This window comes from Rhizobium sp. P32RR-XVIII (genome assembly GCF_012641395.1).
GTDB lineage: Bacteria > Pseudomonadota > Alphaproteobacteria > Rhizobiales > Rhizobiaceae > Rhizobium.
Genome location: NZ_JABAIH010000024.1, coordinates 1 through 54,226, shown reverse-complemented (window position 1 = coordinate 54,226; position 54,226 = coordinate 1). Strand labels below are relative to the sequence as shown.

Here is a 54,226-nt window from a genome sequence, read left to right as displayed (position 1 = left end):
TGAAAGCCGTCCGCGATGCCGGCTACACCGATGCTGATATCATCGAGATCGTCGCACTGGTGGCCATGTACTCCCTGACGAACTTCTTCAACAACGTGTTCGATCCCGAGAAGGACTTTCCCGCCGTTAGGCCGGCGGGCTCGATCTGAGCTCTGGTCTGCCGCAATCTTTTGAAGCTGTTGGGATCGGCCGACGCGGCCGATCCCCAAACGGGGCGATCTCCGTGGAGGAGCCGCAGAGCATCGGTGGCCTCGCTTGTTCCGTCTGATGACACGACAATGGCGAGATTCGCCGAGCAACGGGCCTTGAACAGGAAGGCCTAGCGGTCTTCCGGTGACTGTTCCCATGCCGGATGCTGAAGAGATCAAGCGCGATTGGGTCAGCTCTGTCTCGCTGCGGACACAGATCGAGAGCCGCCGTGTCGCCCAAGCGTCCTGAAGTGGAAGGATGCCAATCTGCGTTAGCCTTCTATATCGTCGTGCTGCCGTCTCCGGCACGAGACCGATACCCACGCGTTCACCAGCCATACGGCAAATGCCATCGAAGCTGCGAAGCGCTATGCGCGATTTGAGCTTAGTTCCCAGTTTGGCCGCCTGCGCATCGATATGGTCCAGGTCGAAGCGCACCGGACGAAGGTCGCGTAGATTGAGCCTTCGGCCCAACCGAAGTCAACCGTCGGCAAATCCACATTGTCAAAGGCACGGCAATTGATATTCGGGACGCATGTCAGACTTATCTATTCCGATGATCGCCTCCATCGCCGTAACCTTTTTCGTCGCCGGTATCGTCAAGGGCGTTACCGGCATGGGTCTTCCCACCGTGGCCATGGCTGTGCTCGGCTCCCTCATTTCACCGCTTGCGGCGGCACCCTTGCTGATCGTTCCGTCCTTCGTTACCAATGTGTGGCAGCTCTTCGCCGGGCCTAGCTTTAGCTCAATTCTGCGAAGGCTTTGGCCAATGATGCTCGCCATTATCGCCGGAACGGTGCTCGGTTCGTCATTCATCGCGAGCGGCGACACCATCCTTACAACGGCCGCACTGGGAGGCGCGCTTGCCCTCTATTCGCTCTACACCCTGTTCTCGCGTCAACTAAGCGTTCCGACGAAAATTGAACGCTGGATGTCCCCATCTATCGGCGCGGCAACAGGCCTGATCACAGGCGTGACCGGTGTTTTTACCCTTCCGGCGGTACCCTACCTTCAGGCACTTGGCCTCTCAAAGGACGATCTGGTCCAAGCGCTTGGGTTGTCGTTCACAATTTCAACCATCGCCCTGGCCGCCGGCATCGCTGCGCAGGGCGCATTTCAGCTTGATCGGATGACGCTCTCCGTACTCGCCGTCATCCCTGCTCTGGCTGGGATGTGGGCGGGTCAGCTCATTCGCGATCGGATAAGCCCAGTGACCTTCCGTCGCGGATTCCTTGTCCTTTTGTTCCTGCTCGGAGCCGAGATGGCTTTCAGACCGCTCTTCTAGCGGAATTTTGCCAAACGCGTCTGAAGGCTGCCAACCGGGAGCCACTGAGAGCCATCTCGCATTCAAAGGTCACGGCAGATGTATCATCTCTTCTACACCAAGGGCTCGGAGCTGTTTGCGGCGCACGTCGTATTGGAAGAAATTGGGTCGCCCTACACGGCTGACATTCTCGATAAGATTAGCACGCAGAACGCGGTCCCCGATGCGAACCGGCGCAATGGTCTCGCGATCGTCGATAGACGGAATGCTGAGCCGGGATTTTTGACTGAAACCTCAGCCATCCTCCTCTTCCTGGCCCGGAACTATCCCGAGGCTAAGCTCATTCCTCATGACCCGTATGGAGAGGCGCAATGCCTGGAATGGCTGAGCTGGTTATCCATTCAGGTCTCAGGGGTGGCGTTCGAGCAGGTACGACACCCGGATCGCTTTGCCCTCGATCCCAACACTTATCGCGAGGTGGTCACCAAAGGCTGGTGGAAGATTGAAGAACATTTCGACCGGATCGAGGAACGCCTTTCAGATGAATGGGAGGGGGCGGTTCGGTCAGGATACAGCATTGCTGACATCTATCTTCTCGTGTTCTGGCTTTGGGGAGCGCGCATCGGGTTTTCGATGGCCGGTCGTTGGCGCGCCTGGACACGGCTCATGGTCAAGATAATGTCTCGTCCCGCCGTACGTCGCGTCATGCTGATTGAAGGGTTGGATTGACCGACCGCTCCAACGCTTGGTGGTCGTGCGTTAGCAGTCGTCTGATCGGCTTGGCGTCGATTTTCATGATGGATGGCACAGCAGCTTTGGTCCCAAACGAGCCATTCGTTGCGCCGGACACCAAAGGCCGCAACGGGTCGAAACAGCATTCCAACTCTGGTAGCCGGCCGAGCGCGGCTCTGGCGCGGAAATCGAGGCACTTTCAATTTTTTTAACGGCGCACGAATAGCGTCGAATATTATGGCCGTCGGCCCAGCTGAGAGGCTTTTATGGATTCGATCGATAGTTTCGCACTCATCACGCCGGCGATGATGGCAACGTTCCGCATCGTCTTTCTTATCCTATTCAGGGCAAATATCTTCGTCCCGTTACGGCTGCGGAGCGAAGGAGAGAATATTTATCGCCATGCTGACCCTCAAGCCTTTCACAGCACAGCATCATGCAACTTTATCCAGTTGGTTTGGCAATCAGATGCAGGTGGTCCAATGGGGCGGTCCCGGACTGATCTATCTGCTCGACTCCGCGCAGCTTGATTCTATGATCGACGATGGCGAAGGCGTCCATCCCAAACGTCGCTGCTGGATGGCTGAGGATGGGAGCGCAACCCCTATAGGCCATGTGCAACTGGCATATGATTGGGAAAACGGGGTGGCGCGACTTGCAAGAGTGGCGATCGCGCCGGCGATGCGAGGCCGCCGCCTCTCCATTCCGATGTTGCGTCTCGTTCTGGCGGAAGCGTTCGCGGATGCGGCGATCGAGCGGCTGGAACTGAATGTCTACAGTTGGAATGTAGCTGCGATACGCACCTATTCCAAATTGGGTTTTGTTCCGGAAGGAGTGAGACGATCCTCCGTGAAAGTGGATGACGAGCGATGGGACACGGCAATCATGGGAATGCTCCGTCGAGAATGGGATGAGATGTTTGCGACATGATGGATGGCGATCGCGAGACAGCTTGCGATGTCCGCTTCTGGCGGTGCCAAAGGAGGCATTGTCCGGGTGACCTTGCCCCGTTGCAATTATCAGATCTGCAAAATCGTCGTTTCTTATGTCAAATCAGCCGATTGCGGATTCTTCACGGTCGACGAATGCCAATTGCGTGGAGACGTCGAAGTGGCTTCGGAAAGGCCGACGGAGTCCCTCGTCGCAAGCGCGGGAACTCCGTCGGTATTGCTTAACGACCTGCGCTCTGGCCGCCATCAACGTGCAGGATTTCACCTGTGACGAATTCTGCAGAATCGAGGAACACGACAGCGCTCGCGACCTCGCTCGCTTCGCCGATGCGGCCAAGCGGATGGAAGGTGCCGAGCATTTCGTGATGTTGTCTAGGATGCATCGGCGTGTCCGTCACGCCTGGTGCCACCGCATTCACGCGGATACCCCTCTTCGCATATTCAATCGCCAGCACCCGGGTAACGGCATTCAGGCCACCCTTGGTGAGTGCCGCCAGCGCCACGTGCGAGCCGGTAATTCCGTTATCGATGCTCCCGGTGATATTTACAACGTGACCGCCCGCCTGTTTTTCCATTTCGGCGATGGCAAGCTTCGTGATGTGGAAGAAGCCGGCCATGTTCACGTTCATGACGGCGTTATAATCTTCAATGCTGTTTTCCGTAAAAGGCTTGCCGATAAAGATGCCGGCGTTGTTCACCAAGGTGTCGATGCGACCGAACCGTGCAACCGCTTCAGAGATGACACGCACGGCGGTCGCGGGATCGCCGATATCACCAGCAACCGTCAGGATGTTCGGGTCTTCCGACGGCTTGATCGCGCGGGAGGTCGCGACAATTCGGTAATCGAGCTTACGGAATGCCTGGACGATTGCGGCTCCGATGCCTTGCGAAGCGCCAGTAACGATGACAACTTTACTCATGATCTTGATCTTGTCCTTCCAAGAAATATCTTGGTTGCGGCACCCGCTCAATGCGATCCGCGTCCAATGTGTACGTCACCGATATTGGTGATTTCACCGTCTGCGATAATCGGGCAGGTTCCGAAGTCACCTTTCGGAAATTGCGAGAAATCACCTAGAATTTTGGAGGAGAAAGCGTCGCATGCGCACCTCTCGCCGCTGTCAGCGCAGTCATAGGGCGAGGGATGCGGTCCTTTACGCAAGAGCGCCCAAGCGAGTGCCGGACCTTCTAGCTTTTGGTCAGCAGAGTAATGGATCTTTGCTGATTCACCGGCCTTTGGACCTGAGCTTATTCACGTCTATATGGCCCATCGACTAACGATGAAGTTCCTCTGCCAGGAAGTCGATCAAAGCCCGGACGCGATGATTCACCGTGCTGCCATCGGTAACGGCATAGAGGTTGGCGTTGTCCGGTAAAAATTCGTCAAGGGCCGTCACCAAGTCGCCTGCCGCCAGTTCGTCTTCGACATCCCATATTGGGCACAGTAAAACGCCATATCCTTTCAAGGCCCATCTCTTCAAAATCGAGCCATCGTTGACAACTCGGTTCCCAGACACGCGGATTGAGATCATATTTCCAGCATCTGAGAAGTGCCATGTCGAAAAAGTCGTTGCCGGCCGCGAGACAACTAGGCACGTGTGACCAACAAGGTCTCCCGGATGCAGAGCTTTACCGCGGGCCTCCCAATAGGAGGGGGCGGCGCAAACTACGCGCTTTCCTCGCAGGATAAGGCGCGCTTTGAGCGAGGAATCTCTGAGAGGACCGTTCCTTATCGCAAGGTCGATGTTGTGTTCAACGAGATCCATGACGCTGTCGGTAACGTGCAAATCGATGGAAATTCCTGGATGTATTTCCATGAAGCGATCGATCGCCGGAACGATCTTGCTTCGCCCGAAGTCGACCGTCGATGTCATCTTGATTGTACCTCGTAAAGGCCCCTCCTTCGCACCGCCGATGGACGCGTCCCAATCAGCAAGCAGTTTCCGTGTGTCCGCTAAGAACTGGAGCCCCTCTTGGGTAAACGCGAGACGCCGAGTGGACCGTCTGACCAGTGTCGTACCTCTTTGCCTCTCCAACTGCTGGAGAGCAGAGGTAACCGTTGACGTCGCGACCGAATGCTTTCGGGCGGCAGCCGAGAGGCTTCCCGCCTCCGCAATGCTCAGGAACAAACGAAGAGCGTCGAACGTGTCCATTGTTCACAAATCCCGGAAGGCCTTCTCGCGTTGTACCGGTCTATCACGCGGGCGGTACCGATCAAGTTCATGACGCATGGGCAAGTTGCTGAAGACACTCCCCGCCGTGAACGTCAAACGAGACTGAACCAGCCAATCATCCAGTAGGCCTTCGCTCTCCGACGAAAGACGGACAGCGCGGATGTGCGGATCGTAACGATTAGCTCTCTCCACCTCCGAAGCCAACGAATCATCCTCAACGAGCTTTCGGCCAAGAAGCCCTGCATCCTCGAGTGCCTCGACGTCTGGCAAGTCGCGCAACGTCTCCATGCCAAACGCCGAGAGAATGTGCTGGGTGGTTACATAAGTGTAAGGCGCCCCTGGCGTCGGACTACGCGGCCCTGACGACAGGAACCCTGCCCCGCGAAGCGTGGCGATCGTATCGCGACTGACTTCTCTTCCAAAAATCTCCGACAGCTCGCTGCGTGTAACCGGCTGGAAATATCGCGCCGCCATCAGCACCATCGCCTCGAACTCCGACAGCGCCGCCGCCCCTCCGCTTGTCGGCGCCAGGGAGGCGCGGATCGTTTCCGCGAAGCGCGAACGGGTGCGGTGTTGCCAGCCGCCGGCGACCGAGACCAGCTCGCAAGGGCGGTCGCGTAACTCCTCGACGAGATCGTCGACCAACAGGTCGATGCTGCAGTCTTTTCCTACCACCCGCGCCAGTGTCTCGCGGCTGACCGGCTCGGCCGAGGCAAAGATGACCGCCTCGATCCGCTGCATCCCACTCCCGCCAACGCAGCTCCGGCGGCAAGTCTTCGAGTTCGCGATCATAGAGAACCTCTCGCTGTCGCTCTTTTGGCTGACGCCGGCTGGTTCTGGCTGCGCTCGCTCCCGCCATCGTTATAGCCCATAAATCCGGAACGAAGAACGGCCGGAAAGCTCGCGCACTGCCCCAAAAACGAGGCTAAACTCATTCCTCATGAGGGGTGGCGTTCGAGCAGATACGGCACCCCGATCGCTTTGCCCTCGATCCCAACACTTATCGCGAGGTGGTCACTAAAGGCTGGTGGAAGATTGAAGAGCATTTCGACGGGATCGAGGAACGCCTTTCAGCTGAATGGGAGGGGGCGGTTCGATCAGGATACAGCATTGCTGACATCTATCTACTCGTGCTCTGGCTTTGGGGAGCGCATCGGGTTTTCAATGGCCGGTCGTTGGCGCGCCTGGACGCGGCTAATGGTCAAGATAGTGTCTCATCCTGCCGTACGTCGCGTCATGCAGATCAATCGGCGGGAGATCGCAAGTTTGGCTTTCTTCGCGCGAGATTGTCGGTTGCCGCCTGGATATATTCGGTTCGGAATGCCCAAAATCTGGCAGTCACAGGTTAAGCGCCCCGCATCCCATATTTGGGAATCCAGTCCAAACCGGATCTCGCCTTTGCATTGGATACTGGTCCGCCATCGTCGACGATATTGAAGCAACCTGTCACCTGTCGCTGGGCAGCCCGCAGCGCGGCGTCGGCAGCATCGTCTACGTGGAGCGTTATCTTGCCATGCGGTCCATCCGAGCCAGTGCCCTGACCATAGAGCAGTCCGTACCGGAGCACAGTCCCAGACAGGCCGTCCGTTTCGAGCGACAGTTTCTCAAGCGTCTTAATTGCTGCCGCGCTCTCCTGTAGCGGGGTTTCCTCGGTAATGGGGCCTGCACTTTCGCCGTACACCCAGGCGATGCTTTGCGATATCAACCTTTCTGCTTCCGGCCGCAACTGCGGCTTCGGCTAGGTTCCTTGTTCCTACTTCACGCAAATGAGCGTTTCGGATCCGCGCCTCCTCGATCAGTGCTGGGTCGAGGCCGTATGGCAAATCAGTTAGCTGATGGATAACGATCTTCGGCTTCGCCTTCCGAAGTACCTCGGTCAGCGCCGCCGAATTGAAAACGTCAACGACGACAGGAATGGCGCCCGCTTGGCGAATGTCGTCCTGCCGCTCGGGCTTGCGGGTCGTGCCGTAGACAAGAAAGTCGGCCTTCACGAGCAACGGGAGAAGCCGGCGTCCGATCGCTCCTGTCGCGCCGGCGAGAAATATCGTTTCGGTCATGATTAACTCCGCGAAAGCCTAATTTATTCGACCATGTTCGAGCGGCCCGCGGGGATCGTCAAGATCGTCAAAGCTCGATCTCGGCCTCCGACACAACGCGGACGATAGCTGTTCCAGACCATATATCATTGCATCGACGTAATTGGAGACTTCGCGAATATCATCGATTGGTTGCCCGGCCTGCGCTTCCATCTAAAAACGTAAGAGATCGGAAGTGTCGACTGCGTCCCTTGGATCTGCGATGATAAGACAGCTTCTTTCCTGACATACATATAAAGAAAGAGCTCCTAACGCGGGAGCAGCATTGGAATGCCATCCAGCCGCAAGAGCGCTCGCTCCGCTAAGCTAAGTCGCTCCAGGAGTGAAAGCACATCGATGGAAGGCACGGGCGACAACGGCGGGGCACGAATGTCCGTACCGATTCACCGGCAACGGACGTTTCGACAAAGCGGCCACGCCGCCATTTATTCGTTATGAACATTCGGGCCGCAGGATATGTCAGCTCCTTGTGGCAAACCCGCTCAGAAGTGCCGCAGCTCCGAAAACTGCGCCGGCGGCGCAGACCGCGGTCCAGCCGCCCCAGCTCCAGGCCGTCCCCGCCAGGGCCGAGCCGACGGCACCGCCGAGAAAGAAGATGCCGACGAACAGGCCGTTGATGCGGCCGCGCGCTTCCGGCCGTAGCAAATTGATCGCCCTGCGGCCCAATGTCTGGTCGCCGGTAACGCCGACATCGAGCATGACGGCACCCGCGCCGAGCAGAATCAGGAAAAACACTGGATGGCCGGTCTTAGCCTCGCCTGCCCATGCAGACAGCGCCATGGCGCCGATCAAGATCAGATGGGAGGCGGTTGTCGCCATACGCGTCCAGCCCCGATCGCCCATCCGCCCGAAAGGAGAGGTCGCCGCCGCGCCGCCTGCTCCGACAAGGGCAAAAAGGGCGATGTCGGCTTGGCCAAGGGAGAATGGCGGCTGCGCCAGTCGCAGCGCGACCGCGGTCCAGAAAAGGCTGAAACTCGCCATCACCAGTGCGGCCGTGAACGCCCGTATCCGCAATACCGGCTCATCGCGCAGGAGGTGCCAGAGCGAGGCGATCAAGCTAGCGTAGCCGGTGCTCACCAGCGGCCTGCGTTCCGGCAATCGGAGCGCAAGAACGCCAGTCAGTAGGGCGAGGGCCGCAGCGCTGACCGCATAGAAGCTCCGCCAGCCCCAGATGTCGGCGACGAGACTAGCCAGGGGCCGCGACAGCAAAATGCCGACCATGAGACCGCTCATGACGTTTCCGATCACCCGGCCGCGATGTTCAGGTGGCGTCATGGCCGCTGCAATCGGCACTAGGATCTGAATGGCGGAACAGGCCGCGCCGAGCAGGAAGAGAAAGACGAGCAGGCTCCAGCCGGTCGGTGCGAAGGCTGCAGCGACGGCTGCGACCAGTGCGGAAACGAGCATCCGCAGCACCAGCCGGCGGTTTTCGACGAGATCGGCCAGCGGCACGAGGAAGAACAGGCCGGCGGCATAACCCAGCAATGACGCCATGGCGACGAGGCCGGCGCTGTTTTCCGAAAAGCCGAGCGACGGACCGATGACGCCGACAAGCGTCTGAGGCGCGAAGAGATTGGTGACGATGACACCGGTGGCGATGGCAAAAAGCAAAGTGGAGGGACCAGCAGTGGTTTCCTGCATTTCCTCTTCAAACTCGTCAAACTTGTTCGCGACGCGTTCGGACACGGGTGACATGGGCTCTCCGATAATTTTGCTAATATTGATAGCCATGTTTATCGTTATCCTGCATAATGCGGCAAATGAAATGAGCTGATAATGATTATGCGGATTTGTTATGAATATCCATGATCTCGAAGCATTCGTCGCTGTGGTGGAAACAGGATCGATCGTCGCAGCCTCGGCGCGGATCAACCTGACCCAACCGGGCATCACCCGTCGTGTGCAGAACCTTGAGGACAGTCTCGGCATTGCCCTCCTCGACCGGCAATCCAAGCCGCTTAAGCCGACGGCGGCCGGACGCGAGGCCTATGAGCACGGCCGCCGCGTGCTCCGCTCATTGGACGATCTGAAGGCCGGCGTCTCGCCGGCCGGGACGATCGGCGGCGAGTTCCGTCTCGGCGTCATGCCCTATCTTTCAGAGGCGGCCCTCTCGCCGCCGCTCGACCGGCTACGCAGCCAGTTCCCGCAATTGACGCTGCGCATTTTCTCCGGTTGGTCGCCGCAGCTTGTCGATCAGGTCGCTCATAGTCAGCTCGATGCGGTGGCGGTCTGCCTGCCGGAGGGCGTTCACCCGCCCGAAGATGTCGTCGGCAACAATCTCGGAACGCATGGCGTGCTTCTGGTGGCCGCTCCATCGCTCAACGTTCCCAAGACACCGAGGCTCCATGAGCTTTCGAGGTTTCCTTGGATCATGAATCAGGCGGGCTGCGGCTTCCGCGCCTTCATCCATCACCGTTTCGAAGTCGAACGGCTGCCATTCAACGTCGGCGTCGAAGCCATGACCGCTGATCTCAGAATGTCGCTCGTCGCTCGCGGTCTCGGCATCGGCATCGTCACGCCGGCGGCGCTGGCCGGCAGCCCCTGGCGCGATGCAGTCGAGATCATCGACACGCCGGATTTCCGCCCGAAAGTCATCTCCTGGGTTCTGCATCGCCCACCCGTCGGTCGGCTGGCCCGCCCGATCGCCGCCTTCAGCGAAGCGCTGGCTGAAACACTCAAGGCAGAGATGCCGTTCCTGACGTAGCGGATGCGCTGCGACGGCTACTCGCTCCGGCGGCCTTCCAAAACGCTCTGCCGTTCTCGTTATCCTCAAGACGAACAGGTGGCACTTTTTTCGCCTGCACTTAAGCGAGCGATGCCGAAAATCGAATATATCAAAGGAGGAGAGGTAGTGTTCCAAGCCGACGCTTTTGGGAGCCACGGCAGGATTGTTTGTAGTTCTCCGTATTCGCTGCACAGCAGTCGACGTTTTTGTCCCTGTTGCTTCGGGCAATCTGCTGGATGCCCTAGGAGGTGTGGACTCTTGGGATTCCCAACGGAGTTCTGATGTGATTCAAGACTGCTTTTGGAGGCAGTCATGGGTGTTCTTGACCGTTTGATTCTTCGCGACGATCAATGGGAGCGGATGTCGCAGCATATTATCGGCGATGATCGCACGCGCGGTTCTTCGGGTCGCGACAATCGCATGTTTATCGAAGCGGTCTTGTGGATCGCGCGCACGGGGTCGCCCTGGCGCGATCTGCCGGATGTGTTTGGCGATTGGAACAGCGTGTTTAGGCGCTTCAGCCGGTGGAACCAAAAGGGTGTCTGGTGGCGTGTCTTTGAAGCGATGTCGGATGACAGCGACTTCGAATACCTGATCGTCGACAGCACCATCATCCGGGCGCATCAACACGCTTCCGGTGCAAAAAAGGGGCTGAAGATCAGGCCCTTGGCCGTTCCCGCGGCGGCTTGAGCACCAAAATCCACCTGGCGGTGCGTGGTCTTGGATGCCCTGTCCGCTTCGTGCTCACCGGCGGCCAGAAAGGCGATGCGCCGCAAGCTGACCTCTTGATCGAGGACATGCCAGCCGAGGTCGTCATGGCTGATACTGCCTACGACAGCGATCGGCTGCGAAAGGCTATTGCCGACAAAGGCGCCAAAGCGGTCATCCCAAACAATCCGTCTCGTGCCCGCAAATACCCACTCGACAAGCAACTCTATGCTCAACGCTATCTCGTCGAGTGCTGCTTCTCAAAGCTCAAGCAGTTTCGACGCATCGCCACACGCTATGAGAAAACCGCCCGAAATTACCGAGCCATGATCGCTCTTGCGGCAACAATCCTATGGCTCAGGTAAGTGTCCACGGCTCCTAGTCGACGCCAAAAGCGCTGGCGAGCCCTGCTCGTCTGGCGCGGACTTCCATCTGCGTACTGTTGGTTGTGATTTCGTATGCTGTCGCAACGCTCGGAGGTGACGACCGGACGCCGGGAACCAAGTGGGTTTCCGCCAGTTTGTATGGCTGGAACGCGAGGCGAACCGGCGGACTGCAGTTCCCCAAGTTTGGCGTTCCGCTTTCGCGGCTACAACTTTTGGAAGGCAGCCTGTAGCCGGAAAACACGATGGACGCGCTTTCTTACCCTTTTGGTAAGCAGGTCTCTCGCGCATGTCGCGGAGCACAAGGAACCTTTGTAGATCGAAGGCGTTAATTGCAAGCGCAGCGAGTCACGTCGAATTTAACGGCGGAAGCAAAGCGGCCACCCCGACCTCGAGCCCTGGGATCGCAGGGCTCTTTCTCCCGATCCAGCCTAGAGCGTTCCAGCGCGTCCGCGCCGCTCTGCGCTCCGGTCCTCGTTTAGGGGCCTGTCCTAGCGTTTGCGCAACCTTGTCGTGAACCGAAGGAAAGCGTAGATTGCATATGCCGGATCTCGCAGGTGGAGGCCGCCTGCTGGTGTGAGGGCCGGGTGAGCGGGGATGGCCTTTCCTTGCCGACTGCAACTCTCAGTAAAGGTAGTTGGCTCAGCGTTCCGTGCTTGCGAGGTGCACTCACGTTACGGGCATTCGTTTCGCATGCGTACTCAATCGACAGCCACCGACCCAATGCGCCCCAGCCAGCCGAGTAGTGTCGCCTTCACCAGTGGAGACGGTGCGATGGACGCGCTCGTGCCCGCAATGGGGCCGCTTGAGGAGGTGCTCGATGCGATCATGGAACTGCAGCACGCGGACTTTGGTGACGTGCAGCTCTATGATGCCTCGACCGGTACCCTCCGTCTTGTGGTACAAAGCGGGTTCGCGGACGAATTGCTCACTGACTTCCGAACAGTCGATGCGAGCGACACTTCGGCCTGCGGGCAGGCGCTGAAGCAGGGCAACCGGATCATTGTCGAAGACGTCTCAAGAAATCCCGGCTTCGCATTCTACCGGGGCATCGCCAAAAAGTTCGGCTTTCGAGCGGTGCAGTCGACCCCTCTCATCGACCGTAACGGTGCGCGCCTCGGCGTGTTGTCCACCCATTTTCGCAGGCCGCATCGGCCATCCGAACGCGACCTGCATCTGACTGGCCTTTATGCTAGGCAGGCCGCGGACGTCATCTCTCTAGTGCTTGCCGAACAGCGTCTGCGCGAGAGCGAAGAACGTTTTCGGAACTTTGCGCAGAACTCAGCAGATGTGCTCTGGATCCTCGACGCAGAGTCGAAACAGCCGGAATATCTGAGCCCAGCCTTCACGCGAATCTGGGGCGAGTCGCAAGATATCGTTCTAGGGAACCTTGGCCGCTTTTTGGAAACCGTGCACCCGGAGGACCGTCAGGCGGTGATCGCTGCCCTTGATGCGGTACTGCAAAAGGGAGAGGTCATCGTTCAGGAGTATCGGATAATAAGGCCTGACGGGAGCGTGCGCTGGATCAGCGACACGCACTTTCCGATCCGGGACGAACACGGGACGATCCGCCGGATTGGCGGAATCGCCAAGGATGTCACACGCTACGACGAACCGCTCGTCTATGTCATCGACGTTGAAGACGGTTCGCGAGAACAGCGCATTCTGATCCTTCAGGAGGCTGGCTACCAGGTGAAGGCGTTCGCGTCCGCCCGGCAGTTCCTGGAGGTCGCGCCAGCGCTCGTGCCCGGATGCGTGCTCCTCGACACCGCCGGCTCGCCTGAGGGCGGCGTGATGTTCCCGAAGGAACTAAAGGCTCGCCAGATGAACCTCCCGGTCATTATCGTCGGCGACTATAACACCGATGTCAGGCTTGCGATCCAGGCGATGAAGGCCGGCGCAGCGGACGTGCTGCGGGCCCCTTGCGCGCCGGAGACGTTGTTGACCGCGGTGGCATCAGCACTTGCGGAGCTACGGGAGCCACCACGCGCGAGCGACGACGCGCAAGCCCGTATCGGTGGTCTATCACCTCGTGAACGCGAGGTTCTGGATGGACTAGTCCGCGGTGGCACCAACAAGACGATTGCAAGAGAACTCGGCCTCAGTCCCCGCACCGTCGAACTCTATCGCGCGCATTTAATGGAACGGCTCGGAGTTCGCACACTTCCAGAGGCCATCGTCGTAGCGGCTTCTGCCGGACTAATCCCTCTACATCTCCGAGATGTCTAAAACAGGCGAGCCGTGACATCGTCCATGGCTCCAACGAGAAAAGGTTTCCGCGCCGGGTGGTGAAGACTGGTATGGAATGCTTCTCGAAGGCCGTCGCACCTTCTATGGCGCCGACAAACTCGGCAGTCCCTATCGGAATGGCTGCGGAATCGCTGCGTGCCTTTAATATAATTCATTCGATTGACTGACAATTGGAATTGGTGTATTACAGCACCATGAAAGACATCAGCAATTCACGAGCAGACACCCGAAGCGACGCCACCCGCGAGAAGCTCCTTTCGGCCGCGCTTGATGTATTTGGCCGATACGGCTTCGACGGGGCCAGCACGCGCAAGCTTGCCGACACCGCAGGCGTCAATCTGCAGGCCATCCCCTACTACTTCGGAAGCAAGGAAGGGCTCTACATCGCAACGGCCGAACATTTGGCGGGAGTGGTCGCCGAACACGTGGCCGAAATACGCCAGCGCGTTGGCCGCCACCTTGCGGAGCTCGATCAAACCGGCACGCCGCTCAGTGTCGCCCAAGCGCGGCTCTTTCTGACGGAGATCGTGCAGACGATGGTCGTTCTTTTCGTCAGCAAGGAATCAGAAGCCTGGGCACGCTTCATCATCCGCGAGCAACTGGAGCCGACGGCGGCTTTCGAAAGGGTCTATACCGGCATCATGGGGCCGATGATCAACATGGGGCGGCGGCTGATCGGCACGATTTTGCAAGACGACCCCGCCTCCGAAAACGTGCGTTTGCGCAGCCTCTCCTTCGTTGGCAGCCTTCTGGTTTTCCGGATGGCGAACGCGGCAGTGCTCGCGCAGATGGAATGGGATTCCATCGGCGAGGAGCAACTCGCAAAGCTGCAAGGTCACGCACGCAACCTTGTCGCCGCGCTCGAACCGGCGAAAGGAGAAAGAGAATGAACAGAGCCATCCCGGTTGCGATCCTTCTTGCCGGCGCGGTTGCGGCTGGGTGGTGGTACGACGTGCCAGCCAGGCTCGGCTGGGCCCAGCAAGCTGAAAAACACTTCACGCTCTACGGCAATGTCGATATCCGCCAGGTCTCGCTCGCTTTTCGGGTCAACGGCCGAATTGAAGAAGCACTTGTCGATGAAGGAGACGCCGTAAGGCGCGGCGCTGTTCTGGCCCGGCTGGACGAGGAGCCCTACGACTACGCGGTTCGCTCCGCCGAGGCGAATGTTGCCGCGTTACGTGCTACGCTCGACAAGCTCAAGGCCGGTCCGCGGGCGACGGAGATTGCGCAGGCAAGTGCATCCTACAACGAAAGCCTTGCCGACCTGGAGAACGCCAGCCTCGCCTATGACCGTGCCCGGCAGTTGCGACCGCAGGGCACGATCTCTCAGGCCAATCTCGATCAGGCGACGGCAGCAAGGGCAATGGCTGCAGCTCGCGCCGAATCCGCAAAGCAAGCGCTCGCCCTGCTGAAGGAGGGCAGCCGCGCCGAGGACATAGCGGCGGCGGCGGCGCAGCTGAAGGCTGCCGAAGCAACCCTCGAAACGGCGCGGACATCGCTTGCCGATACGAAGCTTCTCGCACCGAACGACGGCATCATCCTGTCGCGGATCAAGGAGCCGGGCGCGATCGTGTCATCCGCCGATCCGGTCTATGTGCTGTCGTTGACGGAACCTGTCTGGATTCGCAGCTATGTCGCCGAAACGGATCTTGGCCGGATTCATCCGGGCATGAAGGTCAAGGTGACCTCCGATACCAAGCCGGATCAAGCCTATGACGGCACGATCGGCTTTATTTCCCCGGTCGCGGAATTCACGCCGAAGTCGGTCGAGACGCCGGAACTTCGCACCGACCTCGTCTATCGCCTGCGCGTCGTCATCGAGAAACCCGGCCCGGATCTTCGCCAGGGCATGCCCGTGACGCTGCGCTTGCCTTCATTGCAGACGGCAGAAAAATGAGTAACTCGGAAAAGCCGCGCGATATCGTCGAACTCGGTCGCCTGACCGACGTGACGAAGCGCTTTGGCACGGCGAAACCGGCGCTGGACGCAATCTCGGGCTCGATCCGCGGCGGTGAGATCACCGGGCTCGTTGGCCCCGACGGTGCGGGCAAGACCACTTTGATCCGGCTGATGACGGGTCTGATGCTTCCGGATAGCGGCACAGTGGAGGTGCTGGGCTTCGGGACGCGCGACCGAGCGGCCGACATCCAGGCGGCCATTGGCTACATGCCTCAGCGCTTCGGGCTTTATGAGGACCTTTCGGTCCAGGAAAATCTCGATCTTTACGCTGACCTGCGCGGCTTGCCTAAGAGCGAGCGCGCCGCTGCCTTCGATGAGCTTCTGACCTTCACCGACCTGAAACGCTTCACCGGACGTCTTGCCGGAAAGCTGTCGGGCGGCATGAAGCAGAAGCTTGGGCTTGCTTGCGCACTTTTGAAGAAGCCGCGCCTTCTGCTCCTTGATGAACCTGGCGTTGGCGTCGACCCGATTTCCCGGCGCGATCTCTGGAAGATGGTCGAGAACCTGAAGCAGGAAGGCATCGGTGTCGTGTGGTCGACGGCCTATCTCGATGAGGCGGAGGCCTGTGATCGCGTTCTCTTGATGAATGAAGGCAGGCTGCTTTTTTCCGGCGAACCGAAGGAACTGACGCGCCGGGTCGAGGGCCGTGTCTCCCGGTTGACCGGTGTGCTGGGGCGCCGCCGTCAGTTCCTCGCCAAACTGTTGGACGAGGAAGGCGTCGTCGACGGCGTAATCCAGGGCGAAGCGATCAGGCTGGTCACTGCCGAAGGCCGCGAACCTAGCTTTGCCGCTGCCGGCGCAGCTACAATAAGCCCGGCCGAGCCGCGTTTCGAGGACGCCTTCATCGACATGTTGGGTGGTGGACCAGGCGGTCGGTCGCGGCTTGCGGAAGCGCAGGAAGCGCTTGCCAGAAAGGATGACAAGCCGGTCATCGAGGCGAAGGGGCTTACCAAGCGTTTCGGAGACTTCACGGCGGCCGAAAACATCACGTTCGAGATCCCGCGCGGCCAGATATTCGGGCTGCTGGGACCGAACGGCGCGGGCAAATCGACGACTTTCAAGATGCTTTGCGGACTTCTCAAGCCGACGAGCGGCGAAGGACGGGTGGCCGGCTTCGATCTGCGGCGCGACGCAGCCGAGGCGCGCAATCATCTCGGCTACATGGCGCAGAAATTCTCGCTCTACGGCGATCTCAGCGTGGCACAGAATCTCCAATTCTTTGCCGGCGTCTACGGGCTGACCGGATCGCGCAAGCGCGAGCGTACCCAACTGATGGCATCGATTTTCGATCTTGAATCGCGCCTTACCATGTCCGCCAAGGATCTGCCACTGGGGCTCAAGCAGCGGCTGGCGCTCGCCTGCGCGGTCATGCACGAGCCGGAAGCACTCTTTCTGGACGAACCTACATCGGGCGTCGATCCGGTCACGCGCCGCGAATTCTGGACGCATATCAATGCGCTCGTCGAAAAGGGCGTCACCGTGCTCGTCACGACGCATTTCATGGATGAGGCGGAATATTGCGATCGCATCTCGCTGATCTATCGAGGCCGTTCGATCGCTCTGGGCTCGCCAGATGAGTTGAAAGCGAAGTTCATAACTGCCGACAACCCCGATCCGACGATGGAAGATGCATTTATCGCGCTGGTGCAGGCTTCGCAGGAAAGGATTGCGGCATGACGGCCCCTCTCCCCAAAACGAGCGCGCTGTCCCTGTCCAACCGGACCCGTCGCTTTGCTGCGCTTGTTCGGAAGGAGAGCCTTCAGGTGATCCGCGATCCGAGCAGCATTCTGATTGCATTTGTGCTGCCGCTGATCCTGCTCTTTCTGTTTGGTTATGGCGTTTCGCTGGACACAACTCGAACGCACGTCGGATTGGTGATTGAGGAAATGACGCCGCTGACGAATGATCTCGCGGCGAGCTTCCAGGGATCCCGCTATTTTTTGGTGACGACCGGCCGCGACAGACGGCTCTTCGAAGAGGATCTGGTGCTCGCCCGCCTGCGCGGCATCATCGTCATTCCGGCCGATTTCACGAGGAACTATGCAGCGGGCAATCGGCCGCAGGTACAGGTGATTGTCGACGGCTCCGATCCCAACACCGCCAATCTTGTCCAGAACTATGTCCAGGGCGCCGTCGCCAACTGGCAACTGCAACGGCAGTCCGAAACGGAGTTGACCGGGCCGCCCATTTCGGTGGAGCAGCGCTTCTGGTTCAATCCGGAGCTGACAAGCCGGTCGTTCCTGGTGCCGGGGTCGATCGCCATTGTGATGACGCTCGTCGGAACGCTGCTGACGTCGCTCGTCGTTGCTCGCGAATGGGAGCGCGGAACGATGGAGGCAATGATGGCGACCCCGGTCACGGCGGTTGAACTGCTGGCCGGCAAGATCCTTCCCTATTTCCTGCTCGGCCTGACGGCGATGACGCTGTGCGTTGTGCTTGCCGTATTTTTGTTCGGCGTTCCGTTTCGAGGTTCGGTCCTGGCGCTTTATGCCTTGTCGGCGGTTTTCCTCATACCGGCGCTCGGACAAGGTCTGCTGATCTCGGCTGCCACCAAGAACCAGTTTCTTGCCTCACAACTCGCGCTCATCACGGCGTTCCTGCCGTCCTTCCTGCTGTCCGGCTTCCTCTTTGAGATCAATTCGATGCCGACAGCGATCCAGTGGATCACTTTCATCGTGCCGGCGCGTTATCTGATCCCCAGTTTGCAGACGGTTTTCCTCGCCGGTGACATCTGGCCGATGTTCCTCCATTCAATCATCGCCATGTCTCTCATCGGTTCTGTGTTTTTTCTGCTCGCTGCGCGCAGCACGCGAAAGAGGATTGGCTGAGATGTGGTGGTCGAGATTGAAAGCGCTCATCGTCAAGGAACTTCTGGCGGTGCTCCGTGATCCGAAGGGCCGCGCCATCCTGATCGGCCCGCCGATCGTGCAGCTGCTGGTTTTTTCCTATGCTGCGACGCTCGAGGTTCGAAATGTCGACGTGATGCTGCTCAACAGAGACACGGGTTACTGGGGGCAGGAACTCGTGGAGCGCATCGAAGGCTCCCCGACATTCCGTCGAATTGTCATAGCCGACACGCCGGCGACCGTACGGGATGCGATCGATCGCCAGGCGGTGACTGTTGCAATCGAAATCGGCGCGGACTTCTCCCGCAAGATCGAAGCCGGAGAGCCGGCTGACCTGCAGGTCATTCTGGATGGCCGGCGCTCGAATGCGTCACAAATCGTCTCCGGTTACATCACGCAGATTGTCGCGGGATTGTCTGCGGATACGCCTGCGGGAGTGCGCGGAGCTACCCGTTCCATCGCGACGGTGCCGCGCAACTGGTTCAATCCCAATCTGATCTTTCAGTGGTTCATGGTGCCAAACCTGATTGCGAGCATCGCGCTGCTGATCGGGCTCATCGTCACCGCCCTCTCCATCGCCCGCGAGCGCGAGCTCGGCACTTTCGATCAGCTGATGGTGTCGCCGCTTCGTACTCATGAGATCTTGATCGGGAAACTCATTCCGCCGATGATGATCGGGCTCTTTCACATGACGATCTATATTCTGGCGGCGATCTTCATTTTTGGCGTGCCGCTACGCGGCTCGCTGCTGCTGCTTTACGGCAGTTCGCTTTTCTATCTCGCCGCGGTTGCCGGCTTGGGGCTTTTCATCTCCGCCCTGTCCATGACACAGCAGCAAGCGATCCTCGGCGCCTTTCTTTTCATGGTGCCGGCGATGCTTCTTTCCGGCTTTGCCACACCGATCGAAAACATGCCAGACTGGCTGCAGCCGGTCACGTTGATCAACCCGCTGCGCTACTTTCTGGTGATCGTAAAGGGCATCTTCCTCAAGGACATCCCGTTCAGCGAGGTATGGCGCCAAACATGGCCGCTCGGCCTGATCGCCGCCGGAACCCTGAGCACCGCCTCATGGCTGTTCCGAAGGAGACTGGAGTGACTATTCAGCTCTCAGCTCTTGCGCTCTCGATCGCCATATAGGCGGCAAACCATGCGCGCACCCATCATCGTGAAACTTGCGGGGTCCACGAACCAAGAAAACAATCGCAAACTTCGCATTGCTGGCCTCAAGGGCAACGTGAGGCCATATCTACCCCGGCTTCTATCATCAGCGCTTTTGCGCTGGGAGATAGGTCGCAGTTGCAAATCGCTTCGATGCGGGAAATCTGGGCGCTGCTTAGATAGCTGCGAAAACCGCCTACCTGCCCCTTGCGCATACGCAGGCTCTCATCGTCTTTGCGGTCGTATTCGTGCCCGGGGAGACCCTCAACGACCTCCATCTTCCGCATTCTCTCAAACTGTCCTGCCTCTATGGCTGCCATCAAACGTTGATGATTGATCTCGCAACCGATGAAATCCAGCAGAGCGGAGACCTCGCTCACCGGGTCAGCCGACATTCTCTCGTAGCTGAGAACGTGATAGGGCCTGCCCTGCAGCTTCCGGCTCCATCGGTTAAGATAGGAAATGATCAGCGGCAATCCTCGCTGGCGATCATCGATGAAGCTGTCCAACGATCCGGAAAAGCTACTCTTGTGGCGGGTTGTATGGAAATAAGCCGATACGAGTACGTCTCGTGGATCGCGAACCATGAAAATGACTGGCAGCTGCTTTGGCAAAAGCAGCCAATTGACCTCATGGCTGACGAGCACCATCGGTATTTTGCCAGCGGGGACCTGGCTTCTGAAAGCTGGAATCCCTCGCACCGGGTCGAGATCGAAATTCGGGATAAACGCGAACATGTCGTGTAAATTCAGTGCGGCGGAACCCTTTTCGAAGCCGCTGGCAAAGTAGTGCGCCAGTACATAGCGCAGCCACGTCCGGCCTGATTTTGGAAAAGAAACCAGAAGAGCGTCAGCCAGGGAAGCGTAGTTTTTCAGACTAATTTGCTCGCCGACTTTGCCTAATTGGCGCCAGCCGTAACGTGCGATTTCTTGCGGCCTTGTTAGTCGGTGCAAAATTTTTTGCCGGTTCCGCAAGCCAGTAGGAAAGTACATGGCGCCTGCCCCCACTGCGATATAATGATGCCATTGTAATGGAAATTTGGCAGACCGCACCTAATCCTAATTAATGACTGGCGGGCAGATTAGCCCGAGACGGGGCTCGCTGCACTTGATGCGAGCCCTGGTCGCAGATCTCAATGGCGAACACCGCTGACATAGGCGAGATGATCGTAGGGATTTGCTAACTCGGCGCCCGCAAACGCTGCCGGTAGGCAGCCATCATACCGGTGACCCAGATGCAGGCCATCACGATATGAGCGATGTTCGCGCCCATCGGCCCCAACCTCGGGACCAGCAAGATCAGCGTCAGATGAAAGAAAGCGATGGCGATGAAGATGCTGCGCAGCGCGGAGCGTTCCAAACTCATCGCCAGCAGGGCCGAGTAAAGCACGGTGGCATTCAGGATGAAGACGACAGCCACCATCTGAACCATGACAAGCGGACCGGCGGCAACGAACTCCGGGCCTGCCGTGAGTTCCAGGACCTTGTTGATCGCCGCAGCAATGATGATCAACGCGATGACACCGAAGCAGATCAGCAATAATTGCGCTTGAGCAATCATCTTGCGAAAGGCGGCGAGATCTTTCGAAGCCCAGGCCCTGGCGAGATCCGGGAAAAGCACGGCTTGCACCTGAGCGCCGACCTGCTGCGCGATACGGCCGATGCGTTTTGCTATGTGATAGAGGCCGGCGGAGGCCGGGTCGGTAAGAAAGCCTACCAACAGGGTGTCCAACTCGCTCGCGCTGGAGCGGATCGACGATGAAAGGTTGGACGACACCGAGAACCTGAAGAGCCCGGGAAAGCGCGTCGTGATCCCGCGAAGCGGAGCTGACATGACTTTGTGGATGCCCCGGGCCCGGAGTTCGATAAACGCCAGTATCGTCATATTCAACGAGCCCAGGATCTGGGTACCCGCCCAAAGCATAAGAAATTCGGTCAAACCCCACCCCGCCGCCAGGCCGAGGCCGCAGAGCAACACGCGGATACAGGTTCCCACGACCTGGGCGTAGGCAAGCACCTGATACCTGTCGAAGAGCCGCAACGCAGCGACCGACATCCCGGTCATTTGAAACGGCAGAACCGTGCAGAACATGATCACGTAACGGCTCGTGTCTTGGGAAATGCCAATTTTGGGTCCAGCCACAAGGACGAGCAGTACTGCTATCGCCCAGGCAAGCAAGGCAGTCCCCATGTCGAGAAGCAGGCCGAATTTGAAAAGCGCCCTGAGCGCGTCCCGATCTTCGTCGTGCAAAACCTCAGCGCCATACTTGATGAGCGGTTGCCAGGAACGGAAGGCGAGAAGACGTTCTATGCCGCGCGCATAGGCAAAGGAGAGTGCAAGGATGCCGTATTGCGACGGCCCCAGTGCACGTGCCGTGAGAGCAAAGCCGATTAAGCCAATGAACGAACTAGCGAAATTTCCGGCAAGGAGATGGCCAATGTTGCGCAGGCGCTGAGCAAATCGCGCCTCATCGTTCCAACCCTGAAGAAATCGCGCCATTTGTGCGCGATGGCCCCCATGCATTACGCAAACCTCCTCCTTTAGCAGAAAAGATCGCAGATCTCGACTTCTAGCGTAATAAGCGCGCGCTCTAATTGAATAAATATGACACAACTACGTATTATATCTAATTACTTCTGATTATACTCGCATAACGTTCAGGTGTGAAAATATTTAGTTTGTTTTATTTTTAGCTAAACATGCCATTTAACATTTGTTTACTTGACGAAAAAAGCAACAACAATCTTTATATTACAGCGGAATATGGTTTCGTCGCCTGCGGCGTCAAAGGGGGACATCATGCCAGCGCTTCGTTGGATGGAAGACGGTTCGTTTTCCGGAGTACGAGGCAGTGTCCTGCGGTGGGTGGCGTGCGTCGCCGCCGCGGGGCTCGTTACCGCTGGCGGCGTGCGCGCCGAGGCGTACCGCTTGCAGCCGGGAGACGTGATCTCCTTCGATTTTCTTGACGACACAGAACTGCCGGTTTCGCTCACGATCGACGGTGATGGCGACGCACAATTTCCCTTGGTCGGGGGAGTTGAAGTCAGCGGGCTTACGGTCGTCGAAGCTTTGGGTAAATTGCGATCTGAGTACAAGGACCGGCAGATACTGGTCGATCCAAAAATCGCTTTGAACATCACCACTTACAAGCCGATCTTCGTGCTAGGCGAGGTGAAGAATCCTGGCTCTTTTCCCTATCATCCGGGCTTGACGGTCGACCAGGCAATTGGTCTTGCAGGCGGAACCTTAACCGCGGCGTCGAACGCGGCCGACAAGATCATGACGCGTGCGCGATTGCGTGGCGAGATTGACGGCGCCGAAGTCGAAATCGTCCATGAAGCAATCTATGCGGCACGGTTGGCGGCTCAATTGCGTGGTGCCGAAACGATCGACCTGAACGACGCCCCGGAAATCGCGCGGCCATATCTCGAACGAGCATCACTCAAGAGCGTGCTCGAGATCGAAGAGAAGATTCTGAAGACAGATCTCATCACGACCAAGGCTCAGGCCGAAATTCTCACGCAGAGCATTGCCGAAACGGAATCAAGCTTGAAAATCCTCGCTGAGCTCGAAGCGGAGCAAAAGGATGTCGTGGCGATGAACGAGCGGGACCTTGAGCGTGTGACGAATCTTCGCAAGCGCGAGCTGACCACAGAAACCGATCTATCCCGCGTGAAGAACACGACTTCAAACGAGAAATCTCAGCTTCTGGAGATATATGCGGAAATCTCGCGTTCGAAGCTGCAGCTGGGGAACCTCAAACTGGAACTGTCCAAGTTGCAGGCAGATCGGCAGAACGACATATTGCTGAAGCTGCAGGAGCGCGAAGCAGCCATCAAGAAACTCGAATCCACGCGCCAGTCCGCCGAAGAGCAATTTTATCTCCTTGCCTCCATCGCGGCTGACGAAAGGAAGGGCGACCAGATCTCCTTCGCCTATGAGGTTCGCCGCCCCAAGAACGGCGTCAATACAGTGATCAACGGCGCGCCTTTCACGGAGCTGCTTCCGGGGGATGTCGTCGCGGTCTCGATTGCGGGAATGTAACGCTAAGGAACGCGCGTGGACCTGAGCTCTCGATCCCCCACAACTTCGGGAACGCTCACTGCGGCGAAAGGCGACGCGCCCATGTTGAGTGAGCTCTTCGGCAGGACACTCGTTATTGCGCCCCATGCGGACGACGAGGTTCTCGGGGCAGGCGGAACAGTGGCCCGGCTTGCCTCAGAAGGATCCGACGTGCGCATCGCCATCGTTACGGAAGGCAAGCCACCGCATTTCCCCTCGGAGGGCGTGGCGCGCGTAAAGGAGGAGGCACGGAGGGCGCACGAGATCCTCGGCGCAGCCAAGACTTATTGGATGGGTTTTCCGGCCGCCGGCCTGGCGGAGACCGTCGTCGCCGATCTGAACGCCTCGCTCCTTGAACTCGTGGCGGAAAGTGCACCGCAGACGCTTCTCATCCCGTTTGTCGGAGACATACATGTCGATCACCAGATCGTCTTTACCGCGTCTCTTGTTGCAGCCAGACCGCACCAGACGCAATTTCCAAAATTGATCCTAGCGTATGAAACACTCTCCGAGACGAATTGGAACGCGGCTTATGTGACGCCCAATTTCGCGCCGAACGTCTTCGTCGATATCGAGGATCATCTCGAGACCAAGTTGAAAGCGATGGCCGCGTTTGAGTCTCAGATCCGGCCGGTTCCGCACGAACGGGCCATCGAAACCCTGAAGGCGCTGGCGACGCTGCGTGGCGCGACCGTTTTCAGGCGGGCGGCCGAGGCATTCGTGTTGGTCCGGCAGGTTCTGTAACGCAAGAACCTGCCTGTGAAATGGCCATCGCATCCAAAATGCGGAGGAGGAAATGGCGCACTGGCCGGTGTTTGACGAGCAACAGATTGAAGCAGTCGCATCCATGCTTCGTACCGGGCAGGTCAACGCATGGACGGGGCCTTATGTCCGGCAGTTCGAGGAAGCTTACGCTGCCTTCCTTGGCGTAAAACACGCCATCGCTGTTACGAATGGCACCGCGGCTCTCGAACTCTCGCTCTTCGCACTCGACTTGAGGTCTGGAGACGAAGTCATTGTTACTCCTAGAAGTTTCGTCGCATCTGCGGCCTGCGTGCCGTTCTGCGGCGGCGTGCCGGTCTTTGCGGATGTCGATCAGGACAGCCAGAACCTGACAGTGAAAACCATTGCGGAGAAAGTCTCGCCGAGGACGAAAGGCATCATTGTCGTTCACCTTGCCGGCTGGCCCTGCGAGATGCCTGAGATCATGGCCTTTGCCCGCGAGAAGGGTCTCTGGGTCATTGAAGACTGCGCCCAGGCCCATGGGGCTGAAATCGACGGACGGCCGGTTGGCTCGTTTGGCGACATTGCCGCCTTCTCCTTCTGCCAGGACAAGATCATCACAACAGGCGGCGAAGGCGGCCTCATTGCGATGAACGACTCGTCCCTTTGGGCGAAGGCCTGGAGCAGAAAGGATCACGGTAAGTCATATGGAGCCGTCCAAGGAAAGGCCGGTGGAAGCGGTTTTCGATGGCTTCATGAATCTGTCGGCACGAACCTCCGAATGATGTCTTACCAGGCTGTGCTTGGTCTGTGCCAGCTTTCGCGGCTTGCGGAACTGCAGGCGGCCAGGGAACGAAATGCGCGCATCCTCGTCTCCGCGACGATTGACCTCGACGCCCTTCGGACACCTGTACCGCAAGATGGTATCCGCCATGCCTACTACCGCTTCTACACGTTCGTGAGGCCCGACCATCTGAAGCCGAGTTATGACCGGGATAAAATCCTGGCAGCCCTGAACGAGCGCGGCCTTCCCTGCTTCGTGGGCAGCTGTCCGGAGATCTATCTCGAAAAGGCATTCACCAGCCGCGGGCGATCGGTCGAGAGATTGCCCGTCGCCAAGGTGCTCGGGGAAACGAGCCTTGCCTTTCTCGTTGATCCCAGTTTGACGGAAGAGGCGATGATACAAAATGCCAAGCTTCTTCGAGAAACCGTACTTGCCGCAACCGGCACAGGCAGAAAATCAGCTCGGAGACAACGCTCGCCAGCAGCGGTAGACAGCGCCATAGCGGCAGGCCTGAGGCTTGGGTACTAGTACCGCCCTCGCCTGACTAACGGTCGAGGTGACGCCGCGAGCGCTGAAGCGACCAAGTCGTCCCAAGCCTGCAGCACGCGCTCCTGGGAGTAGGATTTTGCGCTGCTCATGGCATTCTCCGCCAGCTTTTCTCTCAGGGTGCTATCCCGAAGGACCAAATCAAGCGCATCCGCCAGCGCGTCGACATTCTCCGGTTCAACGAGAATTCCGTCATGTTGGTCGGTGACCATTTCACCGGGGCCCCATTTGCATTCGAAACTCACCACCGGAATGCCAGCGGCCATGGCCTCAAGAAGAACGATGCCCCACCCCTCATAGCGTGACGATAAGACGAAAACGTCCGCGGTCTCGATCCATTGGCCAGGGCTCGACGTCACGCCCGGCATCTCCACCCGCCGCTTCAATCCAAGCGTGGCGCATAGCGTTTGAAGCCTGCCCCGTTCCTCGCCCTCGCCCCAGATGACCAGTTTCCACTCCTGGTGCCGATCTGCGACTTTGGAGAATGCCTGCAGGAGCAAATCGAAACCTTTCTGATGCGTCAGCCTGCCGACGGCAGTCAACGTCCTGCCAGTCCTGCGGTCGGTCCAATTCGTGGGAAGATCGACCGCGTTCGGAATGACACGCGCCTTCTGTCTAATGTCATCCGGAAAATACCCAAGCGCCCCATGGGTCATCGTCACCAGACAAAAAGCACGTGGATAGAGCTTACCGCGCAACCATTTCCACACAACGCCGAAGGGTTGGGCATCGGGATTGTTGCGCTCCGAAACCGCAATCGGAATGGCGGAGCCTAACATAGCAATCAGCGTCGTCACGTTGGTGCGCGTTAGGAAGCTCAGCACAAAAGCCGGATCGGCTTGGCGTATTGCCGATCGCAACCGCCAGATCCGCTGCCAGACCGCAACTGTCGACACGAATCTGCTCGTCTTTCCCGGCGGAAGGCCCAGTCGCGTGATGCGCACGTCATCTCGGAAGGCGTAGTAAGGTTTTGTATCCGGAGCTTCGAAGGTAACGACCGTCACGGCGTAGCCCGAGGCCGCCCAATGGTTTGCGAGAAGGCTGACGACATGTTCCGTGCCGCCTGCCGATAGCCCGGGTATCACGACGGCAATCCGGTCAGCATACCGCCGTCCGTGCGGTTCGGCAGCGGCGGTTTGCATGGCGGTGGTTGCCTGTATCACTGCGGGTAACGGCCCGCGATCCGTTCTTCGGAGAGCCATTCCATGAATGCGTCGAAATGCGAAGGGCCGTCAGGTGTGCTCGTTGCCCACGCGTCGTTTACTCCCGGCTTGGCGCCAAACTGCGCTTCGACGGAGTCGGCCATTCCATCCTGATCGTCGTCTTTGTAGGCCGCCGCGCTTTGCATCGGTGGGATTTGCCCGGGCGCAGTCACCATCCGGCCTTTGCCGTTCTGACCTTGCGGCCCCATGTCTCTCACCCAGGCCTGATCGAGACTATCTCGTGGGAACGCGCCGGATTTTGTACGAACGTCATCATAGGCTTTTGCTGCCGGGGCGACCTCGCTCACACTCAAGGGGCAAGGCGGGCTGGAGACGAGGAACCGCTCGGTTTCCGGCGCCACGGTGACGATTGTCTTGGTGGGCGGCGCCCAGGTGACATTGCCTTCCTGATAGATCTGGGGATCGGCAACCCGGGCTGCATCCTGGGCCTTGATGGCATAAGTCAAATCATGCGTGCTTGGACCTGCCTTGAAATAATTCCCCGCATACGCGATCGGCGTTCCGCCGGGATACTGAGAGAAGACCTCCGCCCACTCGGACAGTGCGTTGAAGAAGACGTTGTTGATGATCTCGATACATGACTGCCCGTAGTGATTGTTGTCCGGATTCCGGTCCCTATTCGAAAGGCAGAGATTCCTGAGGAATGTCAGGTTCTGGGCGGTTCGGGGATCGGCGCCGAGCAAAGTGCACTTGCTGTGTTTGTTGAGCCCCTCCGCCATGATCGAATCCGCGATCGTTACGTCAGAAGCGTTGGAATAGGTGCTGATATTTTCATCCGTTGCCCAGGAGATCGAGACATGATCGACATATACCTTTCGGCTGTTCTCGATAACCAGCCCGTGAACGTTCTTGATTGTGTTCGGAAGGCGAGGCCGGAGGCGGATATGGCGGACGACGACGTCATTCGTCCCCTTGAACACCAGCAGCGTATTTTTCCCCTCACTGTCAGGTTGTTCGATCGTCAAGACGATACCGTCGCCGGGAGCAGTCTGCCCGAGAATGGAGACAAAGCCATCCTCGCTGCGGACGACGAGGCTACGCTTTAGGTTGATGACGCCGGCTACGCGGAAAACGCAGTTTCGCGGCCCCGTCGCTTCAATGCATTCTCTAAGGCTTCCGGGGCCGCTATCATCGAGGTTGGTGACCGGGATGACGGTACCGTCCCTGCCGCCCTGCGCAGTCTTTCCGTAGCCTTGGGCGCCGGGGAATGCATCAGGTGCTGTGCCTGCTGCCAGAGCGTAGCCGTTGATGGCAGAGAATGTGAAAACAAGGGCCAGCACGCGCGCTGCCCTGGTGAATCTTGGCGCCGCTGTCGCCGGGTGATGCAAACTACCTTTAGCGTCTGTGCCGTTCGTATCCAAAGCCAGAACCTCCGGACTTCAACAACGCCCAACGAATGCGCCTCTGTAGTTTGCCAATCCTGACTAATTAAATGCACGAAGCGCCCCGCCAAAATGCGCCGCTTCATGAGTAGAAGCAATAATGAAATCGGGTGACACCCTATAGTGTTGCGGCATGCTGTAATATTCAAATGACCCGTAATCGCGAAGATGCTAATCTCGCGCATTCGAAGCTTGCGAGCTTTGGGATGAATTCTATGGGTTCGATGCCATTAGTCGTGATCTACCCGTTCGTCGGTGATGAATTCGGCGGAAGCGACATTTCAGCCATCAAGCTTATTGAAGCGCTTCACCCCTCTGAGGTGAACCCAGTGGTAGTCGTTCACAGCCCTGAGGGCGATTTCGCGAAATATTTGGACAGCCGGGAGGTTCCTTATCTGACAGTCAACGAATTGCTTCTGAGGCCGCGCCATAGCCGCACGACAGGAGGCGCGTCGGCTATGCTCTATCCTCTGGCGGCCGCGCACATGGTTCGTTTTCTCAAGCAACACAAAGCGGATATCGTTCATACAAACAGCGGGCTGATCCATAGCACATGGGCCCTCCCCACGGTCCTTGCCGGAGCGCGCTTGCTATGGCACCACCGGGGGGATCCTGCTGCTCGAGGCGTGAACCTCCTGGCGCCCTTCATTGCCAGTCACATTGTCACCGTTTCCAACTATGCCAGGCCCTCCTCGCCTCTCATTTCCATTGAGCGACGAACCTCAGTGGTGCATAGCCCCTTCGACCATCCGGACATGCTGCCGGACAGGGAAGAATGCCGTATGGAGCTAGTTCAAGAGCTTGGGTTGGACGAAGAAACCCGCCTTGTCGGATTTTTTGGCGCCCTCATCGACCGAAAGCGGCCCATCCGCTTTGTCGAAGCGGTACACGCGTTTCGCTCGCAGTATCCGGAAGTGAAGATCGCCGGTCTGCTGTTTGGTTCGCCCGAGCAATATGGAAAGCGGCTCGACGGCGAGGTGATGGAACGCGCGCGGGAACTGCGGATCGAAGACGGCATCCACCTCATGGGTTTCCGCTCGCCGATCAACCGGTTGATGTGCGCCATGGATATTCTGCTCGTTCCGGCCGTAAACGAACCATTCGGACGAACGCTCATCGAGGCGATGCTGCTGGGCACCCCGGTTGTCGCCACGAACCACGGGGGAAATCCGGAGGCAATTGTCGATGGCAAGACCGGCTATTTGGTTGAGCCGGAGCGTCCAACCGCGTTTGTCGCGCCGATGGCCAGGCTCTTGAAAGACCCTGCCGAATGGAGACGCATAAGCGAAAACGCGCGGTCCTCTGCATTGAAAAGCTACGGAATACGCCCGCATACCGAAGAGATAATGCGCATCTATCGTCAGATCACCGGCAGAGCAGCATGATCTAATCGCCGGCCGGGTCTAGCAAAGAGGGGAATAAGCATGCGTATCGACGACCTTGGCTTTCTGATCATTGGCGCAACGAAGAGCGCGACGACGTGGCTCCAGCGGTCGCTACAGAATGACCCCAATGTCTATATACCCGATCCCGAACTGCATTATTTCAGCCGCGAATTCAGTAAGGGACAGGGCTGGTACCTGTCACAGTTTCGGGTGACAGATAACTCTCGGGTAGTAGGTGAAAAATCTAATTCCTACCTGGAAGCACCGGAAGCCGCCCAGCGCATCAAGGACAGCCTGCCAAATGTGCTGCTGATCGCCCAATTGAGAAATCCGGTCGATCGCGCCTATTCGGATTATTGCATGCTCCTGCGAAGAGGTGATGTGACAAGAGACGTCGAAGCTTATTTGGACCCGCGCAAAGGGGCAGAGGGGCGCTTCCTTGCATGGGGACTGTATCATCTGCAGCTGTCGCGTTATCTCGATTTGTTTCCGCGCGAGCGCCTCAACATCCTGCTGTTCGAAGACCTTCTTGGTAATCCTCAGGCGCACCTGAATACCGTGCGCGATTTCCTCAACCTCAGCCGCCAGCAATCGGTTTTGCCGCTCTCAACCAAGGTCAAGGATCGCAACGAGCCGGTTGTCGGCCCTACTTTGCGTCGGCTGATAGGCCCATTCAAACCGGCGCTTGCGCCGTTCCGCCATATTCCGCTGATGCGACGGCTGCGCTCGGTCGTGGCGCGCTCGACGATGTACCCACCATTGAAAGGCGATCTCAGGCAGCGAATGATCGACTTCTATGCGAGTGATATCGAAAAGCTTGGGACGTTGATGAATCGTGATCTCTCCCGTTGGCTCGCGGGTGCATCCACCCCGGAGGAAACAAGCCGTCGGTCGACGACACCATACGCAAGCTCGCCCGCGCCGGAACGCCGGGTATAAAGAGAGAAAATTTTTAACAATCTATCGAGCTGCCAGCTGGGTCAGATAGTCTTCAATTTCCAATGCGAGATCTTCAGCCTGCCTGCCGACTGTCTTCAGGTGAATATCCGCAGAAATGGGGTTCTCGTATGGTGAGCTAACCCCTGTGAAGTTCTTAATTTCTCCGGCTAAAGCCTTACGATATAAGCCTTTTGGATCGCGCCGTATGCACTCCTCAATCGGCGTATCAACGAAGATCTCGATGAATTCGCCTGGATTGAAAAGACCGCGCGCCATCGACCGCTCCGATCGGAACGGGGAAATAAACGAGACGAGAACGATCAGGCCGGCGTCGGCCATGAGCTTGGCGACTTCGGCAGCCCGCCGGATATTCTCCACGCGGGCTTCTTGCGTGAACCCCAGATCGCGGTTCAAACCGTGCCGAATGTTGTCGCCATCGAGAATGTAGGTATGCCTGCCTTGTGCATGAAGCAGTTTCTCCAGCATATTGGCGATCGTCGATTTGCCGGACCCCGACAACCCGGTAAACCACAGCACCCGCGGCTGCTGAAACTTGATCGCTGCGCGCGCGCTCTTGTCGATATCCAGCACCTGCCAGTGAATGTTTTGCGAACGCCACAACGTATGGTCGATCATACCTGCGCCGAGGGTCGCATTCGAAAAACGATCGATGAGCACGAAATTGCCGGTGTTTCGGTTGTCGTGGTAGGTATCGAAGACAATGGGCGTTTGGGTCGAGATATTGCATACGCCGATTTCGTTCATTTGTAGCGAAGTGGCAGCATTATGCGCCAAGCTGTTGACATCAATTTTATATTTGAGCGCAGTTACAGTAGCGTCAGTCACGTCCGTCTCGGTTCTGCAAACATAGCTCCGGCCCGGCAAAAGCGGCTTGTGGTCAAACCAGATCAAATGAGCCATGAACTGATCGGAGATGCAGGGCTGCGACTGCGGCGCCACGAGCATGTTTCCACGCGAAACCTCCACGCATTCGTCCAGGACAACGGTCACGGCCTGTCCCTTCCGCGCCAGGTCGACATAGTCGAACCCGTGAATGATCGACCGGACTTGCGCCGGCTGTCCCGACTTGGCGACAATCACGTTGTCGCCTACGGAAACAATCCCGCCAGCGACTTGGCCGCATAGACCACGAAATTCGGAACTCGCCCGATTGACCATCTGGATGGGAAAACGAAACGGGCCATCATCGCCGTCCGCTTCGCACTCCAGGTTGTCCAGGTAGGCGAGAAGGGGCTCACCATCATACCATGGCATTTCCGCCGATCGAGCGACGACGTTGCCGCCATGGAGTGCTGAAACCGGAATGCAATATGTGGTCGTGAAACCAAGCGGCTTGGCGAAGGCTTCGAAAGCTTCACAGATCGAGCGAAATGTCTCCTCGTCGTTGCCTACGACGTCCATCTTGTTAACCGCGAGCACGACATGCCGGACGCCAAGCAGCGCATTGATGAAGGTATGACGCCGGCTTTGCGGCAGGAGCCCCTTCCTGGCGTCCAGCAGGACAATCGCTACATCCGCATTGGAGGCACCCGTTGCCATGTTGCGCGTGAATTCTTCATGACCGGGAGCGTCGATCAGGATGTACTTGCGTTTGCTGCTGGCAAAGAACCGGTAGGCAACATCGATCGTAATTCCCTGTTCGCGTTCAGCCTCCAAACCGTCCACCAGCAACGCCAAATCAAGCTTCCCTTCGCCAACCGTGCCAAAACGGGCACTGTCCTTTGTAAGGGTGGTAATCTGATCGTCGGCAACAGAACTCGTGTCGAACAGAAGGCGGCCAAGGAGAGTTGACTTTCCGTCATCGACCGACCCGCAGGTCAATACCCGAAGACAAGAGCCCTGCGGTGCGTCGGCTTCTGTTGTCGTGCCTCGGCTTTCGACCTGGACCTCCATCAGAAATAACCCTCCCTTTTCTTCTTCTCCATTGATGCGGACTCATCGTGGTCGATGGCACGACCCTGACGCTCCGTCGTCCGGGCAACCAAGGCTTCAAAGATGATCTCGGGGATCGTGCGAGCACTGGATTCGATCGCACCGGTGAGAGGGTAGCAGCCGAGCGTTCTGAATCGGATAAGCCGCTCTTCGATGATCGCGTCGGGAAGAAGCGGCAGGCGCTCGTCATCAACCATGATGAGCATGCCGTTTCGATGGACGGTGGGACGCCTATCGGCGAGATAAAGCGAGACGATTTCGATATTTTCTTTCAGAATGTATTGCCACACATCGAGCTCTGTCCAATTGGACAGCGGGAATACGCGGATCGATTCATTTTTATTAATGCGAGTATTGTATGTCCTCCACATTTCGGGGCGTTGCCTCTTCGGATCCCAGGAGTGGGAGGCATTTCTGAAAGAAAAAATCCGCTCCTTGGCGCGTGATATCTCCTCGTCACGGCGAGCGCCTCCGAAAGCTGCATCAAAACCATATGTGTCGAGCGCCTCTCGAAGAGGCAAAGTCTTCATGACGTGCGTATAGGCGCTCGGGCTGTAGTCGAAAGGATTGACGCCGTCTGTGACACCGCTTTCGTTGCGGTGCACGATGAGGTCCAGACCGAGACGATGTGCGGTTCTGTCGCGAAAGGCGATCATCTCCTTGAACTTCCATGTCGTATCGATATGAAGTAGCGGAAAAGGGATCCGCCCCGGATGGAACGCCTTCATCGCCAAGTGCAGAAGGACTGACGAGTCTTTGCCGATCGAGTAGAGCAGTACCGGGCGCGCGCACGTCGCCGCCACCTCCCGCAGGATATGGATCGACTCCGCTTCCAGTTGCTCCAGATATTCGGCTCTCACCATTTGATAGCCCTTCAAGCCGTTGCTCTGCGACCAAACGAAGTTTTCAACCGCTTCCAAAGCCCGGGCCGATGCGGGTCGGCTAGTGGCGCCTTACCGGCTTCGGATGAGACCGAAAACAGATTCAGAATACCTCCGAGTATGAAGGGCTGGTTGACCAAGAGACGGTTCAGCGCGCCCACGAGCTTCCGCTCGGTTGTGCGTCCTGCCGCGGCTATAATCACGATTGAATCAACGTGGGCGGCGAGCCAAACAGCCCCTTCCTCGGCGTCCAAGCTGGGAGCGTCGATGATGACCAGATCGTACATTTTGCGCAGATAGGAGCAGAGCGGTTCTGCATCGTCGGCTGTGAAGTTCGCGAAAACCACATCAAGCCTGGGATATGTCGGCGAGGCCGTGCTTGAGACGCATATATCCTGCGGATCGGCGAGCTTCGGTACCAAACGCGGCACGCTTAGTCCAAGAAGAGCTCCTGCTCCTTTCGCTGACGGATCAAAATCGACCAGGACCGTGCGAAGATTGCTCGCTGTCGCCGCCGCAGCCATTCCGAGGGCGACCGTGGTCTTGCCCTCGCCCGTCGACGGCGAACAGAACATCACAATCTTCCCACCACTCGGCCGTCCGATCGTTCGCCATGCCAGACATAGATTCCGCATGGCCTTCGCAAAAGGCAAAGACGGGCCGTCGAGAACATATTCGAACGAACTGGCCCCCTTGCCAAAGCGCCGCTTTATTCTCGGGACCGTCACCAAATTCGGCCGGGTCAAAATGTCTTCGACATCCCTCGGACGATACAAGCGATCATCGAGCGCATCGACAATGATGGCTGTCACAACGGCGAGGATGAGGGAGCCAATCGCTCCGGCAACTATGACAAGCGACGGTTTCGGAAACGCAGGGCTTGTCGGGACCTCCGCATAGGAGGCGACCATAGCTGACCCTTTGTGCTCGCCGCGCTCTGGGTCCAGATCTCCAAGTCGAAGCACGACCTGATCGTAACGCTTCTGTTCAGCCAGCAAATCCCTCTCGAGTTCGCGTCTGCGAATTTCCGCAAGGCTCCGTTCCTGGATTTGCTTCTGTAGAGACGCGACCTCCGCACTGAATTTTGCCGCGCGAACGGCCGCGACCTCTGCGCTATTTCCCAATTCCTGAACAATTCGATCGGCCTCTTCCATCATCAGCCGTTGATTGGCTTCGAGCTCGGCGTCGGCATCGGCGACCAATGGATGGTTCTTGGCAAACTTGGAGCTGAGCTGCGCCTTCAGCCGTTCGAGACGTGATTGTTCGGTGCGAAGGCGATCCAGCGGTTCGGACGTTACGACACGGACGACCGCTGCTATGTTGCCTGATGCAAGCTGCGTTTTCGCCTCCACATATTTCGATCGCGCGGCTGTCTCATCAGCGCTCGCGACCGTGAATTGCTCATTAATCAACGCCATGCGCGACTTCAGGACATCATCCTTGGGATCGAAGGTCAGATCGCGATTGGCCGTAAACGCTGCTACCTGACGTTCCATCGCCGCTATGCGTCCGCCAAGTTCACTTGCCTGACCTCTCAGATAGTCAATCGTGTTCGTCGTTGCTTCATCCGTGAGCTTGGCAGTCCAATCGACATAATGCTGCGCAATGGCGTCGGCGATCGCGGCTGCCTTCAGCGGGCTTGTCTGCCGTGCCTGGATCGTCATCGCCAGGCTGTCGCCCTTGCGGTCGACGGTATAGGATGCGAGGAGCGTCGTTATTGCCCGATCACGTTGGACGCTCGTAGAGATCAGCCGACTGCCGACCATCTCGGAGTCCTGCTTTGGGGCCAGGAATTTGGTCGCTGCATTCACAAGAAGGCTGATGCCTCCTTCATTCTCGTCATCGTGCTGCGGAAGATAGGTGTTGTAGTCAGGGTCGTTGATTAGATCGAGTGCGTCCACAACGGTTCCGACGAATACGCGCGATTTGATGACGTCCAGCTCCGTTTCCATGACCGACTTGTCACGCTCCTGGTTTCGAAGTTCCTCGACAGCCTCGTATGGACGAGCATCGTTTCGGTCGAACACGATGGCAGACGCCCCGATATAGACCTTTGTCATCAGAAGCGCGGCCAGGACTGTCAGAGTAAGTCCGGCCGCCAGGACAGAGCCGAAGAACCACTTGTGCCGCCGCACCATCTCCAGCAGATCGGATAATCCATAGCCGGAACGCGGCGGAGAAAGGCGCTGCTGAAAAGTTGCGCCATGATGGCTGCCGGTGACAGACTGCGAACCGACGCCAGGCGGAGTTACCTTTATCCTCTCCACGAAATGCCCCTCCCCATCCCACTTAGTCGTTGGCCCGTGGTCGTGCATTTCTCTGCCTGCCGCTGCCGGGAGCCGCGCGACGCCAGATTCTGGCTTGGGCTTTTAGAATTTGAGAGGCCCATTCGATCGAGAAGTATTTCGTTGATCAGGTGAACATCAAACCGGCGACAGGCCAGCTCTCGGGAGTGGCGGCCCATTTCAGCGGCCAGTTCAAGGCGATCGGCAAGCGCCGACATGGCGTCAAAGAGGCTGTCCACGCTGCGTGGCGCGACGAGATAGCCGTTGACACCCGGCTCGACGGTATCCCTGCAACCCGCCAGGTCCGTGGTGATGATTGGACGCCCGACAGCCATCGCTTCCAAAGCGCTGCGAGGTATTCCCTCGCGATAATACGAGGGAAGGACAAATATGTTACATCGTGCAAGGAACGGACGAACGTCTTTGGTTTCGCCTAGATAATCTATGATGCCTTCACGGGCCCATTGCTGAACCTCTTGCAGCGATATTGCCGCTGGATTGGGGTCAACGGGACCAAGCAACAGGAATTCCGCGTCAGGTCGCTGTCGCTTCAAGCGGCGCGCCGCCTCGACATATTCAAAAACGCCTTTGTCCCTGATGAGACGCGCTACCATTAGGAAGACCGGCTTCTCGCCGGGAGGAGGCACGAAGGCGTAATGGTCGACATCCACCCCCGAGCCATCAACGTGGTGAATAATCGAAACGTCTTCCACCAGCGAATTTTCGATGATGTCGGCCCAATCGGCATCATTGTAAACAAAGACAGCTTTTGCGCCCGCGAATGCCCGGCGGTATAGCGAAACGCTCAACCGATGTATTGCGCGGCCCTTCAAGGTATTTAGACTAGCTTGCGAAAAAACGTGGCCCAGTCCTGTGACCAGGAAGCAGCGGCATGGCACCCCCGATATACGTGCGGCAATTCCACCGTAGAGAATGGGCTTCATCGTATAGGGAACGATTACCTGCGGCCTGATCGTTTTCATGAGCCGTCTCAGACGGACGAGCGCCGCGATGTCGCTGACCGGACTGAGGCTCGCTCGAGCCATGGGCGTGTGCGCGAACTCGACCCCGATTCTCGATAGGTCAGCCTTGACCTCCGGATCGTCCTCCGGCCCTGCAGCGACGACGGCATGCCCGGCGCGGACCATGGATTTTAATAGTTCCAGACGAAAATTCGTTAATGAACGACTGTAGCTTGACAGCACCAAGATACGTAAGCCGCGCTTCGGCTGCTGCAAAAGCAGCGAATTGGATTTCGGCATGGTGTCGGTTGGTGTTGCGTGTAAGTTCAACGCTATCTCCAGGAGAGACACCGATTGGCAAGTTTTCGAGGGGGCGATCAGCCGGCGCCCCGCCGACGATTGGTCCTACTGCAGCCGGGGCGCGCGACCCCGTTCAAACGGTCCAGCACGTCCTCCATCAGCCTCAGTTACAAGAGCGGTAAGTAAGTCGTCCGGGAGATTGGCGTCGCGACCCCGTTCCTCGTTGCCGGCGCGCTCATTGTGCATCTCGGATAGAACCGCATCGCGGTATGCCGACCGGCGCCAATTGTATCCGGGAACCAGACTGCTTATGAGAGCTAGCACCATGGACGCATCGCCCAATTCGGCGAAGCGTTCCAAGCGAGCGAAAGACGTGCGGAGTTTGAACAGTGGCACCGGCCGCGGTACCGCTCCGAAAACACCGGGAACGGGCGACGGAACCTGAGTGTCATTGATATCGAAAAGTTCTTCGTAGCACTTTTCACCGGGACGCAATCCAATGACCTTGATCGCTATGTCCACGTCGGGAGTAAGGCCTGCAAGCCTGATCATTCTGCGTGCGATATCAATGATCTTCACCGGTTTCCCCATATCCAGGACGAAGATCTCGCCCTTCCCGATATCGCCCTCGAGTCCGTAAGCGGAAGCTTGCAACGTCAGCTCCACCGCTTCCCGAACAGTCATAAAGAAGCGCGTCATGTCGGGATCGGTAACGGTCAACGGCCCTCCATTAGCAATCTGCCTCTTGAACAGGGGAATGAGGGAGCCGCTCGAGCCAAGGACATTGCCGAAGCGAACAGTCATGTAGCGAGGGCCGCTTCCTCTCTCGATGCCTTCGAGGTCGAGCGCCTGGCAATAGAGCTCCGCGAGACGCTTGGTGCCCCCCATGACGCTTGTCGGATTGACGACCTTATCCGTCGAAATCTGGACCATCGCGAGAGCGTCAACCTGCCGGGCGGCATTCGCGACGTTCATTGTGCCTATCACATTCGTGAGTGCACCTTCGCACGGATTGATCTCAACCATGGGAACATGCTTGAGAGCCGCCGCGTGAAAAACCAACTCCGGTCTATACTGCTCGAAGACTTCACTGACGCGGCTGACGCGCCGGACATTACACAGACATGCTGCCCGAGGCAGGCTCGGGAAGCGTTCGCCGAGTTCCAGGTCAATCGTATAGAGATTGTATTCGCAGTTCTCGACAAGAACGAGTAGCGACGGCTCACAAGCCGCGATCTGAAGCGTGAGCTCGGTCCCGATGGAGCCACCGGCGCCGGTGATGAGAACTCGGCGGCCGCGGATGAGCCGAAGGATAGCTTCCCTATCCAACGCAGTCTGTGGCCGTTCCAGCAGGTCCGTCAGCTCGATTGACTTGAGTTCGAACGTGTTTTCTCGTTTGGCTCTTTTCAACTCCGTCATCTGTGACAGACGGGAAACGGCGATACCCAACGCCTCAGCCTCTTTGATGAGCTTTTCGGACGCTTCTTCCCCGAAAACGGATGGCGCCTCCGTAAAGATAAGGTGGCGCGGGAATGAGTTGGACAGACGCAGATCCGCGGCGATCCTCTGGAAATCCGGTAGCGTCCCTAAGATCGGCACTCCACGCAACATCATCCCTTCGCACGCGCCGGTCGGCTCTATGATGCCAATGGGGCGATGGACGCAGCTGCGGTCCCGACTAACTGCGCGTAGATAGAGATCTGCCGCATCACTTGCACCGACAAGCAGTGTCGGTATTTTTTTCTCCTGCTCGGACTGTCGCCTTAACCAGATATGATGATCCGGTGCGGACAGCTCGTTGATCCGAAAGCTCAGACGCGATGCCGACAGGAACAGTGAAAGGAGGAGGGCCTCCAACAACAGTGCCGTGCGTGGAATGTCCTGCAGCCTCGTCATGAAAAACAACACACAGACCAAAAGGGCGGTGGTTATCAGGACCGCCCGTAGAATGGTCCAAAGGTCCGATACTGAGCCGTATCGCCAATTGCGGCTGTAGAGGCCAGCCATGGGGAATGTGACAGCACAAATCGCCAGATATTGGGGACCGGCAAATAGCAGGCTATTGACCAATTCTGGCCGTGCTTCGACATCCTCCAAGCCGTAGCGCGCGATGAACGCGAAGGTCAGCGCGAAGCATGCCGAAATAAGATCGGTCGCGAACAGACGGGGAGCCTGCCTGATCTTTCGAACTTGCGAACGCACCGTCTTCTTAGATGCAATCATCGCCGCGTTGAAAGCGTCTAATATGCCTGAGATCGTCTTCCATGTCGCTAAAATGTCGTCTCGTCGAACGTGTAACCCGCGCCGATGGACTGAGATGACTTTGTCGCCGCGTTCCATCCATGCATCCCCTTGCAACTCCAACGCGCCCCGCCGTAGCGATGCGGTAACATAAGCTTCGATGCTGTGCTTTTATTCCCCGGCATTGACAGAAAAACTCAAGGTTTCCGCAACGTTTTGCCATGGTTCGATCGGAGCCGAGAGTGGTTTAGCGACGGTACATCACCTATTTTTTTTGTAAAGGCACATTATATTAAAGCTGTATGCAAGTATTATATGCGCGGATCGGGTAATTAATTATAGTTATAACGACTATATACTAAATATTGGCGAGTCTATTATATTTCAATCATTAGGAGATTATCGTCTCGCGCATTGCCCCGTCTTCGTCAACGATCGCGGGTTTGATGAGAATGTACCCGCGATGCGAGTACCTCTTTCCAAAACGGCAGCCGCGCAGGCTACTCTTCAGAAGGCGCGTTCAGAGGCGCCTCACATCACCCGTGGTTACGTTGTGCGCCCTGGTAATGCTTTACAATGTGTGAGGGCGACAGTGTTCGCTCTGATTTGCTGCCGTAGAAGAAGACACCGCTTGCGCCATCCTCTGCATAGGGAGCGGGTATGAGCCGGTCCAGATACTGCATCCAGAAGAAGGCGAGTTTGGCAACCTTCCCGGCGGTGACGGAGCGAAACAGGCTGCGGACGAGATAATCTACTGACCACATGAACTGGATTCCGGGACCGCCGTTCGCTCCCGAGTCCAACCTTTCGAAGCGGCGAAAGAGATAGCGATGGCCGCTTTCGGTGAACCTTGTGAAGTCGAACGCGCCCTCGTGGACCTGCTGCATGAATGGGGTTTCGGCATAAACCAGGCCTTGGGGTTGCAATACGCGCCATATTTCAGAGACCACCTGATTGGGTTGAAGCACGTGCTCGAGAACGGCTTGAACGATGGCTGCGTCGAAGAACTCATCCGGAAGCGGAATATGATGGGCATCTGCAACGAACTGCACGTTTGGCGTCGCGTAAATATCAAAGCTGTAAACCCGAATATCAGGATGCTCGTAAATCGGGTCCATCCCCTGCCCCACACTGCCGCCGCCAACAATCAGGAGCCGGACTGGCCGCGTCCTTCTTCCCAGATCAGCAATCAGACGTTTGACGTTGTTCCGAGTGCCTGCTTTCTGCGGTGAAAGAAGCCGCTTGATGCGAGCTTTCGCCCCATGATGTTTCTGGCGCGAGATCGGGCTATTGGCGTTGGCGGCGAAAACCTCTTCTTCGACAAGCACGGAGTCGGAAAAGTCGATCAGAATGGGTCTCCCCGCCACGATCTTGTAGTCTTTTTGGTTTTCAGGCGCCCCTTCGGTGCGTAGCGAATTCTCGCCGCTTCTGATCAATCTGGATCGGGTGACCGGGCAACGCAACGCCGGAAGACACTCTTCGACGGAAATCAGCATACCAACTCTCCCTGCCTCGAAGGTGGGATGCCTCCCAATTTCCCGCCTTCGCCGCCATCAACTCTTCACATTGGAGTTGCCGTCACGCTCCAGACTGTGCCCTCTCAAAAGTGGCGGATCTCGCGGTTCATCGCAGCAGACACCGCCTGTGCAAGGTGCTTTTCGTTGCGCTTCTCGCCGCACACCATAACTAGGCCGGTCTTAGCGATTATCAGTATGTCAGTGAGAAAATTTCGATGTTCGATATACCAGAGATCCAGGTCCACCTTTTCATCGTCAGTGAGCTTGGCATTTCCATTGACCTGTGCCCAGCCGGTCAGTCCAGGTTTAACCGAACAACGCACCAGTCCACGCTCGCCAAGGACCTCGATCTTGTCCGGCAAGATTGGCCGCGGTCCTATGACACTCATGTCGCCGATCAAAACATTCCATAATTCCGGCAGCTCATCCAGCCGTGACCGACGCAGGACATAGCCGAATTTTCCCGTGCGTTCGGCGTCGTTCAGGAGCTTTCCATCGCGATCCCTAGTGGTACTCATTGACCGGAACTTAATCATCCTGAATAGCCGCCGCTCTTTCCCAGCTCTTTCCTGGTTGAAGATGACGGGAGAGCCGAGAATGATCCTTACGGCCACGCCGAGCAGTAAAAGGATCGGCAAGGCCACGAGTCCTGCGGTAATCGCGAACAGCACATCGAAGAGCCGTTTCAACATTTACCGCACCCCTCTAAGGCCGAGACCGCAGTATCTGACGCTCGATTTCGGATCCGCCGCCAATCCGTTTCAAAATTTGAAAAGTGCCGGATGGTAGCAACTCGAAGAGCGTTCCGGCGTTCCGGCGAGCGTTATTCGTTCGCGTGACGAGGAGAAGCGCCCCGGGGCCGCGCAGATAGGACCGGATATTGGCAACCGCTTCGTTGATTTGCCGTTCGCCAAAATAATTCAGATTAAGGATATTTGCCGCGCGGATAAAATCGAAGCGACCGGCAAACGCCGGCGCCCGCTTCATGATGTCGTTCTCCACGAAAAGGATATCGCCGTCATTCGACAGCAGCCGCGTTGTCATCTGTACGACCTCGCTGCTGCCTGCGGCGATCAAAGCTCTTGCCCTAGCTCGCAACAGCCACCGGGCGAGCAGCCTTGGCACGAACGCCAACGTGAGGTAGTCGAGGCGGCGTATCCAGGGCCGGACAACGATCCCCCGGAAGTCATACTGAAGAGGCCACCCTTCCGAATCTGCAAGCACAGTGAGTTGGGGCCAAGCATGAACAATATGGGCGTTAATGAAGAGGTCGGTTGCTATTACCTTAGCGGAGGCGCCATTGCTCCGCAGAAAATTGGCGAATTCAACCGTCGTCACACCAGTTGACACCCCTATATCCAGAACTTCTTGCAGCGACCCCGACCGCTCCTTCACGAAAGGCTGAATAAGCCGTTCGAGTTCGCTGAAACGGCAAGGCTGAGTGAACTTGAATGTGCCGTTGCGCATCTTGAGCGCAGAAAAGAAGGCCGACTCCGTGGCCGGATCACAAGCTGAGGCTCCCTCTTTGGAAAAAAACTCGGTTGCTCTGAGCACCATGCATCTCCCGGCGAGTCTACGGTGAGCGCAGCCATGTCAGGGATCAGGTTGAGTGTCTGAAGCTTGTGCAGTCGCATCCATCCGGCGGCGCCTAATGAATATTGCGCAAAAAGATGGAATGATCCAGATGACGATCTCGGACTAGCTATTAGTCCGAAAGTATTACATGGCTGTTGATTTTCGATCAGCGGTCGTTTTGCTTGAGTTCAGGAAATCGGCGTATTTCCGGACAACGACTTCCAACGCGTATTCTTCCTCAATACGGCGCCGCGCGGCGCCAGCATATTCACCGTAACGAGCCGGGCCGCTGTCGAGAAGTTCTTGTATCCCCGCCGCCAAGGCTGCGGGATCTCTGGGTGGTACTGCCAGTCCGCCGTCACCGATGAGGCTTGCAGCGTCACCGACGTCAGTAGTGACGACGGGCAGCCCATAACTCATCGCCTCGGCTAGGACATTCGGGAAACCCTCGGTTCGTGAAGAAAGTGCGAGGATGTCTATCGATTGATAGAAGCTGGCCATATCCTCGATCTCGTCCAACATCTCAACGCTATGGCGTGGCAGGCCCGCGGCCGAGATCATCTGGGTGGCGGCGGGGTTTTGCCAGGAAAGTCCGCTTCCGGCAGCGACAAATGTGAGTTCTGGATGCGCTTGAAGAAGAAGGGCCGCTGCGCTGAAGAACGTCAAATGGTCCTTCTGAGGATGGAACCGCGCTGCAATGCCGATCCGCTTGGCCGTTCGCGGTCGAGGGCTGGGAAGCTGCGGTAACTCAAAACCATTGGGTATGACAACGGCATTTCGCGTCCGGTAACCGGCTGCCGTGTGCATCCGCAGTGCTCTGGCTGAATTGAAGATAAATCCGGTAGGATGCCAGGACAGCCACTTTGCCATCGTCACAGCCGCGCGTGAGCTCCGCGTCATCGATGCCCAATCATCCAGCGACTGCCGGACGTTCCAGATGACGGGAGTGCGCCCGCGGGCCAGTAACGCCGAAAGCGTGCCGACGATCATCGCATGGTACATCCAGCATACGACGACACGCGGTCTCTCCCGCTTGATCAGCTTGGCAAGTTTGAACGTAGCATTCGCCAGAGAAGTCAATCTCGTGGCTTTGAGCGCGACGTATTCGACGCGAGGATTGGCGGAGATCCTCAGGTTGCGTTCCGAGATTCCGATGAGGGAGACAACCAGTATCCGCGTATCGTCTGACGAATGCAGCAGCCGCGCGAGCATGGTTTCGGCGCCCGCATGTGCGGTGAAATTGGTGATGACATGCATGACATCTGCCCTGGCCACGATGCTCCTCCAGCTACCGGCAAGGCGGCACACTGCAACGCCTCTGGACAGCCGTTGCACACTCGTGTTTTTATAGGTTCAAAATGGATTTCCGTGAAGCCTCGCCTTTCTTGATACAATGCCACCGGGGTCTTGTCGCCTCGCTGGGTACAAGTCGATGTAATCCCGGGATTACCGAATGCGGATCGTATTCGTCGGAGCTGTGGAAGGTTCCAGAGTCGCCCTGGCAGCGCTTTTAGCCTCGGGGTGCTCGCCCGCCCTCGTGATTACCCTGCCACTTACTGCTGCTCAACGGCATTCGGACTTTGCCGATATTGCTTCGATGGCGGCCGCAGAAAACATTCCAGTCTGCTATACCACCGACATAAATTCCGCCGAGACCCTCGCGAGGATTGCCAGCGCCGATCCGGACATCATCCTAGTCATCGGATGGTCCCAGATATGCCGTCGCCCATTCCGCGAGCTAGCCCGCATCGGCAGCATTGGCTTCCACCCGGCCGCCCTTCCCCAGCTGAGGGGACGCGGCGTCATTGCGTGGACCATTCTTCGCGGAGAGCAGACGGCGGGATCGACGCTTTTCTGGCTCGACGACGGTGTGGATTCCGGGCCGATCCTGCTGCAGCGGATTTTCGATGTAGCCCATAACGAGACAGCCCGCAGCCTTTACTCGAAGCAAATGCTGAACGTTCGGGAAATGGTCCCTCAAGCCGTCAAAATGATTGAAGCCGGCAGTGCGCCGGGGATCCCGCAAGATGAAACCAAGGCTTCTTATTGCGCGCGGCGCCGGCCTGAGGACGGCTTGATCGATTGGCGTCTGTCCGCAAGCTATATTGTGCGGTTCATACGGGCAGTAGGAGATCCCTATCCTGGCGCCTTTACGCATAGCGGACGCAAGAGAATTTACATAGACGCGGCCGAGCTATTTCCCCACCCGGATCGATATATCGGCCTTCCCGGACAGATCCAGGCGGTGAGCGACTGCGGGTTCCTCGTTATGTGTGGCGACGGCAGGTGTATAGACGTCAACAGCTGGCGGCCCCGTAAACCACGGCCGCCGATGCACAGTCACTTGCGGCGCGTCCTCTCTGCTTGAACGATATCAGCAGTCGGCATTCTGCCAAAGCCGCCGAAGGCACGGATGCTTGAAGGGATATGCCAATGACGTCGCGAGCGATCAGCATCCTGATCTCGTCCGCTGGCCGAAGGGTCGCGCTCATTGAGTGCTTTCGAAAGGCAGCGAGAGAAATGGGAATCTCGCTGAGGGTCGTCGCGTCCGACCTCGAACCCGACATGAGTGCTGCCTGCCGCTCTGCCGATGCGCGATATGCAGTTCCGGCTGTCGGCGACGCCGGGTTCGTTCCTGCTTTGCAGGAGATAGCATCACGCGAGCACATTCATCTCGTTATTCCCACGATCGACCCAGAACTCCTGCCGCTCGCCTATGCGTTCGAGGATTTCGCGGCCTTCGGCTGCCGCGTTCATGTAAGCCCGCCAGCGGTGATCGAAATCGTTCGCGACAAACTCACGACGACGGCCGTGCTCGGGGCGGCAGGCGTCCCCGTTCCCCGTACCGTTGCGCTTGAAGACTTCGTCGCGGCCGGCGAATGGTCGTGGCCGATCTTTATGAAGCCGAGGTCCGGAAGCGCCAGCCGGGCGATCAGGATTGTTGCCTCACCCGATGAGCTGCCCGCCAAGGTCGGCGAGCCCATGATTGCGCAGGAAAACCTCACGGGGCCGGAATACACGGTCAACGCCTTCATCGATGCTCGTGGCAGCCTGCAAACGGTGATCACACATCGCCGCATTCGCATCAGGGCCGGCGAGGTTGAAAAAGGCCTCACCGAACGCCATCCGCAACATGCCGTCATCGCTCACGATATCGTCAGGGCTCTGCCGGAACTGAGAGGCGTATTCTGCTTCCAAATCATCGATGATGCAGCCCTGGGACCTAAGGTCATCGAGATTAACGCGCGTTTCGGAGGCGGCTATCCACTGGCTGATTATGCCGGAGCACGATTTGCCAAATGGCTTCTTGAGGAAGTCTCGGGCCTGCCACCGAGCTGTCAGAATGATTGGCAGGCTGGCGCGCTGATGCTGCGTTACGACCAAGCGGTCTTTGTGGATGACGCAGATGAGTGAGACACACGCCGTCCTCGTCTTTGATCTGGATGACACGCTCTATCTCGAAAGCGAATTCGCAAGGAGCGGGTTTGAGACAGCGGCCGCGTGGCTGGAGCAGGAGATGGGAATCACGAACTTTGCCGATCACTGCCACGCGATCTTCGCTGCAGGCAGGCGTTCACGCGTGTTCGACGAGGCACTCGCGGCCGCGGGCGTGACCTGCGATCAGTCGCTCGTCGACAAAATGGTCGAGGTCTACCGGCACCATCTTCCCCGCATCGCCCTCGCCCCCGATGCACGGCAATATCTTTGCAATCCCGCACGGAGTGGTCGGACTGCCCTCATAACCGATGGCCATGCCGCAACACAAATGGCAAAGGTCAACGCGCTGAAGCTTGAGGAGTTTCTTGACCATATCATCTATACGGACGCTTGGGGCCGCGAGTTCTGGAAGCCGAATCCAAGAGCGTTCGAAGACGTGCAAGAATGGTCCGGCGTGCCGCCCTCGGATCTGGTTTACATCGCCGATAATCCGTCAAAGGACTTTATCGCCCCAAGGCAGCTGGGTTGGTGGACGATCCAGATTGCGCGCGTGGGGCGCATCCACATGCAGGAACCTTCGAATCCCGATCATAGGCCCCATGCGGTGATCTCAAGTCTCCTTGATCTCGATACATGCCTTGCGGCGCTTAGCGCTCGTCGCGACGAGCGCTAAGGGACTAAGCATCCTCCGACTGCCTGACAAAGGCGTGCGCCAGAACGGCAGGTATGAGCAGCGGAACCGGCCAGAAGCGCCCATACATGTGCGGCATCCCATTCGCCATCGCCAAAAGCGCCGCGAGCGTCGCGAAGATACAAATCGTGTACCGAAGGCCACCTCTCACTCGCGCCACGCTGATTGCCGGTCCGATGACGCTCAGGCACATGGCGACGAAGCCGAGTGCCGCGATCAAGCCACCTTCCGTCCAGAGAAGCAGATAAACATTATGTACCGGCTGCCCGATGAAACTGAACTCTCGGTACTGGTCTGCTCCGAAACCCAGCAGGAGCGTCTCGCTCAGGTGACCGGACGCCTCCTGCATGAGTTGGATGCGATAGCCGAATGTTCCCGCCTGAGTAATATCTCCCGTTTCAACGGCGCTCAGCACACGTTTTTGGAAAACCGCCGGCAGATAGTCATGCATCTGTGTTTCCACGATCAGTGGTACGCCGAGGCAGAACACGGCGGCAAGCGCAGCTCTTCTCCATGTCAGATTGAACAAAAGGTAGATGCCGATGCCGCTGCCGAAGCCAAGAAGCCCGGTGTTCGAGCCGGTCAGGAGAAGGCCATATGCCAGAATGGAAAACGCAACGAACGCGACAAGCCTGTTGATCTTGCCCAACGACACGAGCAGGAACAGGATTGGAACCGCCAGTGCGATTACGGCGGCGCATTCGTTTTCCCTCTCCATGAAACCGCTGAAACGCCCGTTTCCGCTGACGAATTGCGTATTCTTCGCTCCAACGACGTGAATGAGATAAATGCCTTGAAGACAAATCGTGACTATCGAAAGAACGTAGAGCTTCGCGGCGGTGACGAGTTCTTCGTAGGACCTTCCCCCCAACACGAGCAGTATGATGAAATAGGCATAAAAATATTGCAGAACGACGATAAGCCCGCGATCCGGCGCTGGGCTTGCGATGCTGCTTGCCATCAGTCCTAGAAGCAGCAAAGCAAGCCCGAAGCACCAAACCGCAGTACTCTGTCTGCCGAGGGAATCGATCGCGATATGCCCGTTTACGGCAGCAAACGAGAAGCAAACCAGGAAAGCCAGGTCCGCGACGGTGAAATATACGTAATCAGTTCGGAAGTAGTTCATCGAGCAGAAAAATATCGCCGCGAAAAATGCATATGACTCGATAGACCGGGAGAATGACGCGCCCGTAGGCTGCTCGTGAGCATATGTGGGCTCACTGAGTTCGCCAGCCGATGTAACATCATTTGAGTTCATCGCTAACTCCTCCGCCGTCCAGACTATTCTAAATTACCTGAGAGCGAAGTATCGTCACCTAATCGGGTTAGCCCCGATCGCTTCCGAAAACTTCAGAACGCGATTCCCTGTGAGGTTGAGCGCGGCGCATCAATGCATGTACCATGAAGCACAAACTGCGAGACGCAGGCTTCACGGCCTTTAGGCAAGCCGGCAGGGCCAGCACGTGGTAGCCCAGCAGGGCATCCCCGCCTTGGTGCCTGGTTAGCCTTCTTGCTTCCTCATTGGAGCCTGTTTTCATAATACGGAGGGAAGAATATGTCGCATGACCACGACCACGGACCTATCGACTGGCGCGAACACGGGGTGAAGGTGATTCCAGGCAATTCGCTCGATCCGAATACGGCGCAGACGCCCGGCATGAACCGCGCGGCCGCGGTCAACCAAGCGCGCGCCGGTGCGGAAAAGATCTGGGCCGGAACGGTGACAATCCATGCCAATGCCAAAACAGGCCCGCACCATCACGGCGATCTCGAAAGCATTATCTTTGTCGTCAAAGGCAAGGCGCGGATGCGCTGGGGCGAGAATCTGGAGTTCGTCGCCGAGGCCGGACCCGGCGATTTCATCTACGTCCCGCCCTATGTTCCGCACCAGGAAATCAACGCCAGCCGCGACGATATGCTCGAATGCGTGATTGTCCGCTCCGGCCAGGAGCCCATCGTCGTGAACCTGGACATCGAGCCTGCGGAAAAGCCCGAAGAGGTGCGCTGGATAGACCCGATTCACAGAACTTGAATGGGCCGGGCTCTCCCATAACCGGACGGCGCCGCTACCATTTCTTCAATCTGGGTGCCGGCCGCGCCGGGGGCCGCAGCTCCGTCGACGAAGAGCAGGCATGCACATTTTCGAGGTGACAGCCGGGCGTTTGTCTGCGATGAAGATCGCAGTGAGAGACAGGGGCGCCCGTTGCAAGACGGGCTGAGAAGCACCCTTCGAACCTGAACCGGATCATGCCGGCGGAGGGAGTCGCTCGGAGCCCTCGCTTCTTGTTGGCCAGGCTCCACGCGTCTTTGCCCCGTCGGAAAAGGGGCAAAATGCAGATACAAAACTCGCCTGGAAAACTCCTTGCAGCAATGCGCGCTTCGGCGCCGCTCGTTCATTGCATCACCAACTATGTCGCGATGAATATCGCGGCCAACGTTGTGCTCGCCGCAGGCGCCTCCCCGGCCATGGTCCATGCCGAAGAGGAAGCCGGCGAGTTTGCCGCGATCGCCGGCGCGCTGACCATCAACATCGGAACGCTGTCCGCGAATTGGCTGAAGGGCATGCAAAATGCCGCCAGATCGGCGGTAGCAAACGGCAAGCCTTGGGTGCTCGATCCGGTTGCCCATTATGCGACCGGTTTCCGCCGGCAAGCCGTGGCGCAGCTTCTGGACCTGAAGCCGGCGATCATTCGAGGCAACGCGTCGGAGATCATCGCGCTCGGCGGCGGCGAAAGCCGCGGCCGGGGCGTCGACAGCCGTGACCCGGTCGAGCAGGCGGAAGAGGCCGCGCGTAGCCTCGCCAGACAATACGGGAGCGTGGTAGCCGTCACCGGAGCGGTCGATTTCGTCACCGATGGAACGGGGGCCTGTCGAATTGCGGGCGGATCGCCGCTGATGCCGCAAGTCACGGCCCTCGGCTGCTCGCTGACCTGCCTCGTAGGAGCATTCGCCGCGACGGTCCCTGATGAACCATTCGACGCCACCGTGGCGGCGCTGGCCAGTTTTGCGGTCGCAGGCGAAAAGGCTGCAGCCCGGGCGGACGGTCCGGGCTCTTTCGGATGGCGTTTCCTTGACGCGCTTGCCGGGTTGGATGCTGCGGCGCTTGATGCGGAAGCGCGGGTGACGGCGGCATGAAGCGCTTCGATCTTTCGCTCTATCTCGTTCTCGATCGAGACCTTTGCGCTGGCATCGGCATGGTCGAAACGGCCCGCGCCGCAGTTTCCGGAGGGGCGACCATCGTGCAGCTTCGGGACAAGCAAGCCGGTACGGCAAGCCTTGTCGATACCGGCAGGGCACTGAAAGCCGCGCTTACCGGAACGGGCGCGCTTCTGATCGTCAACGACGACGTCGAAGCCGCAATGGCGATCGGTGCGGATGGACTGCATGTCGGCCAGAACGACATGCACGCCCGCAACGCCCGTGAGCGCATTGGCCCATCGATGATCCTTGGTCTTTCGGTCGAAACCGAAGAGCTGGCGGCGGCCGTCGATCCCGCGATCATCGACTACGCCGGCATAGGCCCGGTCTTCGCCACATCGACCAAGCCGGATCACGAGCCGCCGATCGGCATCGACGGATTGGCGACGCTGGTGAAAGCCTGCCCCGTACCGGCAGTCGCGATTGGCGGCCTCAAGGCGAACCATACCGGTCCGGTCCTTGCCGCAGGGGCCAAAGGCCTGGCGGTGGTTTCCGCCATCTGTGGGATGCCCGATCCGCGGCAAGCCGCTGCCGGCATTGCTGAAGCCATCAGAAAGGCACGCACATGATCTACAACGTTCTTTCCATCGCCGGCTCCGACCCTTCGGGCGGCGCAGGCATCCAGGCCGATCTCAAGGTCTTTTCTGCGCGAGGCACCTACGGCATGGCCGTTCTGACGGCGTTGACGGCACAGAATACGCGCGGCGTTTCCGGCGTCCATCTCGTCCCGCCCGAATTCGTCGCCGAACAGATCCGCATGGTCTTCGCCGATGTCCGCGTCGATGCTGTCAAGATCGGCATGATTGCCAATGCGCCGATTGCCGAAGCTGTCGCCGATGCGCTTTCGCCTCACCGCGGGGTTCCCATTGTCCTCGATCCGGTGATGATCGCCAAGGGAGGTGCGGCCCTGCTCGACGTTACGGCGATCGACGTCCTCAAGAGCCGCCTTCTGCCGCTCGCAATGCTGCTCACTCCCAATCTGCCTGAAGCGGCAGCCCTTCTTGGAGAGGAGCATGCCGAAACCCGTGAGGCCATGGCGCTGCAAGCGGAAAAGCTTCGCGCCCTCGGCCCCTCTGCCGTTCTCGTCAAAGGCGGACACCTTGAGGGTGCGGAGAGCCCCGATGTACTCGCGAGCGAAAACGGCATCACCTGGTTCGAGGCATCGCGGGTCCCTACGAAAAACACGCACGGCACCGGCTGCACGCTGTCGAGCGCGCTTGCCGCCGAACTGGCGAAGGGCGCACTGCTGGAAAATGCCGTCACCACGGCCAAGGACTATCTGGCTGCCGCCGTCGCGTCCGCAGACTCGCTTAGCGTCGGTGGGGGTCACGGTCCGGTTCTGCATTTCCATCAACTCTGGAAGTAAAGGGATATTCAAAATGAGCCTGCCGATCAGCGAGCAGACAGTCATCGTCACCGGCGCCGGACGCGGCTTCGGTGCCGCAATCGCAGCGGCTTTCATTCGCGAAGGCGCAAAGGTTGCCGTCAATTATCGCGCCAGCGGGAAGGAAGCCGAAACGCTTGCCTCGAAGCTTGGCAGCCGGGCCAGAGCATTCCAGGCGGATGTCCGCGATGCCTGCCAGGTGAAACAGCTCGTAGACGACGTCACTGCGGCCTTCGGCGCGCCGACGACGATCATTCACAACGCACTCGCGGACTTCAGCTTCAACGGCGATGCCCGCCCCAAACTCGACCAGATCACCTGGGAGGGGATGACCTCGCAGCTCGACACCGCAGTGAAGGGCGCGTTGAACCTCATTCAGGCCGCCCGTCCCGCGATGGCAGCCGCAGGCTTCGGCCGCCTCGTCACGATCGGCACGAACCTCTTCCAGAACCCGGTCGTACCCTATCATGACTACACGGCCGCCAAGGGCGCATTGCTTTCGCTTACGCGGACGGCGGCGGCTGAGCTCGGACCGCTCGGCATCACGGTGAACATGGTTTCCGGGGGGCTGTTGCGCACAACGGATGCAAGCAGTGCCACGCCTGAGGCCGTCTTCGATCTGATCGCAGCAAGCACGCCCCTTCGCCGCGTCACGACACCGGAAGAAGCGGCCGATGCGGTCCTTTTCTTCGCCAGCCCCTGGGCACGCGCCGTAACCGGCCAAAACCTCATCGTCGATGGTGGACTTGTCTTCGGCTAGAGCGCCTGCATACCGCCGGTCTCGCACTCTTGCTTGAGAGGAGACCGATCTTCCGGCGCGGCGCCAATTGGGCGGCGCGCTGAATCCACTGGCTTCCAAGGGAAACACTCCCGCTGATGTGATCGAAGATGCAGGAACAAACGGGCCGTTTGTGATATTCTCGCCGGGTTGATCAACCTGGGAGGAATTTGATCATGCGCACGATCATCGCGGTGACTTCGATTGTCTTTCTCGGCATAGCTGGTCCCGTGTTGGCGCAATCCAATACGGGCATGGATTATACAGGCCGCTTCGACGGCACTCCCCCTCTCGGCACCTCGCCGGAATACGACTCCATGAATCGCCTCGCCTTCCCCATCGATACCATGCCGACGGGCAGTATCGATGTCGTCATACCGCGCGACAGGTTGGATGCCGCCCGTTGCCCGCCGCCGAAGCGTGGTGTCGCGCCCAAGACCAGCCGCTACGGCCAGGCTTGCCCCTGACTAGGAAAAACAACCGCTGCGGTGCCCCTACGTCAATTTGTGTCTCACTAGCGTGCGTTTCATGCTAGGGGGGCACGAATTTACGTGAGGCATTGCCGCTATGCTACCTTGGATACAGCTCGACTCCGCGACCATCCCCGGCGAGGGTGGCGAATTGCGCCTCAAGCAGCGCGGGAGCGAGTTCTCCATCATGCTCGGGTCCAACGAGTTGATGAATAGCCGTCTCAGCGGCTCCGAGGAAGCGCTTGCAACCCTTTCCTATGAGCGGATCAAGAGCCGGAAACACCCGAAGGTTCTCATCGGCGGCCTCGGCATGGGCTTCACGCTCCGGGCCGCACTTGCTGTCTTGCCGGCAGATGCCGAGGTGGTTGTTGCTGAGCTGGTGCCGGCGGTCGTCGCCTGGGCTCGCGGCCCAATGACGGACGTTTTCAAGGGATGTCTCGACGATCCGCGAGTCTTGATCCAGCAAGGTGATGTCGGCGAAGCGATCCGTTCGGCGAGAGCGAGCTTCGACGCGATCCTGCTCGACGTCGACAATGGCCCGGATGGACTGACCCGCAAATCCAATGACCGGCTCTACGATTTCAACGGCATCCGTGCCTCTCGCGACGCGCTCCGCCCCGGCGGCGTGCTTGCGGTCTGGTCCTCGGCGCCCGATCCGCGCTTTACCCGCAGGCTGCGCGACAGCGGATTTTCGGTGGACGCGGTCAACGCGCGCGCCAACGGCAAACGCGGTGGCGCGCGGCATGTAATCTGGCTCGCCGTCAGGTAGCTGCTCAGCCGCCAGCAGCAAATGTCCGGGCGGCAGCGATCGATCTGGCGGCGCCGCTGCGCAGCTGCGCTGTGTCCGCGCTTGGTATCGCCATATCGCAGCCAAGTTTCAGCAAAGCGCCCGCGCGTGCGCCATCGCTGCCGAAGGCGCATACAAACTTCTTGTGGGCGCGGCAGCGGGCGATGATATGCGCCAGCGCTCTGTCGATTTCGTCGGTATCCGGCGCAAGCTTTGCCCCATTTGAGAGCGCGATCGAAAGATCCGCAGGTCCGACGAAAATGCCGTCGATGCCTTCGACACCAAGAATGCCGTCGACCGCCTCCAGCGCAGCTCGCGTTTCCACCATGGCAATGGTGAGTGTCAGCTGGTTGGCCGTGCGGAGATACTCGTCCGCCGAAAGCCTCATGTGGTTGAGCGCCAGCGTCGGTCCCCAGCTACGCTCGCCGAGCGGCGGGTATTTCGTGAACTTGACCAGAGCCTCAGCATCCGCGACCGAATTGACCATCGGCGCAATGATACCGGTACAGCCGGCGTCAAGAAGACGTGACGCAACGGCAAAATCTCCGACCGGGATACGGGCGATCGCGGGCTTTCCGGCGGAACGGCATTGACCGACAGCATTCGATGCCGATGCCATGTCCCACATCCCATGCTGCATGTCGAGAACGACGGAATCGAAGCCTTCCTGCGCGAGGTGGTGGACAAACATAGGTTCGGGTATTCCGACCCAGGCGGAAAGCAGGCCGCCATGCCCGCCCGTCCTGATCTTCTCTGCAAAGCTGTCGATTGCCGATACTTCCGTCATGCCATTCTCCCTTCAACGCTCAAGCGAGAGCGTATTTGCCAGTCTTCTCTTCGATGAATAATCTCCGCGGGCGCGCCACGAAACGGCCACTCGGCAAACCCTCCGGCATCCCCGCCCTCCTCTATCACCCGCATCCTAGGCAACGAAGCCTTGGAACTTCAAATGAAATCTCCACGAATGATCGCTTCAGCCGACAGCGCCGCGCCGAGCAGCGCTTCGTCGCAATTGGCCGGCGCCGACAACAGGAAGCCGACCGGCATTCCCGCATCGCCGGTGCCGCAGGGGATCGATACGCCGCACCAATCGAGGAAGTTGCCGATCATCGTGTTGCGCAGCGTCTTGGCATTTGTCGCAACAAAGAGATCGTAATCCGTTTCACATCAGGATTTTTGTCAACGGTTCATTGATGTGGCATCGAATTTCTCCTTCGTAATCGGATCCATGGTCTGAGCCCATAGCAACTACCGGCTCGTTCTCGAGCCTGTACAATCTCACATCCGGT

At 58.3% G+C, this 54,226-nt stretch carries 46 protein-coding genes, 5 pseudogenes and 1 riboswitch; of the genes and pseudogenes, 28 read left to right on the top strand and 23 right to left on the bottom strand.

The features are described from left to right. Nucleotides 1-149 (top strand): annotated as a pseudogene (locus HGP14_RS31835) (carboxymuconolactone decarboxylase family protein); the annotation flags it as partial. 240 nt (nt 150-389) lie between these two features. On the opposite strand, the pseudogene HGP14_RS31830 reads toward HGP14_RS31835, so the two are convergent. Further along, nucleotides 390-626 (bottom strand): annotated as a pseudogene (locus HGP14_RS31830) (LysR substrate-binding domain-containing protein); the annotation flags it as partial. 97 nt (nt 627-723) lie between these two features. Here HGP14_RS31830 and HGP14_RS31825 point away from each other — a divergent pair. From HGP14_RS31825 to HGP14_RS31815, 3 genes are all read left to right on the top strand, one after another. Then, nucleotides 724-1,473 carry a sulfite exporter TauE/SafE family protein gene (locus HGP14_RS31825; protein WP_168833808.1) on the top strand — a complete coding sequence of 250 codons (750 nt, stop codon included), beginning with the start codon at nt 724-726 and terminating at the stop codon, nt 1,471-1,473. A gap of 78 nt (nt 1,474-1,551) precedes the next feature. Next, entirely contained in the window at nt 1,552-2,181 is a 630-nt protein-coding gene (locus tag HGP14_RS31820) for a glutathione S-transferase family protein (protein WP_168833807.1), read from the top strand. 405 nt (nt 2,182-2,586) lie between these two features. Continuing rightward, on the top strand, nt 2,587-3,114 hold the full coding sequence (locus tag HGP14_RS31815; protein ID WP_168833806.1) for a GNAT family N-acetyltransferase: 528 nt from the start codon (nt 2,587-2,589) through the stop codon (nt 3,112-3,114). 241 nt (nt 3,115-3,355) lie between these two features. On the opposite strand, the gene HGP14_RS31810 is transcribed toward HGP14_RS31815, so the two are convergent. The 3 genes and pseudogenes from HGP14_RS31810 to HGP14_RS31800 form a co-directional block, all read right to left on the bottom strand. Then, nucleotides 3,356-4,063 (bottom strand): SDR family oxidoreductase, encoded by a 708-nt coding sequence (locus HGP14_RS31810; protein ID WP_312862236.1) that lies wholly within the window; start codon nt 4,061-4,063, stop codon nt 3,356-3,358. A gap of 345 nt (nt 4,064-4,408) precedes the next feature. Further along, nucleotides 4,409-5,287 (bottom strand): LysR family transcriptional regulator, encoded by an 879-nt coding sequence (locus HGP14_RS31805; protein WP_168833805.1) that lies wholly within the window; start codon nt 5,285-5,287, stop codon nt 4,409-4,411. Nucleotides 5,288-5,506: 219 nt separating this feature from the next. Beyond that, a pseudogene (locus HGP14_RS31800) lies at nt 5,507-6,167 on the bottom strand (SMC-Scp complex subunit ScpB); the annotation flags it as partial. 88 nt (nt 6,168-6,255) lie between these two features. Between HGP14_RS31800 and HGP14_RS31795 the strand changes: the two are divergent. Then, complete coding sequence (locus HGP14_RS31795; RefSeq protein WP_168833804.1) at nt 6,256-6,657, top strand: hypothetical protein; 402 nt, start codon at nt 6,256-6,258, stop codon at nt 6,655-6,657. A 264-nt stretch (nt 6,658-6,921) separates the two neighbouring features. Here HGP14_RS31795 and HGP14_RS35310 read toward each other — a convergent pair whose 3' ends face one another. The 3 genes and pseudogenes from HGP14_RS35310 to HGP14_RS31780 form a co-directional block, all read right to left on the bottom strand. Beyond that, nucleotides 6,922-7,365 carry an NAD(P)H-binding protein gene (locus HGP14_RS35310; protein WP_205927426.1) on the bottom strand — a complete coding sequence of 148 codons (444 nt, stop codon included), beginning with the start codon at nt 7,363-7,365 and terminating at the stop codon, nt 6,922-6,924. A 105-nt stretch (nt 7,366-7,470) separates the two neighbouring features. Further along, a pseudogene (locus HGP14_RS31785) lies at nt 7,471-7,846 on the bottom strand (Fic/DOC family N-terminal domain-containing protein); the annotation flags it as partial. A gap of 17 nt (nt 7,847-7,863) precedes the next feature. Next, entirely contained in the window at nt 7,864-9,099 is a 1,236-nt protein-coding gene (locus HGP14_RS31780) for an MFS transporter (RefSeq protein WP_168833803.1), read from the bottom strand. Between the two features lie 100 nt (nt 9,100-9,199). Between HGP14_RS31780 and HGP14_RS31775 the strand changes: the two genes are divergently transcribed. The 8 genes from HGP14_RS31775 (at nt 9,200) to HGP14_RS31740 (ending at nt 19,371) form a co-directional block, all read left to right on the top strand. Continuing rightward, the gene (locus HGP14_RS31775; protein ID WP_168833802.1) at nt 9,200-10,108 is read left to right on the top strand and encodes a LysR family transcriptional regulator; all 909 of its coding nucleotides are present in this window, start codon (nt 9,200-9,202) and stop codon (nt 10,106-10,108) included. A 333-nt stretch (nt 10,109-10,441) separates the two neighbouring features. After that, a protein-coding gene (locus HGP14_RS31770; protein WP_168833801.1) for an IS5 family transposase occupies nt 10,442-11,202 on the top strand; the annotation gives its coding sequence in 2 pieces (ribosomal slippage) (nt 10,442-10,769 and nt 10,769-11,202; 762 coding nt in all). Between the two features lie 792 nt (nt 11,203-11,994). Next, nucleotides 11,995-13,449, top strand: a complete 1,455-nt coding sequence (locus tag HGP14_RS31765) for a PAS domain-containing protein (protein WP_168833800.1) — start codon at nt 11,995-11,997, stop codon at nt 13,447-13,449. A 215-nt stretch (nt 13,450-13,664) separates the two neighbouring features. Next, the gene (locus HGP14_RS31760) at nt 13,665-14,360 is read left to right on the top strand and encodes a CerR family C-terminal domain-containing protein (RefSeq protein WP_168833799.1); all 696 of its coding nucleotides are present in this window, start codon (nt 13,665-13,667) and stop codon (nt 14,358-14,360) included. After that, nucleotides 14,357-15,367: a secretion protein HlyD gene (hlyD, locus tag HGP14_RS31755; RefSeq protein WP_168833798.1), complete on the top strand. Its 1,011-nt coding sequence runs from the start codon at nt 14,357-14,359 to the stop codon at nt 15,365-15,367. The genes HGP14_RS31760 and hlyD overlap by 4 nt, the downstream gene beginning before the upstream one ends. Next, entirely contained in the window at nt 15,364-17,106 is a 1,743-nt protein-coding gene (locus HGP14_RS31750) for an ATP-binding cassette domain-containing protein (RefSeq protein ID WP_168833797.1), read from the top strand. Before hlyD ends, HGP14_RS31750 begins: the two co-directional genes overlap by 4 nt. Further along, entirely contained in the window at nt 17,103-18,257 is a 1,155-nt protein-coding gene (locus HGP14_RS31745) for an ABC transporter permease (RefSeq protein WP_168833796.1), read from the top strand. The genes HGP14_RS31750 and HGP14_RS31745 overlap by 4 nt, the downstream gene beginning before the upstream one ends. Before the next feature lies 1 nt (nt 18,258). Next, complete coding sequence (locus tag HGP14_RS31740; RefSeq protein ID WP_168833795.1) at nt 18,259-19,371, top strand: ABC transporter permease; 1,113 nt, start codon at nt 18,259-18,261, stop codon at nt 19,369-19,371. A 127-nt stretch (nt 19,372-19,498) separates the two neighbouring features. On the opposite strand, the gene HGP14_RS31735 is transcribed toward HGP14_RS31740, so the two are convergent. Next, nucleotides 19,499-20,425: a sulfotransferase domain-containing protein gene (locus HGP14_RS31735; protein WP_168833794.1), complete on the bottom strand. Its 927-nt coding sequence runs from the start codon at nt 20,423-20,425 to the stop codon at nt 19,499-19,501. A 187-nt stretch (nt 20,426-20,612) separates the two neighbouring features. Further along, nucleotides 20,613-21,956 carry a lipopolysaccharide biosynthesis protein gene (locus tag HGP14_RS31730; RefSeq protein ID WP_246704701.1) on the bottom strand — a complete coding sequence of 448 codons (1,344 nt, stop codon included), beginning with the start codon at nt 21,954-21,956 and terminating at the stop codon, nt 20,613-20,615. Between the two features lie 276 nt (nt 21,957-22,232). Between HGP14_RS31730 and HGP14_RS31725 the strand changes: the two genes are divergently transcribed. The 3 genes from HGP14_RS31725 (at nt 22,233) to HGP14_RS31715 (ending at nt 25,530) form a co-directional block, all read left to right on the top strand. Beyond that, nucleotides 22,233-23,477, top strand: a complete 1,245-nt coding sequence (locus HGP14_RS31725; protein ID WP_246704700.1) for a polysaccharide biosynthesis/export family protein — start codon at nt 22,233-22,235, stop codon at nt 23,475-23,477. Between the two features lie 81 nt (nt 23,478-23,558). Further along, nucleotides 23,559-24,239 (top strand): PIG-L deacetylase family protein, encoded by a 681-nt coding sequence (locus HGP14_RS31720; protein WP_168833792.1) that lies wholly within the window; start codon nt 23,559-23,561, stop codon nt 24,237-24,239. A gap of 52 nt (nt 24,240-24,291) precedes the next feature. Beyond that, nucleotides 24,292-25,530: a DegT/DnrJ/EryC1/StrS aminotransferase family protein gene (locus HGP14_RS31715; protein WP_168833791.1), complete on the top strand. Its 1,239-nt coding sequence runs from the start codon at nt 24,292-24,294 to the stop codon at nt 25,528-25,530. Here HGP14_RS31715 and HGP14_RS31710 read toward each other — a convergent pair. Continuing rightward, nucleotides 25,527-26,690: a glycosyltransferase family 4 protein gene (locus HGP14_RS31710; protein ID WP_168833790.1), complete on the bottom strand. Its 1,164-nt coding sequence runs from the start codon at nt 26,688-26,690 to the stop codon at nt 25,527-25,529. The two genes, HGP14_RS31715 and HGP14_RS31710, sit on opposite strands and share 4 nt — an antisense overlap. Nucleotides 26,691-26,707: 17 nt before the next feature. After that, entirely contained in the window at nt 26,708-28,051 is a 1,344-nt protein-coding gene (locus tag HGP14_RS31705) for a polysaccharide lyase family 1 protein (protein WP_168833789.1), read from the bottom strand. Nucleotides 28,052-28,302: 251 nt separating this feature from the next. On the opposite strand from HGP14_RS31705, the gene HGP14_RS31700 reads away from it, so the two are divergent. Further along, nucleotides 28,303-29,538 (top strand): glycosyltransferase family 4 protein, encoded by a 1,236-nt coding sequence (locus HGP14_RS31700; protein ID WP_168833788.1) that lies wholly within the window; start codon nt 28,303-28,305, stop codon nt 29,536-29,538. A 39-nt stretch (nt 29,539-29,577) separates the two neighbouring features. After that, the gene (locus tag HGP14_RS31695; RefSeq protein WP_168833787.1) at nt 29,578-30,477 is read left to right on the top strand and encodes a sulfotransferase; all 900 of its coding nucleotides are present in this window, start codon (nt 29,578-29,580) and stop codon (nt 30,475-30,477) included. 21 nt (nt 30,478-30,498) lie between these two features. Here HGP14_RS31695 and cysC read toward each other — a convergent pair whose 3' ends face one another. From cysC to HGP14_RS31650, 9 genes are all read right to left on the bottom strand, one after another. Beyond that, the gene (cysC, locus tag HGP14_RS31690) at nt 30,499-32,391 is read right to left on the bottom strand and encodes an adenylyl-sulfate kinase (RefSeq protein ID WP_168833786.1); all 1,893 of its coding nucleotides are present in this window, start codon (nt 32,389-32,391) and stop codon (nt 30,499-30,501) included. Next, nucleotides 32,391-33,293 carry a sulfate adenylyltransferase subunit CysD gene (cysD, locus tag HGP14_RS31685; RefSeq protein ID WP_168833812.1) on the bottom strand — a complete coding sequence of 301 codons (903 nt, stop codon included), beginning with the start codon at nt 33,291-33,293 and terminating at the stop codon, nt 32,391-32,393. Before cysD ends, cysC begins: the two co-directional genes overlap by 1 nt. A gap of 11 nt (nt 33,294-33,304) precedes the next feature. After that, on the bottom strand, nt 33,305-35,578 hold the full coding sequence (locus tag HGP14_RS36565; protein ID WP_168833785.1) for an exopolysaccharide transport family protein: 2,274 nt from the start codon (nt 35,576-35,578) through the stop codon (nt 33,305-33,307). Continuing rightward, the gene (locus tag HGP14_RS31675) at nt 35,566-36,888 is read right to left on the bottom strand and encodes a glycosyltransferase family 4 protein (RefSeq protein ID WP_246704699.1); all 1,323 of its coding nucleotides are present in this window, start codon (nt 36,886-36,888) and stop codon (nt 35,566-35,568) included. The genes HGP14_RS36565 and HGP14_RS31675 overlap by 13 nt, the downstream gene beginning before the upstream one ends. 75 nt (nt 36,889-36,963) lie before the next feature. Further along, a complete protein-coding gene (locus HGP14_RS31670) occupies nt 36,964-39,081 on the bottom strand; it encodes a polysaccharide biosynthesis protein (RefSeq protein ID WP_168833810.1) in 2,118 nt (705 codons plus the stop codon). Nucleotides 39,082-39,635: 554 nt separating this feature from the next. Continuing rightward, on the bottom strand, nt 39,636-40,595 hold the full coding sequence (locus HGP14_RS31665) for a class I SAM-dependent methyltransferase (RefSeq protein ID WP_168833784.1): 960 nt from the start codon (nt 40,593-40,595) through the stop codon (nt 39,636-39,638). A 104-nt stretch (nt 40,596-40,699) separates the two neighbouring features. Then, on the bottom strand, nt 40,700-41,308 hold the full coding sequence (locus HGP14_RS31660; RefSeq protein WP_168833783.1) for a sugar transferase: 609 nt from the start codon (nt 41,306-41,308) through the stop codon (nt 40,700-40,702). A 13-nt stretch (nt 41,309-41,321) separates the two neighbouring features. After that, nucleotides 41,322-42,173, bottom strand: a complete 852-nt coding sequence (locus HGP14_RS31655; protein WP_168833782.1) for an ATP-binding protein — start codon at nt 42,171-42,173, stop codon at nt 41,322-41,324. 162 nt (nt 42,174-42,335) lie between these two features. After that, nucleotides 42,336-43,448 (bottom strand): glycosyltransferase, encoded by a 1,113-nt coding sequence (locus tag HGP14_RS31650; RefSeq protein ID WP_168833781.1) that lies wholly within the window; start codon nt 43,446-43,448, stop codon nt 42,336-42,338. Between the two features lie 196 nt (nt 43,449-43,644). On the opposite strand from HGP14_RS31650, the gene HGP14_RS31645 reads away from it, so the two are divergent. The 3 genes from HGP14_RS31645 (at nt 43,645) to HGP14_RS31635 (ending at nt 46,302) form a co-directional block, all read left to right on the top strand. Continuing rightward, entirely contained in the window at nt 43,645-44,559 is a 915-nt protein-coding gene (locus HGP14_RS31645) for a methionyl-tRNA formyltransferase (protein ID WP_168833780.1), read from the top strand. Nucleotides 44,560-44,624: 65 nt separating this feature from the next. Continuing rightward, the gene (locus tag HGP14_RS31640; RefSeq protein WP_205927425.1) at nt 44,625-45,605 is read left to right on the top strand and encodes an ATP-grasp domain-containing protein; all 981 of its coding nucleotides are present in this window, start codon (nt 44,625-44,627) and stop codon (nt 45,603-45,605) included. Continuing rightward, nucleotides 45,598-46,302, top strand: coding sequence for an HAD family hydrolase (locus HGP14_RS31635; RefSeq protein ID WP_168833779.1), 705 nt, complete (start codon nt 45,598-45,600; stop codon nt 46,300-46,302). The genes HGP14_RS31640 and HGP14_RS31635 overlap by 8 nt, the downstream gene beginning before the upstream one ends. A gap of 4 nt (nt 46,303-46,306) precedes the next feature. Here HGP14_RS31635 and HGP14_RS31630 read toward each other — a convergent pair whose 3' ends face one another. Continuing rightward, nucleotides 46,307-47,281: an O-antigen ligase family protein gene (locus HGP14_RS31630; protein WP_168833778.1), complete on the bottom strand. Its 975-nt coding sequence runs from the start codon at nt 47,279-47,281 to the stop codon at nt 46,307-46,309. 594 nt (nt 47,282-47,875) lie between these two features. On the opposite strand from HGP14_RS31630, the gene HGP14_RS31625 reads away from it, so the two are divergent. From HGP14_RS31625 to HGP14_RS31595, 7 genes are all read left to right on the top strand, one after another. Next, complete coding sequence (locus HGP14_RS31625; RefSeq protein WP_168833777.1) at nt 47,876-48,352, top strand: cupin domain-containing protein; 477 nt, start codon at nt 47,876-47,878, stop codon at nt 48,350-48,352. Nucleotides 48,353-48,502: 150 nt separating this feature from the next. Continuing rightward, nucleotides 48,503-48,599: riboswitch (TPP riboswitch) on the top strand. A gap of 52 nt (nt 48,600-48,651) precedes the next feature. Then, nucleotides 48,652-49,455, top strand: a complete 804-nt coding sequence (thiM, locus tag HGP14_RS31620) for a hydroxyethylthiazole kinase (RefSeq protein ID WP_168833776.1) — start codon at nt 48,652-48,654, stop codon at nt 49,453-49,455. Then, complete coding sequence (gene thiE, locus HGP14_RS31615; protein WP_168833775.1) at nt 49,452-50,087, top strand: thiamine phosphate synthase; 636 nt, start codon at nt 49,452-49,454, stop codon at nt 50,085-50,087. The genes thiM and thiE overlap by 4 nt, the downstream gene beginning before the upstream one ends. Beyond that, nucleotides 50,084-50,884: a bifunctional hydroxymethylpyrimidine kinase/phosphomethylpyrimidine kinase gene (gene thiD / locus HGP14_RS31610; RefSeq protein WP_168833774.1), complete on the top strand. Its 801-nt coding sequence runs from the start codon at nt 50,084-50,086 to the stop codon at nt 50,882-50,884. The genes thiE and thiD overlap by 4 nt, the downstream gene beginning before the upstream one ends. Before the next feature lie 13 nt (nt 50,885-50,897). Then, on the top strand, nt 50,898-51,662 hold the full coding sequence (locus HGP14_RS31605; protein WP_168833773.1) for a 3-oxoacyl-ACP reductase: 765 nt from the start codon (nt 50,898-50,900) through the stop codon (nt 51,660-51,662). Nucleotides 51,663-51,856: 194 nt separating this feature from the next. Further along, the gene (locus tag HGP14_RS31600) at nt 51,857-52,147 is read left to right on the top strand and encodes a hypothetical protein (RefSeq protein ID WP_168833772.1); all 291 of its coding nucleotides are present in this window, start codon (nt 51,857-51,859) and stop codon (nt 52,145-52,147) included. Between the two features lie 100 nt (nt 52,148-52,247). After that, nucleotides 52,248-52,919, top strand: a complete 672-nt coding sequence (locus HGP14_RS31595) for a spermidine synthase (RefSeq protein WP_168833771.1) — start codon at nt 52,248-52,250, stop codon at nt 52,917-52,919. A gap of 4 nt (nt 52,920-52,923) precedes the next feature. Here HGP14_RS31595 and HGP14_RS31590 read toward each other — a convergent pair whose 3' ends face one another. Together HGP14_RS31590 and HGP14_RS31585 are read right to left on the bottom strand one after the other, a co-directional pair. Continuing rightward, nucleotides 52,924-53,724 (bottom strand): HpcH/HpaI aldolase/citrate lyase family protein, encoded by an 801-nt coding sequence (locus HGP14_RS31590; RefSeq protein WP_168833770.1) that lies wholly within the window; start codon nt 53,722-53,724, stop codon nt 52,924-52,926. A gap of 158 nt (nt 53,725-53,882) precedes the next feature. Continuing rightward, nucleotides 53,883-54,101, bottom strand: a pseudogene (locus HGP14_RS31585) (hypothetical protein); the annotation flags it as partial. Nucleotides 54,102-54,226 lie beyond the last annotated feature (125 nt).

What these genes read in the sequence shown, in the direction of transcription:
- HGP14_RS31720 (WP_168833792.1), top strand. Translation starts at nt 23,559, where the DNA reads ATGTTGAGTGAGCTCTTCGGCAGGACACTCGTTATTGCGCCCCATGCG.
- HGP14_RS31655 (WP_168833782.1), bottom strand. Translation starts at nt 42,173, where the DNA reads ATGGTGCTCAGAGCAACCGAGTTTTTTTCCAAAGAGGGAGCCTCAGCT.
- HGP14_RS31805 (WP_168833805.1), bottom strand. Translation starts at nt 5,287, where the DNA reads ATGGACACGTTCGACGCTCTTCGTTTGTTCCTGAGCATTGCGGAGGCG.
- HGP14_RS31670 (WP_168833810.1), bottom strand. Translation starts at nt 39,081, where the DNA reads ATGATTGCATCTAAGAAGACGGTGCGTTCGCAAGTTCGAAAGATCAGG.
- HGP14_RS31605 (WP_168833773.1), top strand. Translation starts at nt 50,898, where the DNA reads ATGAGCCTGCCGATCAGCGAGCAGACAGTCATCGTCACCGGCGCCGGA.
- HGP14_RS31765 (WP_168833800.1), top strand. Translation starts at nt 11,995, where the DNA reads ATGGACGCGCTCGTGCCCGCAATGGGGCCGCTTGAGGAGGTGCTCGAT.
- hlyD (WP_168833798.1), top strand. Translation starts at nt 14,357, where the DNA reads ATGAACAGAGCCATCCCGGTTGCGATCCTTCTTGCCGGCGCGGTTGCG.
- HGP14_RS31665 (WP_168833784.1), bottom strand. Translation starts at nt 40,595, where the DNA reads ATGCTGATTTCCGTCGAAGAGTGTCTTCCGGCGTTGCGTTGCCCGGTC.
- HGP14_RS31590 (WP_168833770.1), bottom strand. Translation starts at nt 53,724, where the DNA reads ATGACGGAAGTATCGGCAATCGACAGCTTTGCAGAGAAGATCAGGACG.
- HGP14_RS31760 (WP_168833799.1), top strand. Translation starts at nt 13,665, where the DNA reads ATGAAAGACATCAGCAATTCACGAGCAGACACCCGAAGCGACGCCACC.
- HGP14_RS31715 (WP_168833791.1), top strand. Translation starts at nt 24,292, where the DNA reads ATGGCGCACTGGCCGGTGTTTGACGAGCAACAGATTGAAGCAGTCGCA.
- HGP14_RS31645 (WP_168833780.1), top strand. Translation starts at nt 43,645, where the DNA reads ATGCGGATCGTATTCGTCGGAGCTGTGGAAGGTTCCAGAGTCGCCCTG.
- HGP14_RS31660 (WP_168833783.1), bottom strand. Translation starts at nt 41,308, where the DNA reads ATGTTGAAACGGCTCTTCGATGTGCTGTTCGCGATTACCGCAGGACTC.
- HGP14_RS31725 (WP_246704700.1), top strand. Translation starts at nt 22,233, where the DNA reads ATGCCAGCGCTTCGTTGGATGGAAGACGGTTCGTTTTCCGGAGTACGA.
- HGP14_RS31820 (WP_168833807.1), top strand. Translation starts at nt 1,552, where the DNA reads ATGTATCATCTCTTCTACACCAAGGGCTCGGAGCTGTTTGCGGCGCAC.
- HGP14_RS31695 (WP_168833787.1), top strand. Translation starts at nt 29,578, where the DNA reads ATGCGTATCGACGACCTTGGCTTTCTGATCATTGGCGCAACGAAGAGC.
- HGP14_RS35310 (WP_205927426.1), bottom strand. Translation starts at nt 7,365, where the DNA reads ATGACCGAAACGATATTTCTCGCCGGCGCGACAGGAGCGATCGGACGC.
- HGP14_RS31815 (WP_168833806.1), top strand. Translation starts at nt 2,587, where the DNA reads ATGCTGACCCTCAAGCCTTTCACAGCACAGCATCATGCAACTTTATCC.
- HGP14_RS31640 (WP_205927425.1), top strand. Translation starts at nt 44,625, where the DNA reads ATGACGTCGCGAGCGATCAGCATCCTGATCTCGTCCGCTGGCCGAAGG.
- HGP14_RS31825 (WP_168833808.1), top strand. Translation starts at nt 724, where the DNA reads ATGTCAGACTTATCTATTCCGATGATCGCCTCCATCGCCGTAACCTTT.
- thiM (WP_168833776.1), top strand. Translation starts at nt 48,652, where the DNA reads ATGCAGATACAAAACTCGCCTGGAAAACTCCTTGCAGCAATGCGCGCT.
- cysC (WP_168833786.1), bottom strand. Translation starts at nt 32,391, where the DNA reads ATGGAGGTCCAGGTCGAAAGCCGAGGCACGACAACAGAAGCCGACGCA.
- HGP14_RS31600 (WP_168833772.1), top strand. Translation starts at nt 51,857, where the DNA reads ATGCGCACGATCATCGCGGTGACTTCGATTGTCTTTCTCGGCATAGCT.
- thiD (WP_168833774.1), top strand. Translation starts at nt 50,084, where the DNA reads ATGATCTACAACGTTCTTTCCATCGCCGGCTCCGACCCTTCGGGCGGC.
- HGP14_RS31775 (WP_168833802.1), top strand. Translation starts at nt 9,200, where the DNA reads ATGAATATCCATGATCTCGAAGCATTCGTCGCTGTGGTGGAAACAGGA.
- HGP14_RS31625 (WP_168833777.1), top strand. Translation starts at nt 47,876, where the DNA reads ATGTCGCATGACCACGACCACGGACCTATCGACTGGCGCGAACACGGG.
- HGP14_RS31630 (WP_168833778.1), bottom strand. Translation starts at nt 47,281, where the DNA reads ATGGCAAGCAGCATCGCAAGCCCAGCGCCGGATCGCGGGCTTATCGTC.
- HGP14_RS31780 (WP_168833803.1), bottom strand. Translation starts at nt 9,099, where the DNA reads ATGTCACCCGTGTCCGAACGCGTCGCGAACAAGTTTGACGAGTTTGAA.
- HGP14_RS31700 (WP_168833788.1), top strand. Translation starts at nt 28,303, where the DNA reads ATGACCCGTAATCGCGAAGATGCTAATCTCGCGCATTCGAAGCTTGCG.
- HGP14_RS31650 (WP_168833781.1), bottom strand. Translation starts at nt 43,448, where the DNA reads ATGCATGTCATCACCAATTTCACCGCACATGCGGGCGCCGAAACCATG.
- HGP14_RS31635 (WP_168833779.1), top strand. Translation starts at nt 45,598, where the DNA reads ATGAGTGAGACACACGCCGTCCTCGTCTTTGATCTGGATGACACGCTC.
- thiE (WP_168833775.1), top strand. Translation starts at nt 49,452, where the DNA reads ATGAAGCGCTTCGATCTTTCGCTCTATCTCGTTCTCGATCGAGACCTT.
- HGP14_RS31740 (WP_168833795.1), top strand. Translation starts at nt 18,259, where the DNA reads ATGTGGTGGTCGAGATTGAAAGCGCTCATCGTCAAGGAACTTCTGGCG.
- HGP14_RS31730 (WP_246704701.1), bottom strand. Translation starts at nt 21,956, where the DNA reads ATGCATGGGGGCCATCGCGCACAAATGGCGCGATTTCTTCAGGGTTGG.
- HGP14_RS31710 (WP_168833790.1), bottom strand. Translation starts at nt 26,690, where the DNA reads ATGCAAACCGCCGCTGCCGAACCGCACGGACGGCGGTATGCTGACCGG.
- HGP14_RS31750 (WP_168833797.1), top strand. Translation starts at nt 15,364, where the DNA reads ATGAGTAACTCGGAAAAGCCGCGCGATATCGTCGAACTCGGTCGCCTG.
- cysD (WP_168833812.1), bottom strand. Translation starts at nt 33,293, where the DNA reads ATGGTGAGAGCCGAATATCTGGAGCAACTGGAAGCGGAGTCGATCCAT.
- HGP14_RS31735 (WP_168833794.1), bottom strand. Translation starts at nt 20,425, where the DNA reads ATGTACTTTCCTACTGGCTTGCGGAACCGGCAAAAAATTTTGCACCGA.
- HGP14_RS31745 (WP_168833796.1), top strand. Translation starts at nt 17,103, where the DNA reads ATGACGGCCCCTCTCCCCAAAACGAGCGCGCTGTCCCTGTCCAACCGG.
- HGP14_RS31595 (WP_168833771.1), top strand. Translation starts at nt 52,248, where the DNA reads ATGCTACCTTGGATACAGCTCGACTCCGCGACCATCCCCGGCGAGGGT.